The sequence below is a fragment of the Mannheimia kashgarensis genome (assembly GCF_041807705.1).
Taxonomy (GTDB): domain Bacteria; phylum Pseudomonadota; class Gammaproteobacteria; order Enterobacterales; family Pasteurellaceae; genus Mannheimia.
The window spans coordinates 1-56,612 of sequence record NZ_JBGTYY010000008.1; the positions used below are offsets into that span (position 1 = coordinate 1).

The 56,612-nt window shown below is 38.4% G+C and carries 62 protein-coding genes, 2 tRNA genes and 1 riboswitch; of the genes, 46 read left to right on the forward strand and 18 right to left on the reverse strand.

The genetic code is table 11. From position 1 onward, the window contains the following. Nucleotides 1-372: IS1595 family transposase (locus ACERCF_RS05110; RefSeq protein WP_373624862.1), on the reverse strand; the 372-nt coding region annotated here is incomplete at its 3' end. Nucleotides 373-828: 456 nt separating this feature from the next. On the opposite strand from ACERCF_RS05110, the gene ACERCF_RS05115 reads away from it, so the two are divergent. From ACERCF_RS05115 to ACERCF_RS05130, 4 genes are all read left to right on the forward strand, one after another. After that, nucleotides 829-1,056 (forward strand): hypothetical protein, encoded by a 228-nt coding sequence (locus tag ACERCF_RS05115; protein ID WP_040080947.1) that lies wholly within the window; start codon nt 829-831, stop codon nt 1,054-1,056. Nucleotides 1,057-1,294: 238 nt separating this feature from the next. Then, a complete protein-coding gene (locus ACERCF_RS05120; RefSeq protein WP_052437196.1) occupies nt 1,295-1,582 on the forward strand; it encodes a hypothetical protein in 288 nt (95 codons plus the stop codon). A 303-nt stretch (nt 1,583-1,885) separates the two neighbouring features. Then, nucleotides 1,886-3,145 (forward strand): HlyD family secretion protein, encoded by a 1,260-nt coding sequence (locus tag ACERCF_RS05125; protein ID WP_373624863.1) that lies wholly within the window; start codon nt 1,886-1,888, stop codon nt 3,143-3,145. After that, nucleotides 3,145-5,232 carry a peptidase domain-containing ABC transporter gene (locus ACERCF_RS05130; RefSeq protein ID WP_373624864.1) on the forward strand — a complete coding sequence of 696 codons (2,088 nt, stop codon included), beginning with the start codon at nt 3,145-3,147 and terminating at the stop codon, nt 5,230-5,232. Before ACERCF_RS05125 ends, ACERCF_RS05130 begins: the two co-directional genes overlap by 1 nt. 1 nt (nt 5,233) lies before the next feature. Here ACERCF_RS05130 and ACERCF_RS05135 read toward each other — a convergent pair whose 3' ends face one another. The 9 genes from ACERCF_RS05135 to ACERCF_RS05175 all read right to left on the reverse strand — a co-directional run bounded on the left by ACERCF_RS05135 (nt 5,234) and on the right by ACERCF_RS05175 (nt 11,771). Next, nucleotides 5,234-5,902 (reverse strand): thermonuclease family protein, encoded by a 669-nt coding sequence (locus tag ACERCF_RS05135; RefSeq protein WP_373624865.1) that lies wholly within the window; start codon nt 5,900-5,902, stop codon nt 5,234-5,236. Between the two features lie 43 nt (nt 5,903-5,945). Continuing rightward, on the reverse strand, nt 5,946-7,313 hold the full coding sequence (locus ACERCF_RS05140; RefSeq protein WP_373624866.1) for an alanine/glycine:cation symporter family protein: 1,368 nt from the start codon (nt 7,311-7,313) through the stop codon (nt 5,946-5,948). Nucleotides 7,314-7,449: 136 nt separating this feature from the next. Continuing rightward, nucleotides 7,450-7,543: riboswitch (glycine riboswitch) on the reverse strand. Between the two features lie 168 nt (nt 7,544-7,711). Then, nucleotides 7,712-8,764, reverse strand: coding sequence for an AI-2E family transporter (locus ACERCF_RS05145; RefSeq protein ID WP_373624867.1), 1,053 nt, complete (start codon nt 8,762-8,764; stop codon nt 7,712-7,714). 43 nt (nt 8,765-8,807) lie between these two features. After that, on the reverse strand, nt 8,808-9,221 hold the full coding sequence (ruvX, locus tag ACERCF_RS05150) for a Holliday junction resolvase RuvX (RefSeq protein ID WP_373624868.1): 414 nt from the start codon (nt 9,219-9,221) through the stop codon (nt 8,808-8,810). Further along, nucleotides 9,221-9,781, reverse strand: a complete 561-nt coding sequence (locus ACERCF_RS05155; protein ID WP_373624869.1) for a YqgE/AlgH family protein — start codon at nt 9,779-9,781, stop codon at nt 9,221-9,223. The genes ruvX and ACERCF_RS05155 overlap by 1 nt, the downstream gene beginning before the upstream one ends. After that, complete coding sequence (gene rsmE, locus ACERCF_RS05160) at nt 9,781-10,512, reverse strand: 16S rRNA (uracil(1498)-N(3))-methyltransferase (RefSeq protein WP_373624870.1); 732 nt, start codon at nt 10,510-10,512, stop codon at nt 9,781-9,783. The genes ACERCF_RS05155 and rsmE overlap by 1 nt, the downstream gene beginning before the upstream one ends. Nucleotides 10,513-10,561: 49 nt before the next feature. After that, nucleotides 10,562-10,777, reverse strand: coding sequence for a type II toxin-antitoxin system RelE/ParE family toxin (locus ACERCF_RS05165; RefSeq protein ID WP_373624871.1), 216 nt, complete (start codon nt 10,775-10,777; stop codon nt 10,562-10,564). A gap of 56 nt (nt 10,778-10,833) precedes the next feature. Beyond that, on the reverse strand, nt 10,834-11,007 hold the full coding sequence (locus ACERCF_RS05170) for a hypothetical protein (protein ID WP_373624872.1): 174 nt from the start codon (nt 11,005-11,007) through the stop codon (nt 10,834-10,836). A gap of 176 nt (nt 11,008-11,183) precedes the next feature. Next, nucleotides 11,184-11,771: a YajG family lipoprotein gene (locus ACERCF_RS05175; RefSeq protein WP_373624873.1), complete on the reverse strand. Its 588-nt coding sequence runs from the start codon at nt 11,769-11,771 to the stop codon at nt 11,184-11,186. Nucleotides 11,772-11,858: 87 nt separating this feature from the next. On the opposite strand from ACERCF_RS05175, the gene ACERCF_RS05180 reads away from it, so the two are divergent. Beyond that, nucleotides 11,859-12,170: a BolA/IbaG family iron-sulfur metabolism protein gene (locus tag ACERCF_RS05180; protein ID WP_373612144.1), complete on the forward strand. Its 312-nt coding sequence runs from the start codon at nt 11,859-11,861 to the stop codon at nt 12,168-12,170. 92 nt (nt 12,171-12,262) lie between these two features. Next, a tRNA-Ser gene (locus ACERCF_RS05185) sits at nt 12,263-12,352 on the forward strand. A gap of 165 nt (nt 12,353-12,517) precedes the next feature. On the opposite strand, the gene ACERCF_RS05190 is transcribed toward ACERCF_RS05185, so the two are convergent. Both ACERCF_RS05190 and ACERCF_RS05195 read right to left on the reverse strand, forming a co-directional pair. Continuing rightward, nucleotides 12,518-12,889, reverse strand: a complete 372-nt coding sequence (locus tag ACERCF_RS05190) for a copper resistance protein NlpE N-terminal domain-containing protein (protein ID WP_373612145.1) — start codon at nt 12,887-12,889, stop codon at nt 12,518-12,520. Nucleotides 12,890-12,909: 20 nt separating this feature from the next. Beyond that, nucleotides 12,910-13,212: a DciA family protein gene (locus tag ACERCF_RS05195; protein ID WP_373624874.1), complete on the reverse strand. Its 303-nt coding sequence runs from the start codon at nt 13,210-13,212 to the stop codon at nt 12,910-12,912. 120 nt (nt 13,213-13,332) lie between these two features. On the opposite strand from ACERCF_RS05195, the gene secM reads away from it, so the two are divergent. From secM to groL, 7 genes are all read left to right on the forward strand, one after another. Continuing rightward, a complete protein-coding gene (gene secM, locus ACERCF_RS05200) occupies nt 13,333-13,653 on the forward strand; it encodes a secA translation cis-regulator SecM (RefSeq protein WP_373624875.1) in 321 nt (106 codons plus the stop codon). A gap of 58 nt (nt 13,654-13,711) precedes the next feature. Next, nucleotides 13,712-16,426 carry a preprotein translocase subunit SecA gene (secA, locus tag ACERCF_RS05205; protein ID WP_373624876.1) on the forward strand — a complete coding sequence of 905 codons (2,715 nt, stop codon included), beginning with the start codon at nt 13,712-13,714 and terminating at the stop codon, nt 16,424-16,426. Between the two features lie 82 nt (nt 16,427-16,508). Next, entirely contained in the window at nt 16,509-16,919 is a 411-nt protein-coding gene (mutT, locus tag ACERCF_RS05210) for an 8-oxo-dGTP diphosphatase MutT (protein ID WP_373612149.1), read from the forward strand. 138 nt (nt 16,920-17,057) lie between these two features. After that, nucleotides 17,058-17,207, forward strand: a complete 150-nt coding sequence (locus ACERCF_RS05215) for a hypothetical protein (protein WP_373612150.1) — start codon at nt 17,058-17,060, stop codon at nt 17,205-17,207. Between the two features lie 22 nt (nt 17,208-17,229). Beyond that, nucleotides 17,230-17,520, forward strand: coding sequence for a YceI family protein (locus ACERCF_RS05220; protein ID WP_373624917.1), 291 nt, complete (start codon nt 17,230-17,232; stop codon nt 17,518-17,520). A gap of 291 nt (nt 17,521-17,811) precedes the next feature. After that, nucleotides 17,812-18,102, forward strand: a complete 291-nt coding sequence (locus ACERCF_RS05225; protein WP_025236286.1) for a co-chaperone GroES — start codon at nt 17,812-17,814, stop codon at nt 18,100-18,102. Between the two features lie 57 nt (nt 18,103-18,159). Next, a complete protein-coding gene (gene groL, locus ACERCF_RS05230) occupies nt 18,160-19,800 on the forward strand; it encodes a chaperonin GroEL (RefSeq protein ID WP_373624877.1) in 1,641 nt (546 codons plus the stop codon). Nucleotides 19,801-19,933: 133 nt separating this feature from the next. On the opposite strand, the gene ACERCF_RS05235 is transcribed toward groL, so the two are convergent. Beyond that, the gene (locus ACERCF_RS05235) at nt 19,934-20,260 is read right to left on the reverse strand and encodes a DUF5339 domain-containing protein (protein ID WP_373612152.1); all 327 of its coding nucleotides are present in this window, start codon (nt 20,258-20,260) and stop codon (nt 19,934-19,936) included. A gap of 416 nt (nt 20,261-20,676) precedes the next feature. On the opposite strand from ACERCF_RS05235, the gene ACERCF_RS05240 reads away from it, so the two are divergent. The 15 genes from ACERCF_RS05240 (at nt 20,677) to ACERCF_RS05310 (ending at nt 33,280) form a co-directional block, all read left to right on the forward strand. Further along, nucleotides 20,677-22,227 (forward strand): cytochrome ubiquinol oxidase subunit I, encoded by a 1,551-nt coding sequence (locus ACERCF_RS05240; protein WP_373624878.1) that lies wholly within the window; start codon nt 20,677-20,679, stop codon nt 22,225-22,227. A 12-nt stretch (nt 22,228-22,239) separates the two neighbouring features. Then, complete coding sequence (gene cydB, locus ACERCF_RS05245) at nt 22,240-23,373, forward strand: cytochrome d ubiquinol oxidase subunit II (RefSeq protein WP_373624879.1); 1,134 nt, start codon at nt 22,240-22,242, stop codon at nt 23,371-23,373. Between the two features lie 15 nt (nt 23,374-23,388). After that, nucleotides 23,389-23,487 carry a CydX/CbdX family cytochrome bd oxidase small subunit gene (locus tag ACERCF_RS05250; protein ID WP_159630562.1) on the forward strand — a complete coding sequence of 33 codons (99 nt, stop codon included), beginning with the start codon at nt 23,389-23,391 and terminating at the stop codon, nt 23,485-23,487. Continuing rightward, on the forward strand, nt 23,487-23,774 hold the full coding sequence (gene ybgE, locus ACERCF_RS05255; RefSeq protein ID WP_373624880.1) for a cyd operon protein YbgE: 288 nt from the start codon (nt 23,487-23,489) through the stop codon (nt 23,772-23,774). The genes ACERCF_RS05250 and ybgE overlap by 1 nt, the downstream gene beginning before the upstream one ends. A 157-nt stretch (nt 23,775-23,931) precedes the next feature. Continuing rightward, nucleotides 23,932-24,333, forward strand: coding sequence for a tol-pal system-associated acyl-CoA thioesterase (ybgC, locus tag ACERCF_RS05260; RefSeq protein WP_373624881.1), 402 nt, complete (start codon nt 23,932-23,934; stop codon nt 24,331-24,333). Nucleotides 24,334-24,354: 21 nt separating this feature from the next. Then, nucleotides 24,355-25,035, forward strand: a complete 681-nt coding sequence (gene tolQ, locus ACERCF_RS05265; protein ID WP_373624882.1) for a protein TolQ — start codon at nt 24,355-24,357, stop codon at nt 25,033-25,035. Nucleotides 25,036-25,174: 139 nt separating this feature from the next. Next, the gene (gene tolR, locus ACERCF_RS05270) at nt 25,175-25,615 is read left to right on the forward strand and encodes a colicin uptake protein TolR (protein WP_373624883.1); all 441 of its coding nucleotides are present in this window, start codon (nt 25,175-25,177) and stop codon (nt 25,613-25,615) included. 16 nt (nt 25,616-25,631) lie between these two features. Then, nucleotides 25,632-26,897, forward strand: a complete 1,266-nt coding sequence (tolA, locus tag ACERCF_RS05275) for a cell envelope integrity protein TolA (protein ID WP_373624885.1) — start codon at nt 25,632-25,634, stop codon at nt 26,895-26,897. A gap of 16 nt (nt 26,898-26,913) precedes the next feature. Beyond that, entirely contained in the window at nt 26,914-28,200 is a 1,287-nt protein-coding gene (tolB, locus tag ACERCF_RS05280) for a Tol-Pal system beta propeller repeat protein TolB (RefSeq protein WP_373624886.1), read from the forward strand. 27 nt (nt 28,201-28,227) lie between these two features. Further along, nucleotides 28,228-28,710: an OmpA family protein gene (locus tag ACERCF_RS05285; protein WP_373612160.1), complete on the forward strand. Its 483-nt coding sequence runs from the start codon at nt 28,228-28,230 to the stop codon at nt 28,708-28,710. A 61-nt stretch (nt 28,711-28,771) separates the two neighbouring features. Continuing rightward, complete coding sequence (locus ACERCF_RS05290; RefSeq protein ID WP_373624918.1) at nt 28,772-29,656, forward strand: DMT family transporter; 885 nt, start codon at nt 28,772-28,774, stop codon at nt 29,654-29,656. Nucleotides 29,657-29,721: 65 nt separating this feature from the next. Then, complete coding sequence (djlA, locus tag ACERCF_RS05295; RefSeq protein WP_373612267.1) at nt 29,722-30,579, forward strand: co-chaperone DjlA; 858 nt, start codon at nt 29,722-29,724, stop codon at nt 30,577-30,579. After that, on the forward strand, nt 30,579-31,205 hold the full coding sequence (locus ACERCF_RS05300; protein ID WP_373612268.1) for a DUF2238 domain-containing protein: 627 nt from the start codon (nt 30,579-30,581) through the stop codon (nt 31,203-31,205). The genes djlA and ACERCF_RS05300 overlap by 1 nt, the downstream gene beginning before the upstream one ends. 77 nt (nt 31,206-31,282) lie before the next feature. Beyond that, nucleotides 31,283-32,233 (forward strand): tRNA dihydrouridine(16) synthase DusC, encoded by a 951-nt coding sequence (gene dusC / locus ACERCF_RS05305; RefSeq protein WP_373624887.1) that lies wholly within the window; start codon nt 31,283-31,285, stop codon nt 32,231-32,233. Next, nucleotides 32,234-33,280 (forward strand): TIGR01620 family protein, encoded by a 1,047-nt coding sequence (locus tag ACERCF_RS05310; protein WP_373624888.1) that lies wholly within the window; start codon nt 32,234-32,236, stop codon nt 33,278-33,280. A gap of 34 nt (nt 33,281-33,314) precedes the next feature. Here ACERCF_RS05310 and ACERCF_RS05315 read toward each other — a convergent pair whose 3' ends face one another. Next, nucleotides 33,315-33,974, reverse strand: a complete 660-nt coding sequence (locus ACERCF_RS05315; RefSeq protein WP_373624889.1) for a histidine phosphatase family protein — start codon at nt 33,972-33,974, stop codon at nt 33,315-33,317. Nucleotides 33,975-34,021: 47 nt separating this feature from the next. On the opposite strand from ACERCF_RS05315, the gene ACERCF_RS05320 reads away from it, so the two are divergent. The 3 genes from ACERCF_RS05320 to ACERCF_RS05330 all read left to right on the forward strand — a co-directional run bounded on the left by ACERCF_RS05320 (nt 34,022) and on the right by ACERCF_RS05330 (nt 36,399). Then, nucleotides 34,022-34,651: a TIGR01621 family pseudouridine synthase gene (locus ACERCF_RS05320; protein WP_373624890.1), complete on the forward strand. Its 630-nt coding sequence runs from the start codon at nt 34,022-34,024 to the stop codon at nt 34,649-34,651. Between the two features lie 107 nt (nt 34,652-34,758). Beyond that, on the forward strand, nt 34,759-35,706 hold the full coding sequence (locus tag ACERCF_RS05325) for an IS110 family transposase (RefSeq protein ID WP_373624891.1): 948 nt from the start codon (nt 34,759-34,761) through the stop codon (nt 35,704-35,706). Between the two features lie 72 nt (nt 35,707-35,778). Then, nucleotides 35,779-36,399, forward strand: a complete 621-nt coding sequence (locus ACERCF_RS05330) for a glutathione S-transferase (protein WP_373624892.1) — start codon at nt 35,779-35,781, stop codon at nt 36,397-36,399. A 47-nt stretch (nt 36,400-36,446) separates the two neighbouring features. On the opposite strand, the gene ACERCF_RS05335 is transcribed toward ACERCF_RS05330, so the two are convergent. After that, nucleotides 36,447-36,704, reverse strand: a complete 258-nt coding sequence (locus ACERCF_RS05335) for a helix-turn-helix domain-containing protein (protein WP_373624893.1) — start codon at nt 36,702-36,704, stop codon at nt 36,447-36,449. Between the two features lie 82 nt (nt 36,705-36,786). On the opposite strand from ACERCF_RS05335, the gene ACERCF_RS05340 reads away from it, so the two are divergent. Beyond that, nucleotides 36,787-37,230, forward strand: coding sequence for a hypothetical protein (locus ACERCF_RS05340; RefSeq protein WP_373624895.1), 444 nt, complete (start codon nt 36,787-36,789; stop codon nt 37,228-37,230). 52 nt (nt 37,231-37,282) lie between these two features. On the opposite strand, the gene ACERCF_RS05345 is transcribed toward ACERCF_RS05340, so the two are convergent. Then, nucleotides 37,283-39,220 carry an ABC transporter ATP-binding protein gene (locus ACERCF_RS05345; protein WP_373624896.1) on the reverse strand — a complete coding sequence of 646 codons (1,938 nt, stop codon included), beginning with the start codon at nt 39,218-39,220 and terminating at the stop codon, nt 37,283-37,285. A gap of 211 nt (nt 39,221-39,431) precedes the next feature. Between ACERCF_RS05345 and ACERCF_RS05350 the strand changes: the two genes are divergently transcribed. From ACERCF_RS05350 to ACERCF_RS05365, 4 genes are all read left to right on the forward strand, one after another. After that, entirely contained in the window at nt 39,432-40,049 is a 618-nt protein-coding gene (locus ACERCF_RS05350) for a MarC family protein (RefSeq protein WP_373611253.1), read from the forward strand. Between the two features lie 16 nt (nt 40,050-40,065). Next, nucleotides 40,066-41,295 (forward strand): molybdopterin molybdotransferase MoeA, encoded by a 1,230-nt coding sequence (moeA, locus tag ACERCF_RS05355; protein WP_373624897.1) that lies wholly within the window; start codon nt 40,066-40,068, stop codon nt 41,293-41,295. 158 nt (nt 41,296-41,453) lie between these two features. Continuing rightward, a complete protein-coding gene (moeB, locus tag ACERCF_RS05360; RefSeq protein WP_373624898.1) occupies nt 41,454-42,203 on the forward strand; it encodes a molybdopterin-synthase adenylyltransferase MoeB in 750 nt (249 codons plus the stop codon). A 104-nt stretch (nt 42,204-42,307) separates the two neighbouring features. Continuing rightward, nucleotides 42,308-42,383, forward strand: a tRNA-Asn gene (locus tag ACERCF_RS05365). 124 nt (nt 42,384-42,507) lie between these two features. Here ACERCF_RS05365 and yfbV read toward each other — a convergent pair. Then, nucleotides 42,508-42,945 carry a terminus macrodomain insulation protein YfbV gene (gene yfbV, locus ACERCF_RS05370; protein WP_373611256.1) on the reverse strand — a complete coding sequence of 146 codons (438 nt, stop codon included), beginning with the start codon at nt 42,943-42,945 and terminating at the stop codon, nt 42,508-42,510. Nucleotides 42,946-43,076: 131 nt separating this feature from the next. Between yfbV and ACERCF_RS05375 the strand changes: the two genes are divergently transcribed. From ACERCF_RS05375 to lptD, 10 genes are all read left to right on the forward strand, one after another. Next, nucleotides 43,077-43,823, forward strand: coding sequence for an ABC transporter permease (locus ACERCF_RS05375; RefSeq protein ID WP_373624899.1), 747 nt, complete (start codon nt 43,077-43,079; stop codon nt 43,821-43,823). Between the two features lie 10 nt (nt 43,824-43,833). Continuing rightward, the gene (locus ACERCF_RS05380; protein ID WP_373611258.1) at nt 43,834-44,391 is read left to right on the forward strand and encodes a septation protein A; all 558 of its coding nucleotides are present in this window, start codon (nt 43,834-43,836) and stop codon (nt 44,389-44,391) included. Continuing rightward, nucleotides 44,381-44,842 (forward strand): acyl-CoA thioester hydrolase YciA, encoded by a 462-nt coding sequence (gene yciA / locus ACERCF_RS05385; RefSeq protein ID WP_373611259.1) that lies wholly within the window; start codon nt 44,381-44,383, stop codon nt 44,840-44,842. The genes ACERCF_RS05380 and yciA overlap by 11 nt, the downstream gene beginning before the upstream one ends. A 1-nt stretch (nt 44,843) precedes the next feature. Continuing rightward, entirely contained in the window at nt 44,844-45,125 is a 282-nt protein-coding gene (locus tag ACERCF_RS05390) for a YciI family protein (RefSeq protein WP_373611260.1), read from the forward strand. A gap of 204 nt (nt 45,126-45,329) precedes the next feature. After that, nucleotides 45,330-48,206 (forward strand): bifunctional [glutamate--ammonia ligase]-adenylyl-L-tyrosine phosphorylase/[glutamate--ammonia-ligase] adenylyltransferase, encoded by a 2,877-nt coding sequence (gene glnE / locus ACERCF_RS05395; RefSeq protein ID WP_373624919.1) that lies wholly within the window; start codon nt 45,330-45,332, stop codon nt 48,204-48,206. 76 nt (nt 48,207-48,282) lie between these two features. Continuing rightward, on the forward strand, nt 48,283-48,660 hold the full coding sequence (locus ACERCF_RS05400; RefSeq protein WP_373624900.1) for a YacL family protein: 378 nt from the start codon (nt 48,283-48,285) through the stop codon (nt 48,658-48,660). Nucleotides 48,661-48,869: 209 nt separating this feature from the next. After that, entirely contained in the window at nt 48,870-49,457 is a 588-nt protein-coding gene (yihI, locus tag ACERCF_RS05405; protein WP_373624901.1) for a Der GTPase-activating protein YihI, read from the forward strand. A gap of 15 nt (nt 49,458-49,472) precedes the next feature. Beyond that, the gene (locus tag ACERCF_RS05410) at nt 49,473-49,940 is read left to right on the forward strand and encodes a DUF2489 domain-containing protein (RefSeq protein ID WP_373624920.1); all 468 of its coding nucleotides are present in this window, start codon (nt 49,473-49,475) and stop codon (nt 49,938-49,940) included. Then, a complete protein-coding gene (gene hemN, locus ACERCF_RS05415; RefSeq protein ID WP_373624903.1) occupies nt 49,940-51,307 on the forward strand; it encodes an oxygen-independent coproporphyrinogen III oxidase in 1,368 nt (455 codons plus the stop codon). The genes ACERCF_RS05410 and hemN overlap by 1 nt, the downstream gene beginning before the upstream one ends. A 150-nt stretch (nt 51,308-51,457) precedes the next feature. Beyond that, nucleotides 51,458-53,791, forward strand: a complete 2,334-nt coding sequence (gene lptD, locus ACERCF_RS05420) for an LPS assembly protein LptD (RefSeq protein WP_373624904.1) — start codon at nt 51,458-51,460, stop codon at nt 53,789-53,791. A gap of 124 nt (nt 53,792-53,915) precedes the next feature. Here the strand turns inward: lptD and ppc are convergent, their stop codons facing one another. After that, nucleotides 53,916-56,555: a phosphoenolpyruvate carboxylase gene (ppc, locus tag ACERCF_RS05425; protein ID WP_373624905.1), complete on the reverse strand. Its 2,640-nt coding sequence runs from the start codon at nt 56,553-56,555 to the stop codon at nt 53,916-53,918. Nucleotides 56,556-56,612: the final 57 nt, after the last annotated feature.

The following is a 56,612-nucleotide window of genomic DNA, read 5'->3' on the forward strand; positions in this document are numbered from 1 at the left end:
CTTGATTTTCCTTGTAATGACCGGCATTAGCGTTTCTGATTTGGTATTTTCTACCACTACGGTAAACACCTTTCCTTGACGCTTCAACAAACCGAATACAGCGACTTTCCCAGCCGCGCCTCGCCGTCGTTTTCCTTTGCGATGACCACCAAAATAGCTTTCATCTACCTCAATTTTTCCCTCAAAAATTTCATGAGCTTCAAGGGCTAAATGGTGTTCAATGACCAGCCTAATTTTGTGGTAAAACAGGGCTGCCGTATTGGGTTGAATACCTAATAAATCAGCAGCGGTTCTAGCGGTCACTTCAGCAACAAAAAATTCAAGAAGCTTTTTCTGCAAAGATTTCTTTAATTTACAATGGGTTATCTTCATTTTTGTAGTATAGCAGTGATGCTAATCTACTACAGCCCCTTATTTATTATTGTTCGCTCTTTTCTGAAGTATTGGAAGAATGCGAGAAGAAACGGGGAGACTATGAAATGAACATTAAAAGAATAGTGATTATATTTTTCTGGATTATTCTAATTCCAACAACTTTTTTAATATTGAGTTACTATCCTGTATAGGAAGAATAGAAAAGTGGGCTATTGCTTCCGTAATTGCATTGGCTTACGCATTTATTTTTCGTAAAACGTTAAAAATGAAATTCTTTTGAATATGTTTCATAGTGTTTACTTGTTCTAGTGAGCAATAAATAACCATAATAAGTGAATGTGGAATATTTTAGAGGTTTTGTGAACTAGATCACAGATTTTATAAATGATAACTGTTATCATTACTGTGCTGAGCATTTCAGTACTTACTATCAACACTCAAAGGAGTAATAATATGAAAGTTTTAAATAATTCAGAAACACTCATTGTAAATGGTGGTAGATTCAATTTCTCTGGTGGAGGTGCTAGAGGTCGATGGGGAACTTACATGAATGTAAACGCTGGATATACATTTAATCCAACGAAAAATATTTCTGTAACACCATCTGTAGATTTTCAAAAGAATCGATTCATCGGTAATAAGATTACAGGTGGTGGCATTAATGTTACCATTAAATTTTAAATATACTCTACTAATACCAATTTTATTATCTGCTTGTACTCATTCTATAGAGAGAGATAGAAAAGATAGTCAATGTTTCTCTTCTGCTTATGTAAACAGGCACATAAAAGATTCGGTTCATCAGAAAATAGTGTATGACAGATGTTTAAGAGAAAATAAACCCTATCTTAGTACACAATAACTAAAAATATATAGCCCTCTTACGAGGGCTATTAAAATAGTAAAAAGGTAATTTATAATGAATGTGATCAAATTAGAAAATACGAAATGTGTAACTGGCGGATTTGCAAATTTTGCCTTTGGAGGGGCGATTGGATTAGGAATGTATGTATGGAATCATAGACATGATCTTCATTCTATGACATTTAAAGGTGCGGCATTGGCAACTGGTTCAGGGGCTATAACAGGAGGTATCGGAGGAAAATTAATTTCTGCTGCTGGAGGAGGGATTGTTGGAAATGTTGCTTGGAGACCTGGACTAACAGGTTTAAATAGTTCAATTCAACATATTGCTAATCGGAAATAGGTTTATTGCTCTATAATAAAATAGGGCATTTATAAATAGAGATGATATATACTTCATTTGTTATAGTTATCACATTTATTGAGATATCTATTTTCTTAAGAAAAGAGCTGTCTTATAGGAAGGCTGCCTTTATATTTTTCTTAAGTTATATACTAATATTTGGTATCGATAATATTTTTCATTTTAAGCAAAATAAAAGTATTTTGCTCGTCATTGCTGAACCCATAATTATATCTGTTATTTTTTCATTGTTGGCTCTTTGGCTATTCAAATACCACAAAGAAAAAAATTAATATTAATAATATGTTTAGAGAAGAAGCTATTGCATATCAGTCAAAAAAATGGAAAAGCACTGCGGTACTATTTAGCAGAATTCCTGCTTGGTTTATCTTTTCCATTTCTTTCTTTATTTTTGCTGCATTTATTTTATTTATTGTTTTTGGCAGTTATACCCGCCGTGAAACTGTTGTTGGTGAGTTAGTAATGCAAGCTCATCCAATTATCCTTTCTGCTCCTAAATCCGGCTATATATCCGAAAATTATATTCAGCCTCATCAACAGGTGAAAAAGGGCGATCCGCTGTTTAAAATTACGCTGGATAGAATTACGCATAGCGGGAATATTAATGTCAATTCTATTCTTTCTCTGAAATCACAAATTCAAGCAACAGAACAAGCGATCACAGCTTTAAATAAGAATAAGTTAGAAACTATTAATAGCCTTGAAAATCAGATCGAAAACAATCAAAAAATTTATCAAGATAAGCAGGCTTATTTAGTTGAAGTTGAAAAAACAATGAATGACTATGAGGATTTAGTAAAGCGTTATGAGAAATTATTAAAAGTAGGGCATTCTAGCTATGATGAAGTAAATGTTCAGAAAAGCAGATATTTCCAACAAAAATCACTGTTTAATGAGCTAAAGCAAGAATTAATTCAATTAAAATCCACCCAACTTAGCTTGGAAAATGAAATTGAAACCCGTAAAACCGAATTTAATAATCAGATTATTCGCTATGAAATGCAAAAAAGTGATTTATCTATTCGGTTGATGGAGTTTGAATCTGTTTCAGATATTATTGTTAATGCCTCTTTAGACGGAAAAATTGAAAGTACCAGCGTAACAGTTGGGCAAATTATTAAAGAAAATGACCCGCTTGCACAAATTCTGCCACAGAATAAAGGCAATTATCAGCTAGTGATGTGGGTGCCGAATAGTGCTATTTCATTTATTAAACAAGGCGATGAGGTGAATATTCGTTATGAGGCTTTTCCGTTTGAAAAATTCGGGCAGTTTAAGGGCAAAATTACGTCAATTTCAACCTTACCTGCTTCTCTGCAAGAACTGAGTTTTTATAAAAATCTCCCTACAAATTTAGATCAAGGCATTCCGCTTTATAAAATTCTGATTGAGCTTGCCGATCAAAACGTAAAATATAATGATACCACCCTTTATTTTATGAGTGGAATGAAAGCCGAAGCCACGTTATTTTTAGAGAAACGTAAACTGTATGAGTGGATATTTTTCCCTATGTATCAATTACGCAAAAATATGGAGCAATAATGACAGGAATTGAGCAGTTAAAATTTGATTTTCGGAGAAAAATACCTGTTATTTTGCAAACTGAAACAGCTGAATGTGGCTTAGCCTGTTTAGCGATGATGTTGGGCTATTACGATAAAGACACCAATTTATTTGAATTACGAAGTCAATATGGTACTTCCTCTCGTGGAGTAACGCTACATACCTTAATTTCTATTGCAAATGACTGTGGTTTAATAACTCGCCCTCTTTCTCTAGAGTTAGATGAAGTACCACAACTTCGTCTGCCTTGTATTCTTCATTGGGATTTTAATCATTTTGTGGTATTAACTCACGCAAGTGAAAAACAGTTTATTATCCACGATCCTGCTTTCGGTAAACGTAAATTATCCCGTGCTGAATTTTCCAACCATTTTACCGGAGTCGCTTTAGAAGCTTGGTCTGAAGTTAAATTTGAGAAAAGCAACAATGAAAACACCATTAGTTTGTATGAAACCTTAAAGCATATTTCCGGCATAAAAGGTGCATTAGTGAAAATTTTTGCCCTTTCAATGCTCATTGAACTCATTGCTTTACTTATGCCGATTGGAACACAGTTGGTGATGGATCACGTTATGCAAGCGAAAGATCAATCATTACTTTTAATTATCTGTATTGGGCTATTTCTATTTACCCTTTTCCGTACAACGGTCAGTATGTTTAGGGCTTGGGTTTCCTTGAAAATGAATTATTTAATTGATTTTCAATGGACAGCCAGTTTCTTTTCTCATCTCTTAAAATTACCGCTTGATTTCTTTGAAAAACGCCAAGTAGGTGATATTCATTCCCGATTTAGTTCATTAAAAACCATTCAGAAAACTTTAACTTCAAGCATTATTAGCACGATTATTGATACGATTATGATCATCAGTTTAATTATTATGATGGTGTTATATGGCGGTTGGCTTTTTTGGGTGGTATTAGCCTTTTCTTTTATCTATTTTATTCTCCGAATGGTTACTTATTTAGTTTATCGTCAACTGAATGAAGAGCAGATTATTAAAGGAGCAAAAGCCCATTCACATTTTATGGAAACTTTGTATGGCATTACAACGTTAAAATCATTAGGATTGGAAAATAAACGACAAGAACAGTGGATGTCGCTCAATGCGGATGCTTTTAACACATCAATTAAGGTAACTAAATTTGATATGCTGTTTTCCGGTATTCATACCTTTATTTCTACCATCGAACAGATTTTAATTCTTTGGATTGGGGCGACAATGGTGATTGAAAATGTGATGACATTAGGAATGTTTGTCGCTTTTAATGCCTATCGAGGCTCTTTCTCTTCACGAATGGCGAATTTAATTGATATTATTTTTAGCCTAAAAATTCTTTCATTACATAGAGAGCGGATTGCAGACATTGCTTTAAATGAAGTTGAAGATGAAAGTAAATATCAAGAACTCAGATTTGAACATAACCAAACAGATATAGAAGTTAAAAACCTTTGTTTCAAATACGATCCTTTTTCTAAAAATGTGCTTGAAAATGTCAATTTAGTGATCAGAAGTGGGGAAAGTGTTGCTATTACCGCACCATCAGGTTATGGCAAAACAACGTTATTAAAATTAATTGCAGGTTTATTAAAACCAACCTCAGGTTCTGTGTATTTTAACGGCATTGATATTTATCAATTAGGGTTAAGTCAATATCGAGCCCAGATTGCTTGTGTATTACAGGAAGATAAATTCTTTTCAGGTTCCATTTTAGAGAATATTGTTAGTTTTGAAAGTAATTATGATCGAGAATGGGCTATCGAATGTAGCAAACTTGCGAATATTCACAATGATATTATGGCAATGCCGATGAATTATGAAACCTTATTAGGCGAATTAGGAAATAATTTGTCTGGAGGACAAAGACAACGATTATTTATTGCTAGAGCTTTATATAAAAAGCCTAAAATTCTTTTGATGGATGAGGCAACTAGCCATTTAGATGAAGAAAATGAGAAGCTTGTTAATCAAGCTATTTCACAAATGAAGATAACAAGGATTATTATTGCTCATAGAGAATCGACTATTCAGTCGGCGGATAGAATTATTGCCCTGAATGACAGGTAAATTAATTCCTATTTTTCTGTTCTTGCCGATAAAGTTTATTACACGGAATGCCGTCATTATTACCATCTAACGCTTTCCAACCGCATTGTTGAAAGTAGTGTTTTGCTTGTTCGTAATTGCCGATTTGGTTGCAGCTTAATTTAATTTTGCAGTTAATTGCTTGTGGTGGATTTGCAATATTTCCCGGTTTTTTGACCGCTTGTGGTAAGGTTGAGGCGCGTGTTTTTCGCCATTGGCTCGGGTTAATCGGGAATTTGTCCTGCCATAAGCCGATTTTAGCTCGCTGTGCTTGATTTTGTGCCTCAATGTACTCTCGCTTTGTGGTATAAGCCCACGCCATACCGTTTTCTACTAAGGCTAAGTTGATGTTTTTACCGTTTAAATAGAGGGTAGCAAGTAAGCGTTGATAGCGATCGTATCCTGAAATCACGGCAGTAACGTTTTGTTTAAACACTAACTGAGCCAGAGCTTGTTTAGCTCTATTTCCATAAGGCTGGAATTGTTCAGGTGCATCAATATGTATCAATCTCACTTTGAGCGGTGCTTTGTTTACTAAGCAACTTAAGGTATCGCCATCGCTAATTCCCACCACTTTGCAATTGATTTGTCGCTCATTTGCATAACTAATTGAAAACAATAGGCAAAAAATAAAGGTGTATAAAAATTTCATAAATAAAAATATAGGGCTAAATTGCCCTATATTCTATCAGTTTTTATTCTGTTTCGCCTTTTTTAAGGCGAGCAAAGAAATCTTTGGTTTCGCTAATAATTACTTTGCGTAGAGCAATAATTGCAATGAGATTTGGGAATGCCATTAAACCGTTTACAATATCGGCAATTGTCCAGATGGTGTCGAGTTGTAAAAACGGGGCAGCGGCAATTAACGCAATAAATAAAATGCGATAGAGCTTGATATATTGGGTTCGTCCACGTGTTAAATAGACAAAACAGCGTTCTCCATAGTAGCACCAGCCTAAAATAGTGGTGAATGCGAAGAAAACTAAGCCAACTGTTACAATAATTGCACCAAATGAGCTGTCTAAGCCTTGAGTAAAGGCAGTTGTAGTGAGAGCTGCACCTTTAATATCACCTGTCCAAGCACCTGAAATAATAATAACCAAGCCTGTCATTGTACAAACAATGATAGTATCTAAAAATGTGCCTGTCATTGAAATTAAGCCCTGTCTCACAGGTTCTTTGGTTTGAGCAGCAGCGGCGGCAATCGGGGCTGAGCCTAAGCCTGATTCATTCGAGAAAATACCGCGTGCTACACCCAGCTGAATGGCTTGCATTACCGTAAAACCAAATGCACCACCTAATGCAGCTTGCGGATTAAAGGCTGCGTGAACAATAGTAACGATAGCTTGTGGTACTTTTTCGGCGTTGAGAATAATCACACACAGCGAGGCAACAACATAAGCGATAGCCATAAACGGCACAACAATGGTTGCAATTTTAGAAATACGTTTTACACCGCCAAGAATAATTGCAGTTACAATTAGCGTTAAAATAATAGCACTAAGGAGAATTGGCACATCGAAGGTACTTTCTAAGGCGTGCGTAATGCCATTTACTTGTGGGAAAGTGCCAATACCGAGTAACGCCACTAATACCCCGAAAAAAGCAAAGGCTTTAGCGAGCCAACGCCATTTTTTACCCATACCTAATTCGATATAGTACATTGGTCCGCCGGCAACAAAGCCTGCTTTATCTTTAGTACGATATTTAATTGCAAGCAAGCCTTCGGCATATTTAGTTGCCATACCGAATAGGGCGATGAGCCACATCCAGAACAATGCACCCGGGCCACCGGCTTGAATAGCGGTGGCGACACCCACGATATTCCCAGTGCCGATAGTCGCCGCCAGTGCAGTAGCTAATGCTCCAAAAGCGGAAATATCCCCACTTTGGTTTTCGCCTTTCTCTTTTTTAAAGATATAGCTAAATGCTCTTGGTAGGTGAACAAATTGCAGTAATTTGAGGCGTAAGGTGAAATAGATACCGACACCGGAGATTAAAATCAGTAACGGTGGACCCCAAACGAAATTATTGATAGAGTTTAAAAGTTGGTCGATTGACATAGTGTGTTCCTCGTAAAAACTACTTACAAGGAAAGAAAAGAAATGATGGAATGACCGAAACAAACGGTCAAAAAACGGTGATATTTTGCAAAGGCAAAAATCACAGCGTGGTTTGATTTTATTACATTACATCTTGCTTTTCTCCCCTGTCCTTTTGCCTGAGCGTTTCACGCATTGTTGCATTTTCGCCTTCGGCGGCTGATATTTCAGCTCTCTCCAAGGGTTCGTCCAGTAACAGTCCTCGCAACTTAGTTGCACCTGAAAGAGTTTACCTCGTCGGTGGAATGTTAATTCATTTCTCTCCAGCTACCTTCATCCGAACAATCTGATTTATTTTATATTGTAAAATAAAAAAGAGTTGCCAAATTCTAGCAACTCTTTTCCGCTCGTCAAGCAGTTTAGTGATATTTTTTTCCTCGAGGTATTTCGTCTAAATCACTAAACAAAACAGCATATTTTCTTGTATCCTTATTGGATTCCAAAGCTACCTTACACGCCATTGTTAAAGGAACTGAGAGTAGCATTCCTACAGCTCCAAGCAACCAGCCCCAAAATAGAAGTGAAAGGAATACCACAAGAGTTGAAAGCCCTAATTTTTTCCCCATTAATCGAGGCTCTAAAGCATTACCAACAATCATATTAATAGCAACCATACCAATTAATGTTCCTAGTGCAACTGAAAAGTTATTTAGTACAAGAGCTTGAATGACAATTGGAATACTAGCTAAAATTGAACCGATATTGGGAACATAGTTAAGTAAAAAGCTAAACATAGCCCATAAAATAGCGTATTGAACATCTAACGATATTAATAATATCCATACCAAAATCCCGGTAAGGAGGCTGACAAAGGTTTTTACGCCTAAATAACCGATTACCCCTTCTAATACTTGGTTAATATACTCTTTTTCATTACGTAAATCATCGTCGTCACTTAATGCCAAGGCCAGCTTGTATTTCGCTACAGGCATTTCCATTAGCATAAAAATGACAATTAAAAAGACTACAAAAATATTCGATAATGTACCGGAAAGCCCAACTAATAATGTATGAACGAAATTCATAATGGAACTTGGGTCAAATTTACTCATTATTTCTTCTTGTGAAATAGTGATGGGAAAATTCCATTTTTGTGTAAATTCAATAAGCGTACGTACTTTGGCTGAGAGCTGTGTTTTATATTGCGGTATTGAACCGGTAAACTCTTGTAGTGAGTTATTAATGATACCTGCAAAAAAGGTAAAACCTAACAGAATTACAACCAGTAAGAGCGTAATTGCTAACCATAACGGAATTTTCCGTCTTGTCATAAAGTTAATTATTGGTGAGCAAATAATTGCAATAAAAAGAGCGAGTAGGAAAGGTACTACAATTTCACTAGATAATTTTATGCCGGCTAGAATAATGATAATAGCGGCGATAGCAACTAGAGTTTTAGTTGAATGTCTCATAAATATCCTTAATTATAAGTGATTTAAAATCAGTATTTTCAAATTATCGGTTTTCAAACCAACTTTCTAAAATTAAACAAGCGGAAATGGAATCCACTTTATCTTTTTTTAATGCTTTATAGCCACCACGAGAAAAAATTTCTGCTTTGGCTTCAACGGTGGTTAAACGTTCATCTTGCAACTCAACTGGCAAATTAAAACGCCCATTTAAACGGTTGGCGAATTTCCTTGCTCTTTGGGTTAAAGGTTGTTCTGTTCCGTCCATATTTAACGGCAAGCCGACCACTAAAATATCGGGCTTCCATTCTGTTAAGAGTTTACCAATCTGTTTCCAATTCGGAATACCATCTTGCGCCTTAAATGCCGGTAAGCCTTGAGCAGTACCTGTAATACTTTGCCCAATAGCACAGCCGATGCTATTTGTGCCGAAATCGAATGCGATGACAGTTTGTCCCATTACGCTCTCCCTGCTCTTGCCGGTATGCTGGAAAGCCCCATCATTTCATAGGCTTCTGCCCAGCGGTCTAAATAACCTGTTTCAAACAAGGTTTTTTCATTTGCTTCCGATACAATCCAATAATTTTGAGCAATTTCTTGCTCTAACTGATTGGTTCGCCACGTTGAACAACCTAAGCAAACAATAAATTTTTTGGGTGATTCAGCTTTGCCGAAAGAGTCTAACACATCGCCCGAGGTTGTGAGTGTGATTTTATCGGTGATCGGATAAGTATGGATAAAATCATTCTCTGTTTTGGTGTGAATAATAAAGCCTCTGTCTTGATTTACTGGTCCGCCGCTTAATACCATTTGGTCTCGATTGTAATCACGTTGGTTTGCCATTTGGAAATCCATACGGGTAATTAATTCCAATACCGATAAATCCGTTGGTGTATTAATTACAACCCCCATCGCCCCTTGCTGATTATGTTCACAAATATAGATAACGGTGCGTTCAAAATAATCATCGTCCATTTCAGGTGTGGCAATTAGGAATTTGCCTTGTAAATTTTCTAGCATTAAATATCTCCAAAACAAACTTGTAGGGCAGTAATAGCGGCAAGGGAAGCCGTTTCTGTGCGTAGCACTCGTTTGCCTAATAATACTTCAGTAAAGCCTTCAGTTTCTGTCATCGCAATTTCTTCTGCCGATAATCCGCCTTCTGAGCCAATTAATAAACGCACGCCAGCGTTCGGTACATTGGGTAGTTCACGAATAGTGTATTTCGCTCTTGGGTGTAAGTTGAGTTTCAGCATTTCATCTTGCTCTTTACACCAATCGGTAAGCTTTATAATCGGGCGAATTTCAGGAATTTCATTTCGTCCACATTGTTCGCAAGCGGCAATCGCAATTTTTTGCCATTGTTGTAGTTTTTTATCTTGGCGTTCGTCATTAAGCTTTACGCCACAACGTTCCGACCAAAGAGGGGTAATGGTTTTAACGCCTAACTCCACTGATTTTTGAATGGTAAATTCCATTCTATCGCCTCTGGAAATGACTTGTCCTAAGTGAATCGGCAAATTAGATTCTCTATCATCTAATTCACTTGAATTAATTTTTGCAATAATTTGGCGTTTTTCAACCGCTTGTAACGTTGCGTGAAAAATGTGGTTTGAACCATCAAACAAAATAATTTGCTCGCCTTCTTTCATTCGCAACACTCGCCCAACGTGATTAAACGCATCTTCACTTAAAATGCAACTTTGCTGATTTGCTAATGGCTCTGGGTGGTAAAATCTTGGGATTCTCATTTTATCTCTCTTTAAAATACATCAAAGGCAGACTTATGTCTGCCTTATGCTAAGGGTAAAGTTTAGAGCAGTGAATAACGGTTTTAATGATCACTATATTGCTTTTGATTTCATACACAATGCGGTATCTATTATGATAAAGCTCTCTCGTATTGGCGACTTTACCTCGAACGCCCATTTCAGGGAACATAGCAAGATGATTAATGCTATTTTCAAGTATCTTCCAAGATACGAATACCACTACTGGCATATCCAGTAAATTCACTTACTGAACGAGCAATTAACTGAAGGTTTTTAATCGCTTTTTCAGTAAATTGAATTTCAAGCAACTCTTTTGGCATTTTTTGCCCCTTCAAAGGCTGCAGCAATTACTTTAGCACGCATTTCTTCTATAGAATAAACTCGCCCGTGCTTAATATCTTCATCTGCTTCACGAATTTGCTCGTGCAAATAATCAAGATACTCTTGGCTGACATTATAATAAGGATTGTTCATATTTTCCTCCTCTGGCAATTTCTACATTGTGTACTTTAGCTGTCGTTTTATCAAGTAAATTTCTTGGATTTTTCGAGCGATATCACAAAATAGAAAATAACAAGCGGTTAAATTCTTTTCATTTTTTGCAAAAAATCGAAGAAATTTAACCGCTTGTAAGGTTCAATTAATCGTTATTATTTGAACTGATGGATAGCTGCAGCAACTTCATTATCGTTATAAATCGCTTTAACAACATCAGAGTAAGCTTGGTCTAATACTTTCTTAATTTCATCATTACTTGCACCAAATGCACCTTCATAACCGCGAGTTGCGTTGAAGTTTTTGCTAAAGTTACCTCTTGTTCCTTGAACAGTTACTTCAACACCTACTTGGGCATTTGCTTTATAGCGTAAGTTGCCTTGCTCAACGGTTGCGAAGAAGTTGCGAATATTGACCACTACGTTTGCATTCGCGGCACCTTGCACAATTTGGAAACCTTTTGCATTAAGGTCTTGCTGTACGGCTTGTTGGAACATTGCAGCCACTTCAGGTACAGCAGTTAAGCGAATTACTTCACCATTTTTTGTATAGCTTGCGACTTCGCGTGAGGCACGTAAATCTTGTGTCATTACATTAACTGCAGCAGTTTGATTATTGGTATTAAATACCGCCGTTGGTGTTGGCGTTGAGAAAGTTAAGGTATTTGATTGACTTTGGCAACCAGCTAACAATGCAGTTGCTAAAGTGGTTGCTAACACTAAGGTTTTTTTAGATAGTTTCATAGTAAATCCTTCTTTTAAAGAAATTTTGAGATAATTTGACTCTAGTATAGTATTATTTATCTTGGTTTCCAATCAAAGAGAGTAGAAATGTTAATAGAACAGACAATTATTCAGAAAATTAGTGCTGAGTTTTCCCCAATTTTTTTAAACGTGGAGAACGAAAGCTATATGCACAGCTCAGGTAGAGGGGCGGAATCTCACTTCAAGCTGATCTTAGTATCGGATAAATTTGATGGAAAAAGAGCGGTTGCCCGTCATCAAGCGGTTTATGCCTGTTTGGCGGAAGAACTGGAAAATGGTGTTCACGCACTAGCTCTGCATTTATACACGCAAAGTGAATGGGCAGAAATTGGCGGAACTGTGCCGAAATCGCCAAATTGTTTAGGTGTGGGGCAGTAACTGCTCAAAATTTGATTTAATTTATTTTGTGAAGAAAATGCTTGAAAGAAAAGTGTAAAATTGCTATATTTATGCTTGTCTTTTATTGATTCGGTGAGATGTCCGAGTGGTTGAAGGAGCACGCCTGGAAAGCGTGTATATGGGAAACTGTATCGGGGGTTCGAATCCCCCTCTCACCGCCATTCAATTTGAAAGATTCCTTACTGTTTTCATAGATATTTCCTTGGTTAAGTAAAAGTAGAAATACTTTTTCATTTTTAGGTTGTCCCTAAGCAATTTTGCTTGGGGATTTTTTTATCTCTCAAATGTAGAAATAAAAAAGAGATTCTTTCGAATCTCTTTCACAATTAATGTACTTTATTTAATTTATAATTATTGGGGCTTTCTACGGTATTACCATTTGGATCACAAAGCTCTACATATTGGTCTTGCACTTTAAATGCGAGATTGCCTGAGGCTTTTTCTAAACGAATCACATTTGGTTTGTTTGGTTCTTGGCGATAAGTTCCATTATCACGATAAGCGTATTCTTTTTTATCTTTAAAATAAATAGTATCGTACTGATATGTTTTATCCGCATTGAGTGTTAATTTTGCTTCGATTTTCTCACAATCTGCACAAGGTAATACGCCTGCATAGCTACCTGTTACCGTTTTTTGTGGTAGTAATGAACAAGCACTTAAGATAGCGGTAAATCCAATTACTGCAATTTTTTTCATATTCTGTTCCTCTTTTTAGATTATTTAACGCTCGGATTTACTTTAAATTCAAGCTGGGTAATTTGGGGTAATTCGGTTTGTATCTGTACTAACAGCGAGGCTTGTTGTAACAATAAACCTTGTCTTACTGTTGCACTTTGTACATTAATAATGAGCTGATTATCAACTAAATTTGCCACACGGTAAAGCCCACGATAAGATTCCGGCAAGATTTTCTGAATTTTTTGGTTTAAATCATTCACAAAATTTGCTTTTTCGACAATTCGACTTAATGTTGAGTTCTGTAAAATGTCGTTAATCTTTTTAGGTGCTGAATTTTTCATCTATTATTTACTTTATCTCAATTTTTATACTTGATTTTACGTTACTTGACCCAATTATTTGATAATTATGATTGAATTTAGCGTATAATCACTTAAATTTTTTTACTTCACCTTAACTTGATGAGCTTATTCTTTAAACACTTTCATAAAACGCCTTTTTGGTCGCAACTTTTTTTTGGAATGGTTGCGATGCTTGCGTTACCTGAAATTCAGGCAATTAATGCAAATGAAAGTGAGCAAGAAGCGGTTATCAATCAATCTTTTCTTCAGTATGCTCAAGCAACCAATGAGCTAGAACAGCAATCTCTTTTTATTGCAGAATTGAACCATAACATTGTGGAAATTAAACCACAAGCGGTTAAATTTTGTGAATTTTTTACCAAATCTTACCGCTTGGATAAACAAAATATTTATCCAATTCGGGCAGGGCCTCACTCCTAACTATAAATTTAACCTTTAAAATCAACTAATTAACAATATTTATATTTAGGAAACTACAATGATTTCAAAATTACTTACCTCTATTTTTGGCTCAAGCAATGACCGTACTTTAAAGCGTTTAAGAAAGCGTGTTGCACAAATTAATAAACTTGAGCCGACATTTGAGCAATTATCTGACGAAGAATTAAAGGCAAAAACTGCTGAATTTAAACAACGTTTAGCCGACGGAGCAACTTTAGAAAGCTTAGTGCCAGAAGCCTTTGCTACAGTTAGAGAAGCAAGCAGACGTGTATTAGGTATGCGTCCATTTGATGTGCAATTAATTGGTGGTATGGTACTAACCGAGCGTAATATTGCTGAAATGCGTACGGGTGAGGGTAAAACCTTAACTGCAACCTTGCCTTGCTATTTAAATGCTTTAACAGGTAAAGGCGTTCACGTTGTAACCGTAAATGATTACTTGGCTCGCCGTGATGCGGAAACTAACCGCCCATTATTTGAATTTTTAGGCTTAACGGTTGGAGTGAATATTCCGGGGTTAGCCCCTGAGGTGAAACGTGCGGCATACCAAGCGGATATTACCTATTCAACCAATAGCGAATTAGGTTTTGACTACTTGCGTGATAACTTAGCCCACGACAGAAATGAGCGTTTCCAACGTGAATTACACTACGCCTTAGTGGATGAAGTGGACTCTATCTTAATTGATGAAGCTCGTACGCCATTAATTATTTCAGGCCCGGCGGAAGATGCGACCCAAATTTATCAAGCGGTAGATCAAATCATTCCTCATTTGATCGCACAAGACAAAGAAGACACGGAAGAGTACATAGGCGAAGGTGATTTTACTGTCGATCTAAAAAACAAACAGGCTCATTTAACAGAGCGTGGTATGGTGAAAGTAGAAGATTTTTTAACTCAAATGGGGTTAATGGAAGAGGGTGAGAGCTTATATCACCCAGCTCGTATTTCACTGTTACACCACGTGAGTGCAGCCTTAAGAGCTCACAAATTATTTGAACGTAATGTGGATTACATTGTAAAAGATGGCGAGATTGTGATCATTGATGAACACACAGGTCGTACAATGGCTGGTCGCCGTTGGTCTGACGGTTTACACCAAGCGATTGAAGCGAAAGAGCGTGTCAATATTCAAGGCGAAAACCAAACTGTTGCTTCCATTACTTACCAAAACTATTTCCGTTTATACGAAAAATTAGCAGGTATGACAGGTACAGCTGATACAGAAGCTTTTGAATTCCAACAAATTTATGGCTTAAATACAGTTGTAATTCCTACAAACAGACCTGTTATTCGTGATGACCGCACAGATTTAATGTTCAAAAGCGAAGCAGAGAAATTTGCAGCGATTATCACTGAAATTAAAGATTGTATCGAACGTAAACAGCCAGTGTTAGTAGGTACAGCATCAGTTGAAAAATCGGAACTATTATCGGCAGAATTAACTAAAGCAGGGATTCCACACAACGTATTAAATGCAAAATTCCACGCAAAAGAAGCAGAAATTGTGGCAGAAGCGGGGGCACCGGGTGCAGTTACTATTGCAACGAATATGGCAGGTCGTGGTACGGATATTGTGCTTGGCGGTAACTGGAAAATGGAAATCGCTAAGTTTGAAAACCCAACGCAAGAGCAAATTGATGCGATTAAAGCCGCGTGGCAAGAGCGTTATGATATTGTAATGAAAGCAGGCGGCTTGCATATTATTGGTACAGAGCGTCACGAATCTCGCCGTATTGACAACCAATTGCGTGGTCGTTCTGGTCGTCAAGGCGATCCGGGTTCATCACGTTTCTACTTATCATTAGACGATGCGTTAATGCGAATTTACCTCAACGAAGGTAAATTAAATATGATGCGCAAAGCTTTCACTGAAGAAGGTGAGGCGATGGAATCCAAACTTTTAACCAAGGTGATCGCATCGGCACAAGCAAAAGTAGAAGCACATAACTTTGATGGACGTAAGAGCCTTCTACAATATGATGATGTAGCGAATGAGCAGCGCAAAGTGATTTACGAACAGCGTAATCATTTATTGGATACCGACGATATTTCACCAATGATTGAAGCGATTCGCCAAGATGTGTTTGATACCACGATTAGCGAATACATTCCTCCACAATCTATTGAAGAAATGTGGAACGTGCCGGGCTTGGAAGAGCGTTTACGCCGTGAGTTTGGATTAGATTTACCAATTTCGCACTGGTTAGAAACAGAAAACGATCTGCACGAAGAAACCTTGCGTGAGCGCATTCTCAACATCGCGATTGAAGAATACAAAGCGAAAGAAGAGAAAGTAAGTGCCGAAGTGATGCGTAACTTTGAAAAAGGCGTGATGTTACAAAACCTTGATGAGTTATGGAAAGAGCATTTATCTTCAATGGATTACTTACGCAAAGGTATTCACTTGCGTGGCTATGCGCAAAAAGATCCGAAGCAAGAGTACAAAAAAGAGTCTTTTGCAATGTTTACCAATATGCTCAGCACCTTGAAATTGAACGTGATCAGCATTTTAAGCCGCATTCAAGTGCGTAGCCAAGAAGAGGTGGAAGAAGCCCAACGCTTACAAGCGGAAATGGAAGCAAAAGCGGCGGAGCAATTACCAGCCGATGAGCCAACACAGCAAGTTGATCTTGAAAGTTTAAGCGAAGAAGAGTTAGCAAACTTAAACATTGGTCGTAATGAGCCTTGCCCTTGTGGTTCAGGTAAGAAATATAAGCATTGCCACGGCAACAAAGCGAAATACGCATAATTAAACAAGCGGTCATTTTTAGATAGAAATTTGCAAATTCTCTGCTAAATATGACCGCTTGAGTTTATACAGAAGGAAACTTATGTCAAAACCGATTATTCAAGTATCAGCGGGTATTATCCGTAATGAATTTGGTCAAATCTATTTAACACAGAGACTTGAAGGACAAGACTTTGCTCAATCATTAGAATTTCCCGGCGGTAAGGTTGATGCCAACGAAACCCCAGAAGAAGCATTAAAACGTGAGCTGGAAGAAGAGATTGGCATCCAAGTACTTAGTGCTTTCCCTTACGAAAATTTTAGTTTTGAATATCCGAATAAAATTATTGAATTCTTTTTTTACTTGGTAGAAGAGTGGGTGAATGAGCCTTTCGGACGAGAAGGGCAAGAGGGCTTTTGGATCGCTCAATCGGATTTAGATGAAGGGGCATTTCCGCCGGCTAATTCTGAATTGATTCAACGTTTAAAGTCAGAAGTAGAAAATATCGCTTAGTAAATAAAAATGATTACTTCTTATAAGGAAATAATCTCTTTTCTGAATGATGATTTATTTGCTATAAGTTTTCAGATAGAATTAATTTCTCTACTTTTTCATTACAACAAATAGGAATTTCTATGAAAAAAAATCGTGATGTTAGTCGCAGCTATCGCAGCGGTATCAGCAAATGCTGCAACCTATAAAATTGACCCATACCACGCAAATGCAAGATTTAGCATTGACCACTTCGGCACAAGTAGCAACGTAGGTTTTTTACAATTTAACAGGCGAACTGCAACTTGATGTAGAAAAAGCTACAGGCTCTATTGATGTAACCATTCCTGTAAGTAGCTTACAAGCAAGTAGCCAAGATTTTACTAACCACTTAAAATCAGCTGATTTATTCCACGCAGAAAAATTCCCTGAAATGCGTTTTGTTTCAACAAAATTCCATTTTGCGGATAAAAAAGTAACAGAAGTGGAAGGTAACTTAACTCTATTAGGTAAAACTGATCCAGTTACTTTAAAAGCAACCAAATTCAACTGCTATCAAAGCCCAATGTTAAAAGCTGAAGTATGTGGCGGCGATTTCGTAACCACTATTGACAGAAGCTAATGGGGTATGAACTACCTTGTTGATGTTGGTATGACAAAAGATGTTGAAATTGCGATTTAAATTGAAGCAGCTAAGCAGTAATAATTAACTAATCCGCACTGATGTGCGGATTTTTTTATGGTTTTTTAAAGCCTTTACTTGTTGAAAATTTCATCATCAAGCGGTTAAATTTATAAAAAATTTTACAAATTTAACCGCTTGCCCTTGAAAGTCTGAAATCCGCCTTTATATTGTTAGGCGTTACGCTTTTTGCGTGGATTATCAATCATCAATTTATAAGAGGAATAGAATATGGCACTTCGTCCATTACACGATAAAGTTATTTTAAAACGTGAAGAAGTTGAAACAAAATCAGCAGGCGGTATTGTTTTAACAGGTTCGGCAGCAACAAAATCAACTCGTGGCAAAGTTATTGCGGTAGGAACAGGTCGCATTTTAGAGAACGGCTCGGTTCAACCTTTAGCGGTTAAAGTAGGCGATGTGGTTATCTTCAATGAAGGTTACGGCGTAAAAACCGAGAAAATTGATGGCGAAGAAGTGTTAATTTTAGCAGAACACGATATTTTAGCGATTGTAGAATAAATTAATGGTAATGTAGGAGCGTATTGCATACGCCCATAAACATATAAGGAAAAGAAAATGGCAGCAAAAGACGTTAAATTTGGTAACGATGCACGCGTAAAAATGTTAAAAGGCGTGAATATTTTAGCAGACGCAGTAAAAGTAACTTTAGGCCCGAAAGGTCGTAATGTGGTGTTAGATCGTGCTTATGGTGCACCAACTATTACGAAAGATGGTGTATCCGTTGCTCGTGAAATCGAATTAGAAGATAAATTTGAAAATATGGGTGCACAAATGGTGAAAGAGGTTGCCTCTAAAGCCAATGATGCAGCAGGTGATGGTACAACAACCGCAACTGTACTTGCCCAAGCGATTGTAAACGAAGGTTTAAAAGCGGTTGCAGCAGGTATGAACCCAATGGATTTAAAACGTGGTATCGATAAAGCAGTTGCAGCGGTAGTTGAAGAGTTAAAAGCGATTTCAAAACCGTGTGAAACCTCAAAAGAGATCGAACAAGTTGGTACAATTTCAGCAAACTCAGATTCAACAGTAGGTCAGTTAATTGCTCAAGCAATGGAAAAAGTGGGCAAAGAAGGTGTGATCACCGTTGAAGATGGCACAGGTTTAGAAGATGCATTAGATGTAGTGGAAGGTATGCAGTTTGATCGTGGCTACTTATCGCCATATTTCATCAACAAACCTGAAGCTGGCACGGTTGAATTAGAAAATCCGTATATTCTTTTAGTTGATAAAAAAGTATCGAACATTCGTGAATTATTACCTGTATTAGAAGGTGTGGCAAAAGCGGGTAAGCCGTTATTAATTGTGGCAGAAGACATTGAAGGCGAAGCATTAGCAACATTAGTGGTAAACACAATGCGTGGTATCGTGAAAGTGGCTGCGGTAAAAGCACCGGGTTTTGGTGATCGCCGTAAAGCAATGTTACAAGATATTGCGATTTTAACTGCAGGTACAGTGATTTCTGAAGAGATCGGTATGGAGCTTGAAAAAGCAACGCTTGAAGAGCTTGGTCAAGCAAAACGTGTGGTTATTACAAAAGATAACACAACCATTATTGACGGTATTGGCGATGAAACGCAAATTAAAGGCCGTGTAGCACAAATTCGCCAACAAATTGAAGATTCAACCTCTGATTACGATAAAGAAAAACTGCAAGAGCGTGTAGCGAAATTAGCAGGTGGTGTGGCAGTAATCAAAGTGGGTGCGGCAACTGAAGTAGCGATGAAAGAGAAGAAAGACCGTGTTGATGATGCCTTACACGCAACCCGTGCAGCAGTTGAAGAAGGTATTGTACCGGGAGGTGGTGTGGCTTTAGTGCGTGCAGCAAGTAAAGTAGCAGCAACCTTAAAAGGCGATAACGAAGAACAAAATGTAGGTATTAAACTTGCTCTTCGTGCGATGGAAGCACCTTTACGTCAAATCGTAGATAATGCAGGCGAAGAATCATCAGTGGTAGCTCGCAACGTAAAAGAGGGATCTGGCAACTATGGCTATAATGCAGGTACAGAGCAATATGGCGATATGCTTGAAATGGGTATTTTAGATCCAACTAAAGTAACACGTTCGGCGTTACAATTCGCAGCTTCTATTGCTGGTTTAATGATCACAACAGAATGTATGATCACAGACTTACCAAAAGATGACAAAGTAGATCCTGCTGCAATGGGCGGTATGGGTGGAATGGGCGGAATGATGTAATCGCTCTTTCATAATGAATAAAAGCTACTGAAGCAATTCAGTAGCTTTTGTTTTATCTATCAGTAACAAGCGGTACTTTTTTACGAAAATTTTGCAAGAAAAAACCAAGCTATTTAGCTTGGTTTCAAAATAATTATTGATGCTTTTGTCTAAGGTTATTTAATGCGGTTAAACCTTTCTCACAACTTTTTTGTTGTAGGGCAGTATCCATTTTTAGAATTTGCTGCTTTGTTGAGGAAAGCTTATTTTTCATTTTAGCCAATTGAGTATGAGTACCCGGCTGTTTTTCTGCATCAGAAACTAATTTATTTGCCGTGTTAAACATTTTCTCACATTCAGTTGGTAGTGTTTTACTTAAAGTAGGTTTTGCAACTGTCAGTGATGAAGTTTTAACACCAGCAACTGCGGTAGTTGAAAATAACACAGCACAAAGTGTAACTCCTAAAATTCTTTTAAGCATGCGTTCTCCACACATTAAGTGTTAAATCTTAAATTTGATAGCTATCTTTATACAGGAAATAAAGCGAACTGATACTAGCAAAAGTTTAAATGAATGTCATCTATAAATTGATCCTTTTAAGTAAAAAGATCTCTTAAATATTAAAAAGGTAAATTGTTTGTTATAGATTTGTTATTTATAACCAACTTTTTTAGTAGGTTATACAGGATTTATTACATAAATAAACCAATTTTGTGAAGAATATAGCAAAATTACTATTTTTTAATTAGCTATTTACAGGTAGAATATTCGCCAGCACTTTATTATAAATGTAACCAATTTGGGTTGTTATTAAAATTAAGTGAAAATTTGTGGGGGATTACTTTTGGGTAATCTATTTGTCAAATTATTATATTAATAAAAATAAGAGGTTTGAGATGTTAGACGTAGTTGAACTCTCACGTTTGCAGTTTGCTTTAACTGCACTCTATCACTTCTTATTCGTACCGCTTACTTTAGGTCTTTCTTTCGTACTTGTTGTGATGGAAACGCTTTATGTAACTACGGGTAAAGAAGTATATAAAGATATGACTAAATTTTGGGGTAAGTTATTTGGTATTAACTTTGCTCTAGGTGTAACAACTGGTATTACAATGGAATTCCAGTTTGGTATGAACTGGTCATATTATTCTCATTATGTAGGTGATATTTTTGGTGCTCCATTAGCAATTGAAGGTTTAATGGCGTTCTTTTTAGAATCTACATTTGTGGGATTGTTCTTTTTTGGTTGGGAACGTTTATCAAAAGCTAAACACTTATTAACGACTTACTGTGTTGCATTTGGTTCTAACTTATCTGCATTATGGATTTTAGTTGCAAATGGCTGGATGCAAAACCCAGTTGCTTCAGAGTTTAATTTTGAAACTATGCGTATGGAGCTTTCAAGCTTCTCTGAATTGTTATTAAACCCAGTTACACAATCTAAATTTTTACACACTGTAACAGCAGGTTATGTTTGTGGTTCTATTTTCGTATTAGGTATTAGTGCATACTATATCTTAAAAGGTCGTGATTTAGGATTTGCTAAACGTTCATTCTCTGTAGCTGCAAGCTTTGGTTTATTTGCTATTATTGCAGTTATTATTGCTGGTGATGAGTCTGGTTATGAAATAGGTAAAGCTCAGCCAACTAAATTAGCAGCAATGGAAGGTGAATTTGAAACTCATCCAGCACCAGCAGCTTGGAATGCTGTTGTGATTCCAAATACAGCTGAAATGAAAAATGAAATGGCAATTGCTATTCCATACGCTGCAGGTATTATTGCTACCCGTTCCTTAGATACTGAAATTACAGGCTTAAAAGATATTCGTGTTATCAACGAGCAACGTGTTCGTAACGGTATCGTAGCTTATGGTTTACTGGAAAAATTACGTTCCGGTAACTACACAGAAGCAGATAAAGAAGCTTTCAAAGCAGTACAAAAAGATTTAGGTTTTGGCTTATTGTTAAAACAATATACGGACAACGTAGTTGATGCAACAGAAGAGCAAATCCAAAAAGCAGCGGATAACACTATTCCAAATGTAGGTCCTACATTCTGGGCATTCCGTATGATGATGCTTTCCGGTGTGATTATGTTGGTATTAATCATTGCTGCGTTTACTCAAAATATGCGTGGTCGAGTAGGACAAAGCCGTTTCCTATTAAGAGCATTATTATGCGGTATTCCATTACCGTGGATCGCAATTGAATCCGGTTGGTTCTTAGCGGAATATGGTCGTCAGCCGTGGGCAATCTATGAGATGTTACCGGTTGGTGTGGCAAACTCAGCATTAACAACAGGCGACTTATGGTTTACGATCGGCTTGTTATGTGGTTTATATACACTGTTCTTAATCATAGAAATGTACTTAATGTTCAAATACGGACGACTTGGACCAAGTTCATTAAAAACAGGTCGTTACTACTTCGAACAATCAGCTAAATAATAGGAGTTAAAAATGCTCGATTATGAATTTCTCCGCTTTATTTGGTGGATTTTAATCATAGTATTATTAATTGGTTTTGCCGTTACTGATGGCTTTACTATGGGCGTATTAAATCTTTTACCTGTGATTGGTAAAAGTAACGTTGAGCGCCGTATTATGATCAACACAGTTGCCCCTCACTGGGACGGTAACCAAGTTTGGTTATTAACCGCAGGTGGTGCATTATTTGCGGCGTGGCCAACAGTATATGCAACCTCGTTCTCAGGTTTCTATATTGCAATGGTGCTTGTATTAGCGGCGTTATTCTTCCGCCCTGTTGGTTTTGAATACCGTGCGAAAATTGATAATCCGAAATGGCGTGATGCTTGGGATTGGGGATTATTAATCGGTGGTTTTGTACCATCATTAGTATTTGGTGTTGCATTTGGTAACTTATTACAAGGTGTACCATTTGAATTTAATAACCTTAACCAGTCACAATATACAGGCACATTCTTTGGTCTATTGAATCCATTTGCATTATTATGTGGCGTAATTAGTTTAATGATGCTAACAACGCAGGGTGCAACTTGGTTACAAATGAAAACCACAGATGAACTTCATAATAATGCAAGAAAAGTAGCACAGGTTACAGCAGCAGTTGTATTAGTTGCCTTTGTGCTTGCAGGTGTATCCCTATATTTCAAAGATGGTTTTGTAATAACAAGCCAAATCGACCACAATGCACAATCTGTATTTACGAATAAAACAGTAGCAGTTGAAACAGGTGCGTGGTTTAGAAACTATGCTGAAATGCCGGTGCTTTGGAGCATTCCAGCATTAGCAGTAATTGGTGCATTGCTAACTATCGTTGCATCAAGAGCAAATCGTTCTGGTTTTGCATTCTTCTCATCATCAATTATGCTTGTTGGGGTAATTACAACGGCGGCAGTTTCAATGTTCCCATTTGTAATGCCATCAATTACTCACCCTAATATGAGCTTAACAATGTGGGATGCAACTGCAAGCCACACTACATTAACTGTAATGTTAGTAGTAGCAGGTATCTTCGTTCCAACAGTATTAGGCTATACGATTTGGTCATATATCAAAATGTATGGTCGCTTAGATGCAAGTTACTTAGAACACAATAAATCAGCTTACTAATTAGAGGAGAACATTATGTTTTATGTAACTTGGGTATTAGGTGTTTTTCTTGCAATTTTCTTTGCAACAGTAATCACCATCAGTATTGAAAAAACAGGTAAGTTTGACGAGTAATGATTAATACTCTTTATAACTTAACAGCAAAGGGCTTGTTAAAAGCCCTTTCTTTTATTTTAGCCATGACCTTATGTGCAATGATTTTGCTAAATTCGACCGCTTTCGCTCTGATATTTGGTGGAAAAACGGCTTGTTTAGTCATTCTCATTTTTTATGGTATGGCGATTTTATGGATACATGGAGTAGGATTTGAAATTCGTTCAACCATTTGGAAAGCGATTTTTTTACCGATAGTGGGTTATCTTATTGTTGTTCCATCAGTATGTATTTTATTGATGAAATAGAGGCATTTGTTGCCTCTTTCTTATTTTTGATAGGTAAAAATATTTTTACGATTAAACTCAAAATATACTTGCACAACGATTTTTCTATCTCTACAATAGCAACCAATTTTTCGCCTAAATTTTGGGCGTTTTTTTCATTTTGAAGAAAGGGAAAAGTATGAATTTTCTGGTTCGAGTTTATTATGAAGATACCGATGCTGGGGGAGTGGTTTACCATTCCAACTATCTTAAATTTTTTGAGCGAGCAAGAACGGAATTTTTACGAGTGTATAATTTTTCTCAGCAGGAACTTTTTGCTCAATCTCTTGCCTTTGTAGTAAAGAGAATTGAAATAGAGTATAAATCTCCTGCTCGTTTGGATGATTTATTAAATGTAGAGACAATACTATCAGAATTTAAAAAAGCGACTATTGTATTTCAACAAAAGTTATACAAAAGCGATATTTGCTTAAGTTCTGCAACAGTAACCGTTGCCTGTGTTGATCTTATTAAAATGAAACCAATTGCAATTCCTGATGATATTCGTCAAGCATTACAAAAAGTTAATTGTTCTATTTAAAAACTATTCGGAGTTTTATTAATGCAAACTGAATTTAGCCTTCTATCTTTATTTTTAGAAGCAAGTATTGTTGTAAAGTTCGTAATGTTGATCCTTGTTGTGTTTTCAATTTTATCTTGGGCAGTAATTATCCAACGTAGCAAGGTATTAACAAAAGCAAAAAAAGATTCATTAGCATTTGAAGACCGTTTTTGGTCTGGAGAGGATTTAAACCGTTTACATCAAGGTTTAGAAAATCGTCGTGATGCTTTAACAGGTTCAGAACAAATTTTCTATGTCGGATTTAAAGAATTCAATCGTTTACAACAATCAAACCCTGAAGCACCTGAATCTATCATTCAAGGTTCGGCTCGTGCAATGAATTTAGCCTTAAACCGTGAAATGGAAAGCCTTGAAAACTATATTCCTTTCTTAGGTACAGTAGGTTCTATCAGTCCATATATCGGCTTATTCGGTACAGTATGGGGAATTATGCACTCATTTATGGGTCTAAGTGCAGTAAAACAAGCTACATTACAATCTGTTGCACCGGGTATTGCAGAAGCCCTAATTGCAACCGCAATTGGTTTATTTGCGGCAATTCCAGCTGTTATGGCATATAACCGCTTAAATTTACGCTTAGGTAAAGTGGAACAAGGTTATGTGAATTTTATTGACGAGTTTACAACCTTATTACATCGTCAAGCATTTTCAAAAAGATAAATAACAAGCGGTCATTTTTTTATAAAAATTTGCAAAATTCACAAAAATCTAATCGCTTGTAAGTGAATAATATGTAGCTAAATCCTACGTTATATAAAAGATGAATGTAGATGCAACGTGCATCTTAAAAGAGGAAAGTATGTCGATTCGCCGTTCACCACGCAGAGACATTAAATCAGAAATTAATGTGATTCCATTCTTAGATGTATTATTGGTATTATTGCTTATTTTTATGGCAACAGCACCAATTATCAGCCAAAGCGTGGAAGTGAATTTACCTGAAGATACCCATACCCAATCTGTATCAAATGAAGACAAAACACCTGTGATTTTAGAAGTTGCAGGTGTTGGAGAATATAAATTAAAGATTGATGGTAACTATGTACAAAGTAATGGGGTGGATAATATTTCAGAAGCAGAGGTAGTTGCTTACGCTGGGGAGCAGTTTCAAAAAGATAATAATACGTTATTTTTAGTTGCTGGCGATAAAGTTGTGCCTTACGAAGAAATTATGAAAGGTATTACCTTACTTAAAGATGCAGGGATTAAATCAGTCGGTTTAATGACTGAAGGCAAATAATCAGCAAGGATAAAGTGTGAAATCTCAACAAGATAGACTAGAGCTTGCAGTTATTATCTCAATCTTATTACACATAGTATTAATTGGGTTATTATTGCTTGGGTCTCTTTTCACCAAAACAGAATTAGCAGCGGCTGGCGGTAGTGGTGGTGATAGCGACAGCTTTGAAGCAGTAATGGTTGATACCGGGCAAGTAGCAGCTGAGTATGGTCAGTTAATGGCGGAGAAAAAAGGCTCTAAACCTGCAAAACCAACAGTAGAACCAAAGGAAGAACCGAAAGAAGAGCTTGAAGAAACTGTTGAAGAACTGGAAGAAAAGCCAACTCCAGAAGAAATTGAGCAACAAAAGCAAGCTGAATTAGCCGCAATTCAAGAACAGCAACGCCAGCAAGAGGCTGAACGTCAGCAAAAACTGCAAGAGCAACAGCGAATTCAAGAACAGCAAAGACGAGAGCAAGCTAAGCAAGAAGAAATTAAAAAGCAGCAAGCAGAAGAAGCAACTCGTAAAAAAGCAGCTGAAGCGGCTAAGTTAAAAGCAGATGCAGAAGCTAAGCGTTTAGAAGCAGCTGCTAAGCAAGCTGAAGAAGAGCGAAAGGCAAAAGAAGCTCAAGAAAAGAAACTTGAGCAACAGAAAAAAGCTGAAGCTGAAAAGAAATTACAAGAGCAGAAAGAGCTAAAAGAGAAACAAGCGAAAGAAAAAGCAGAGAAAGAAGCTAAAGCGAAAGCTGAAAAGGCAGCTAAAGAAAAAGCGGAAAAAGAAGCTAAAGCAAAAGCTGAAAAAGAGGCTAAAGCCAAAGCTGAAAAGGCAGCTAAAGAAAAAGCTGAAAAAGAGGCTAAAGCCAAAGCTGCTGCTGAAGCAAAAGCAGCCCAAGCTAAGAATAATAAAGCCCTAGATGATTTCCTAAGTGGAGGAGATATTGGTGGTGGCTCAAGCAAAGGCGGTAATAAGAACTCATCGGGCTCTCAAGGCTCAGGCGGTACAAGCGGTCTTGGGCAAGGAGCAAACGTCGATGGTAACGCATACGGTCAGCGAATTAAGAAATTAATTCAATCTAAATATCGTGTTGATCCAAGTTTTGCAGGAAAACAATGTGATGTTAAGATTTTCTTAAGTCGTGATGGTGATATCACTAACTATCAAGTAATCGGTGGGGATAAAGCAGTATGTGATGCAGCAGTAAGTGCAATTGTGTCAACCAGAAAAGTGCCAAAAGCACCATCAGATGCAGTCTATAATATGTTTAAATCTCCAACGCTTGATTTTAGTTTAAAAGTTAAATAACTTTAGAGGGTTAAAAATGAAATTATTCTCTCGTATATCGAGTGTAATAGCGATAGTTTCTACATTGGTTACAAGCCAAGTAATGGCAGATTCTGATGTTCGAATTTCTATTGACGAAGGTGTTAGTATGGCTCAACCGATTGCGGTTGTACCATTCAAATCAAGTGGCGTTCCGGCTGATGTTGCACAAATCATTTCTGATGATTTGCGAAATAGTGGCAAATTTACACCGCTTGAACGTTCTCAAATGCCAGCCCAACCTGGCTCTGCAGGCGAAGTTTCAGCAGAACAATGGAGTGCGATTGGTATTGATAATATCGTAGTAGGTCAAGTAAGTGCTTCAGGTGGTGGTTATAATATCGCTTACCAATTAATTGATACACTAGGCACTTCAGGTGCGGCTGGTAATGTGATTGCTCAAGGTTCATTTATTGTGCCTGCTGCTCAAATTCGTCAGGGTGCACATACAGTAAGTGACCAAGTATTTGAAAAATTAACTCAAATTCGTGGTGCGTTCAGAACTAAAATTGCTTACGTTGTACAACGTGGCGTATCATCTTATGAATTGCGTGTATCAGATTATGATGGCTTCAACGCTTTCACTATTACAACAAGTAAAGAGCCGTTAATGTCTCCAGAATGGTCTCCAGATGGCAGCAAATTAGCTTATGTTACCTTTGAAAATAAAAAAGCACAGATAGTTGTGCACGATATTCGTTCTGGAGCTCGCCGTGTAGTGGCTGCTTTACAAGGGCATAATGGTGCTCCAGCATTCTCACCAGATGGTTCTCGCATTGCATTTGCATCTAACCAAGACGGCGAGTTAAATATTTACGTTGTAGGCAGCAGTGGCGGTACACCAACAAAATTAACAGCAAATGCTGGTAATAATACAGAGCCGAGCTGGTCTCCAGATGGAAGTACAATCTACTTCACATCTGACCGAGCTGGAGCTCCACAAGTTTACAGAATGAGTTCATCAGGTGTCGGTGCAAGCCCAATGGGTGGTCGAGGCAGCTATAATGCTAAAGTATCATCTGATGGTAAGAATCTAATCATGATTGCTGGAGATAGAGTTGTGAAACGCGATCTCGCTTCAGGTAGCACGGAAGTATTGAGTTCAACGTTCTTAGACGAAAGTCCAAGTATTTCTCCAAATGGCATTATGGTTATTTATAGCTCTACCAAAGGTACGAGTAAAGTGCTACAATTGGTATCCGCAGATGGGCGTTTCAAAGCTAATTTGCCGGGAGCAGGTGGACAGTATAAATTCCCTGCGTGGTCACCATACTTAACTAAATAATAATATTTCTCTAATTAGGAGCAACAAATGAAAAAATTTGCTAAAGTTTTAATGGTAACAGTACCAGCTTTCGCATTAGCAGCATGTAGCAGCTCATCAGATGACAAAGCAGCTAACGCATCAGCAAACGCAGCTAACGCAGCAGCAAATGCAGCAGGCGAATTCGGTGGTTTAACAGCTGACCAATTAAAAGCACAATACAACACAGTATACTTCGGCTTTGACAGCTATACAGTTGAAGGTGAGCACCGTCAATTATTAGACGCTCACGCTCAATTATTAGGTCAAACTCAAGGTAACGTAACTATATCTGGTCACGCTGATGAGCGTGGTACTCCAGAGTACAACATCGCATTAGGTCAACGTCGTGCAGATGCAGTTAAGAGTTACTTATCAGCTAAAGGTGCTAACAACACTTCAACTGTTTCTTACGGTGAAGAGAAACCAGCTGTGTTAGGTCACACTGAAGCTGACTACGCGAAAAACCGTCGTGCAGTATTAGAATACTAATTCTTAGTTAATTCTAAAATAAAGCCCTGAAAAATCAGGGCTTTATTTTTATAAAGTTTTCATTATGAATTTTTGGAATGCCCTATCTCCTCTATTTAAAGCCATATTTTGTGTGCTTTTATCGGCATTAAGTTTTGCTGCTATGGCAGTCTTCCTTCGCTTATCTGGCGATTTTCCTGTGGCTGAAAAAGCTATTTTTCGTAATGGTATTACGGCACTAATAAGTGGTTATATTGTTTGGAAAAACAATCAATTATTCTTCGGACATAAGGAAAATCGGCTTTTGCTGCTTGGCCGCTCAGTTACAGGACTAATTGGGATTTTAGTAGGTGTTTATATCATCGATCATCTCGTATTAAGTGATGTGGATATGATTGGCAAGCTCACCTCTTTTATTTTAATTATTCTCTCTGCGATCTTTTTAAAAGAACAAGCCTCTATAGCACAATGGATTTTATGTATTGTGGCGTTTATTGGTGCACTTTTTATTATTAAACCAGCTCTTGATATTCGATTTATTCCTTATTTAATTGGTATTATTGGTTCTGTTTTTGCAGCAATTGCCTATTTATGTTTGAGATTACTGTCAAAAACAGAAAAAGTGGAATCACCAAATACCATCGTTTTCTTTTTTTCTACATTCTCGACCTTGATATTATTACCTTTCGTCGCCATTGATTATGTACCACTAACTTCTATGCAATTAGTGTACTTAATTCTAGCGGGTATCACATCAGCAGTAGGGCAGTTTTGCGTAACCACTGCGTATAAATACGCTGCGGCTAAAGATATTTCAATCTATAGCTACGCATCAGTAATCTTTAGTGCAGTTTTAGGAGCAATGCTTTTTGAACAATGCCCTGATGCGTGGAGCTGGCTAGGTTATGTTATTATTTTTATAGCAAGTTGGTTTATGTTTGTTTTAACGAAAAGGCAAGCAAAGTGAAATCATTAATCTTTACCATAAATTTTGTTAGAATAGCACCACTTAGTTTACGAAAAGGATAAAAAATGCAATTTATTGGAAAAATAATTGGCTTTATTTTAGGCTACCAAATCTTTCACGGTCTATTTGGTGGACTATTAGGGGCATTTATTGGGCATTTGGCAGATAAAAAACTTTATGCCTTAGGCACGGTACGCTCGAGTACTTTTGGTAAAAATCTTACTCGCCAATCGCTTTTCACTCAAACAACTTTTGCCGTTTTAGGGCATATTGCAAAAGCGAAAGGGCGTGTAACAGAAGCCGATATTGAATTAGCTCGTGTATTAATGGCTCGCCTAAAATTAGATGGTGCAGCTCAACAATTAGCTCAAGAGGCTTTCACATTAGGAAAAGAACCTAATTTCCCTCTACGCCAAGTTATTCAAGAGTTTCGTGAAGCCTGTGGGGCAAGAACCGATTTACTGCGTTTCTTTGTTGAAGTACAAATGCAAGCCGCATTGCAAGATGGCGAATTAGACGCAAAAGAACAACAAATTCTGTTTACCATTGCTGAAACAATGGGAATGTCTCGCTTCCAGTTTGAGCAAATGATTGCAATGATTATGGCGGCTCAACAATTCCGTAACGGTGGTTATTATCAGCAAAGTGGTAGTTATCATCAGCAATCTCAAGGTGGGTATCAGGGAAGTTATCAGCAGCCGGCGCAACCAAGTATTGAGGCTGCTTATACCGTATTAGGCGTAACGGCACAAGACGATCAAAATACCGTTAAACGGGCTTATCGTAAGTTAATGAACGAGCATCACCCAGATAAATTAGCAGCAAAAGGCTTGCCTGATGAGATGATGGAGTTGGCAAAAGAGAAAGCCCAACAAATTCAAGCAGCATACGATTTAATTTGTAAAGTAAAAGGGTGGAAATAATGGATTCACGCTCGCATATCATTCCGCTATTTTTAGCTATCGTCATTACTGTGATTGCCGTTTGGTCTGGCTTCAATCCGGCAGATAGAGCGGTGTGGTATGCGGAAGTTGCCCCCATTTTTGTGGTATTCGGTTTGCTGATTATCACTTACCCGAAATTTCAGTTTAGTGACTTAGCCTATTTTCTGATGTCGCTATGGTTGATTATGCACTTAATCGGAGCAAAATATACGTTTGCTAATGTGCCGTTTGATTGGGCAAACCAATTCCTCACGCCATTTTTAGGAGAAGATCGTAACCATTTTGACCGAGTAGCACATTACATTATCGGTTTTTATAGCTACCCGATGGCAGAATGGCTATTGCGTAAACGTAAATGTACCTTCGGGGTTGCCCTCTTTTTCTCGCTGTTTTTTATTATGTCTGTGGCGGCTGCTTACGAAATTATTGAGTGGCAATATGCGGTGATTGAAGGCGGAAATGCAGGCATTGAATTCTTAGGCTCGCAAGGTGATATTTGGGATGCTCAGAAAGATATGTTAGCCGATACTTTAGGGGCAGTAACCGCATTAATTATTTATGTAATCGCCCGCCCTGATTTGCGTATTCACGATAGATATTTTTAACCTTCAAGCGGTTGTTTTTTGCTGATTTTTTGCAAAATGTTGAGGAAAAATAACCGCTTGTCATTTTATTTTAACTGATGAACTCAATTCCAAAAGTCATTCTCGCCCCGATGCAAGGGGTGTTAGATCCTTTTGTTCGTAATCTTTTAACCGCTGTTAATGAATACGATCTCTGCATTTCCGAATTTGTGCGGGTGGTAGATCAAAAATTGCCCAAAAAAGCCTTTTACCGTTTAGCTCCGGAGTTATATCAAGGTGGATTGACGGATTCCGGTACGCCTGTTCGAATCCAAATTTTAGGGCAATACCCAGAATGGTTGGCTGAAAATGCGGCACTTGCGATTGAGCTTGGCTCTCACGGTGTAGATCTCAACTGCGGTTGCCCTTCTAAAACCGTAAACGGTAGTAATGGGGGAGCATCGTTGCTTAAAGATCCTGATTTAATTTACCGCGCCACAAAAGCAATGCGAGAAGCCGTGCCGAATGAGCATATTGTGTCTGTAAAAGTGCGTTTAGGTTGGGACTCTACCGAACAATGCTTTGAAATTGCCGATGCGGTTCAGCGAGGTGGAGCAAATGAAATTACCGTACACGGACGAACAAAATCAGACGGTTATCGAGCAGAACGCATCAACTGGCAAGCGATTGGCGAAATTCAACAGCGTTTGACTATCCCTGTAACTGCTAATGGCGAAATTTGGGATTTTGAATCTGCAAAAAATTGTCAAAAAATAACCGCTTGCAATACCTTAATGATTGGGCGAGGGGCATTAAATACGCCTAATTTAAGCAAGGTAGTGAAATATAATCAGCCGAAAATGGCGTGGAATGAGGTTTTACAACTTCTATTTAAGTATGTTCAAATGGAAAATCAGTTCGATACAGGTTTCTACCACGTTGCTCGCATTAAGCAATGGCTACGTTATTTGGATAAAGAATATCCTCAAGCGGTAGAATTATTTGATATTTTGAAAACCGAACACGGCTATGATGGTCTAAAAGCACATATTGAAAAGGCGGTGGGCTAAATGAGTAAACAAATTTTTAATGAAGAAGAGTTAAAAATAACCGAGCATTTTGAACCTAAACAAGAGTTTGATCTCGAAAATGCGATTATTGAAGAAGAGGAAAAAGCAGTTGAGGCGGAGCTGATTATTGAAGAAAGCCTCAAGCCTTCCCGCTTTTGGATTCGAGTACTACTTGCAACACTTGCCTTGTTTGGCGTGGCGGTAATTGCTCAAAGTATTCAATGGTTGATTGATACGTTCCAGCAAAGAGAGTGGATCTATTTTGCGTTCTCGATCGTGTTTTTTATTGTCAGCTTGCTTGGCATTGGGGCGATTATTTCCGAATGGCGAAAATTGGTCTATTTGCGTAATCATCAGAAAAATCAGCAAGTCAGCCAGCAGCTTTTATTGGAACAACTTCCCTCGAATGATGGCGAACAAGCGGTCAAATTTTGTGAAAATATTGCAAATCAGCTTAACCATTTGCCGACCGTTTCTCAGGCCGAGCAACGCTGGAAAAGCCAGCTTAACGAGGCTTACAATGCCAAAGAGGTACTATATCTGTTTAGCGAAAATGTGCTAAAGCCGATAGATAAACAGGTTAAGCAGATGATTTCCCGCAATGCGGCAGAAAATGCGGTGATTGTGGCGGTTAGCCCGCTGGCAATAGTTGATGTGTTGTTAATGGCGGCAAGAAATATCGCTTTAGTGAATAAAATTACCAAAGCCTATGGAATGGAACTAGGCTACATCAGCCGCTTAAAACTGTTCAAAATGGTGTTAAAAAATATGGTATTTGCTGGAGCAACGGAAATTGCCACCGATGTGGGTATGGATTTCTTCTCGCAAAACCTTACAGCGAAATTGTCGCTCCGTGCTGCACAAGGTATTGGTGTAGGATTGCTAACGGCAAGGCTAGGCATTAAAGCAATGGAATTTTGCCGCCCTGTTGCTTTTCAAGCCAATGAGAAACCAAGAATTTCAGCTATTCGCCAAGAATTATTAACGTCGGTTAAAAATACGGTGTTTGCCAAAACAGAAACAAAAGAAAAAGTGTTTTCTGATTAGGAATGGTAGGGCGGACAATGTTCCGCCCTTAATATTAGTGTTTGTGCTGGCTCGTAGGCACATTATCCAAATGGTCGGTATTATTAAATTCCAGCACCGTTACTTTGCCATTATCCACTTCCACTTTAGTAATGGCAGTATTAATGATAAAACGATGCTTTTCTTCATCACGAAAATCTTGCCACGCAATTTCTTTTAACACAGCGGTAAGTAGCGTTAAAGTCATTCCGTGTGAAACAATCAATATCTTGCCACTATTTTGATGAAGCTGAGCAATTTGATTAAAAACCCGAGTAACACGTTGATAAAGCTGCTCAAATCGCTCGCCGCCATTTGCTTTTGCTAGATATTCCGCAGGGGTGCGTTTCATTATCAAATATTCTTCATTCTCTTGTAAATCAAGGGATTTCATTCCCTCCCAACTACCGAAATCAAATTCATTCAGCCCTTTATGGTGGAAGTGGGGAATATCGCTTAAGTTATTTTCCGCTAAAATATAATTTGCGGTATCTTGAGCCCGTTTTTGCATACTGGAATAGGCTGCTGTAAAAGGCACATCTTTTAACGCAATACCTGTTTTCTTTGCCCCGATAATCCCTTCTTCTACAAGAGGGGAATCGCCTGAGCCTTGTAATCTGCCTTCAATATTCCAAACGGTTCTACCGTGTCGAACTAAATAAATGGTAACAGCCATCGTAATTCCTTGCTAAAATAGTCAAAAATAAACGAGATTATAGCAAAATGACCTTAACATTGCCTATTTGTTATCAGCACCCCGATTTTATTATTATCAACAAACCTGATGGTTTAAGTGTGCATAAAGACGAGACGGAAATCGGCTTAACGGAAATGATGGCTCGCCAGCTTAATGTTGAACAGGTTTGGCTGGTTCATCGCCTTGATAAAATTACCTCTGGATTGTTGATTCTAGCCTTAAATAAAGAAGCGGCTGCGAAGTTTTATCATTTATTTGAACAACATAAAATTTGGAAAACCTATTGGGCATTAAGCGATAAAAAACCGAAGAAAAAGCAAGGCAGAATTGTAGGCGATATGGAAAAAAGCCGTAATGGAGCGTGGAAATTGTGCCACAGCAAAGATAACCCTGCAGTAACACAATTTACCTCTAATACGCTTGAGCCATCACTTCGTCATTTTATTTTGCAGCCGAAAACAGGCAAAACCCACCAACTAAGGGTGGCAATGAAAAGTTTAGGCAGCCCGATTCTAGGCGATAAACTTTATTCAGGAACTGCGGTTGACCGGGTGTATTTACACGCTTATCAACTTGAATTTGAATACGAAAATGAACGGATTTGCGTTCAAGCAGAGCCTACAAGCGGTCATTTTTGGCAAAAAATTTGCATATAATAATATGCTACAGCCTCGTAGGGGCGGGTCCAGTGCCCGCCCGAATAACTTTCATCACAAAAACCGAACAGTTGCACGAACACAACCCGAATACAAGGCAGGTTACGATGAATGAACTTAATTTCTGTGGCATTGATGTTGCTAAACGTAGTTTTGTTGTCGGTATCAGTAGTCGAAAACAGACCAAAACTTTTACCAACAACCCCAAAGGTATCCAACAAGCGGTGGAATACCTGAAAAATTGTGCAAATCTAAGCCTAGTTGTCTTAGAAAGCACAGGCGGCTTGGAAATCCCACTCGCCAAAGCACTTCATCGTGCGGATTTTCGGGTGGTGATTGCTAATCCACGTCAAACGCATCAGTTTGCAATGGCTAAATCGTTGGCGAAAACCGATGCAAAAGATGCAAAAATGCTGGCATCTTACGCCAAAATGCTGGTTTTGGACGATGAGGTTGAAAAACAACTTTATCTTCCGCCAACACCTGAAATGGAGCAATTAGAAGCATTGGTTTTACGCCGTACCCAACTGGTTGAAATGCGGGTGGCGGAGAAAAACCGCCTTCACCAAGTCCACGACAGCCAGCGGGAAAGTGTCCAACAGTTGATTGCCCATTTTGACCGTTTAATTGATGAGCTGGAAACACAAATCAATCAAGCGACGGCTGTATTTGACGACACTTTAAAAAAGTTCAATGACATCAAAGGGATAGGTGCAATCACGAGTGCAACTTTGATGTCAATGCTCCCTGAGCTCGGCAAGCTCAACCACAAGCAAATCGCTTCACTGGTTGGTGTTGCCCCACACCCGAAAGAGAGCGGTAGCCAGAAATGGCATAGTCGCTGTTCGGGTGGGCGACAAGCGGTACGAAACGTACTTTATAATGCGGCGAATGTCGCCCGCCAACACGAACCGAAGTTCAAGGCATTTTATGAACGGCTGATTGCTCGTGGCAAACCGTTCAAAGTGGCGGTAAACGCCTGTATGCGTAAGCTTTTAACCGTGATTAATGCCATCGTCCGTGATGGCTCACAGTGGAATGCTCACGCGGTTTAATTAACGAATTTGTATCTTGCCAAATATTTTGGGGGATACAGTTGCTATACACCAACGAAAATGGAGAACAATATGAAACTTTGGTATTCAACAACAAGCCCTTTTGCTCGTAAAGCTCTTGTAGTCATTAAACACCATCAACTAGATGACAAAGTAGAAATGTTGCGTGTAACTGCTGCAATGGACAGAAACTCGCCACACAACCAAGACAACCCATTAGGGCGTATTCCAGCCTTACAACGCAACTGCGGACACTGGCTATTCGGCAGTTTACTCATTAGCGAATATTTAGACCAAAAAGGCAATAATTCCCCTTTACTGCCAAAAGAGGGTAAACCACGCTGGGCTGTATTGGCATTGCATAACTTGGCTGATGGCATTATGGAAAACACAATGCACACCATTATCCAAGAAAAAATGGCGCGCCCTGAAAATGAATGGTGGCTAAGCCGACACGAGCAATTAATGGAAAGAAATATCCGCACTTTCCAACAGTTGGAAGAGGCTTTGCAAGAATTTGGCACAGAGCTGAATTTAGGCACATTAACTGCGGTGACATTAATTGATTGGTGGGCATTCCGCTTAGATAAAATCGGCTACGATCTTGAAAAAAATCACCCAAATTTAACCGCTTGGGCGGAAGAAATGAATAATAAATACAGTATTTTGGCTGAAACCAAGCCGAGAGTATAGATATTTTGCATTGAAAATAAAGGCATTGAGTTTGTGGCTCAATGCCTTTATTTATTAGGGAATTGTTTCTCAATTTCTTGTAATACAGATAAAGGATCTAAATCTAATCCTTCGCAATAAGCAATAAATTCAAAGATGTCTAATCTTCTTACTCCAGTTTCCACTTTTCCAACGAACGACGAAACAACGCCCATTTTTTCACATAATGCACGTTGAGAAAGATTGAGTTCTTGGCGGCGTTTTATGAATTTTTCTCTCAGCCAAGTATGCTCATTGGAATAGATAGATAATCTTAGGTTACTCATTTGCACCTATTTTAGGTGCAAATTATCTTGAACCGATGTTCGGTCTATATTAGAATATGTTTGAACCTAAATTAGGTTTGCAATGTTATTTTTTGATGATTTATCAAAGTTAGAAATAGTATTAAAATTAAATGGGAATTTAAGTATGAAAAAAGTTATTGTAATTCTGATGACTATAATTTTAATTAGTTGTGTGCCTAAGCCTACATACAATCAATTAGCAATGAAATTGCATATGGGAATGTCTAAACAAGAGACAATTAGCTTGTTGGGTGAGCCTAAAAAAGTTTCAGCTAAAAATACAGATAAAGGAATGGTTGAAGTATTGAGCTATTGGGGGTTATCTGCTGTGGGATTTACTATAGTTGATAATCAAATGCTATCTCAAGATAGACTATTTGTAACCTTATTAAACAATAAAGTTACTGAATGGGGAGATAAATTAGATCCTTCAGAAATGATGGAGAAAACTCAAGAAACAATGAGAGAAACTATAAAAAACTCTCAAGCAATATATACTAAGTAATTCAATATATAAGGCTAAGAAATCAAATTTAGTCTTAGCCTTATTTGGAGATTTATTCCGAAAGCATCTTTTCCAACTCTTCCTGTGCTTCTAACCACTGCATTTCAATATCTTCAACCTGCCTTTTCGCCTCTAGCTGTTTGGCGAGTGTATCCGTTAATTTCGTCTTATTTTCCGCTTCGTAAATCTCACTCTCAGCGAGAATAGACTCAAGTTGATTTAATTTTTCCGTAGCTTTTTCCAACTCTTTTTCCAGCTGCGTGATTTTTTTACGCAGCGGGGCGGTTTGCTGGCGGAGTTCGGCTTCTAAACGCTTTTGCTCTTTACGGTTTGCTGCACTGTTTTCATTTGCTGTAGGTTCACAAGCGGTCGAATTTGGCGAATCTTTTGCAAGGGCTGATTTTGGCTCTTGAGCTAGTGCATTTTGTTCATTCAGCCATTTTTGATAATCGTCTAAATCGCCTTTAAATTCTTCCACTTTACGGTCGTGTACCAAATAAAATTCGTTCACGGTGCTACGAAGTAAATGGCGATCGTGTGAAACCACAACGAGCGAGCCTTCATAATAAGTGAGGGCATCAACAAGGGCTTGTCGCATCTCTAAATCTAAATGGTTGGTTGGTTCGTCTAATAACAGCAGATTAGGGCGTTGCCAAACAATCAAAGCAAGTACTAAACGAGCTTTTTCACCACCTGAAAAAGATTTTACCTCTTGCACCACTTTATCGCCTTTGAAATCAAAGCCGCCCAAGTAGTTACGCAATTCCTGCTCGGTTTTTTCAGGGGCGATTTTTTGCAAATGCCAAAGAGGGCTTTCATCAAAACGCAAAGTATCTACTTGATGTTGAGCAAAATAGCCAAGCTGAACGCCTTTTGCCAGTTGCATTGAGCCTTTTTGTGGCGGGAGTTCGCCTGCTAACAATTTGATTAAGGTTGATTTACCCGCACCATTTCGCCCAAGTAAGCCAATGCGAGAACCGGGCACTAAATTTAGTTTAACCGATTCCAATACGGTTTTATCGGCATAACCGGCACTGACTTTTTCCATCATCAATAATGGGCTAGGTAAGGCAAGCGGTGGGCGGAACTCAAATTCAAATGGTGAATCAGCATACGCAGGGGCGATAAGCTCCATTTTCTCCAACGCTTTAATACGGCTTTGAGCCTGTTTTGCTTTGGTGGCTTTCGCTTTGAAGCGGTCAATAAAGCTCTGCAAATGTGCTACTTTGCGTTGCTGTTGCTGATAAGCGGCGTTTTGCTGGGCGATTTTAGTTGCTCGCTGAATTTCAAACGAGGTGTAATTGCCTGTATATTCGTTGAGTTTTTGATGTTCAATATGAATGATATGGTCAATAATTGGATCTAAAAAATCACGGTCGTGAGAAATCAGTAGTAATGTGCCACGATAGTTGGTGAGCCAACGCTCTAGCCAAATCACCGCATCTAAATCTAAGTGGTTGGTTGGTTCGTCAAGTAGTAATAGATCAGAGCGACAAATTAGGGCTTGGGCTAAATTCAGTCGCATACGCCAACCACCCGAAAATGATTTTACTGGCAGTTGGAGTTCTTCGGTGCTAAAACCTAAGCCATTGAGCAGGGTAGAGGCTCGGGCTTGAATTGTCCACGCATCAATGGTGTCTAAATGGGCGTGAATGGTGGCAATGCGGTTGCCATCATTTGCCGCATTGGCTTCATCAAGCTCAGCTATTAATTTGGTGTATTCACGGTCGCCTTGAATGACGTAATTAAGAGCGGAAATATCCAACGCAGGCGTTTCTTGGTTTACCCACGAAATTGCCCAGTTTTTCGGCAGCGAAACATCGCCCCCTTCAGGTTGTAACTCATTTTTAAGGAGTGCAAAAAGCGAGGATTTCCCACACCCATTTTTCCCTACCAAACCAACTTTCTGCCCTGTATGAATGGTGGCAGAGCTATTATCAATCAGGACAGAATGCCCACGTTTTAAAATTAAATCTGTGAAAAATATCATTACAAGCGGTCTATTTTGTTAAAAATTTTACGTATTTTAGCATAGGAAATTTCAACACAATTAAAATTGTTTGGAGTGAAAATTAAGTTCTATTCAATATACTATGTTGAATAGAACTTAATTTTGATAAATTATGGTGGAATATGTCCTGCAAGCGGTCAATTTATGCTAAAATTTTGCGAATTAGAAATTTGATATAGCAGGAGAGAATATGTTTGATTCATTAGCGGTACAATTTGTGGTTTTATGGGCGGTTATTGACCCGATTGGTTCTGTTCCTGTTTATTTGGCGAAAACCATTGGCTTACCGATTGAAGCACGTCGCAAAATTGCGTTAAATGCGGTACTCATTGCAGGAGGTATTTTAATTTTCTTCCTGATTGGTGGGCAGATTTTATTAGAGTCAATGCAAATTCCATTACCTGCTTTCCAAGCTGCGGGTGGTTTAGTGCTTTTATTATTCGCTTTGACAATGATTTTTGGCGAAAGCAAGCCGGATCAAGAAATTAAAATGAATAGTAGTTTAAGTGAATTAGCCGTTTACCCGTTAGCTGTTCCCTCTATTGCCTCACCCGGGGCGATGATGGCGATTGTGTTATTAACCGATAATCATCGCTTTAGTGTAGGTGATCAGTTCATTACAGCCGGTATTATGATGCTTGTATTATTTATTACTTATCTATTGCTAATGGCAGCAAATAAAATTCAGCATTTAATCGGTAATGCAGGAGCGGCAATTATTAGCCGTGTAATGGGCTTAATCTTGGCAGCGATTGCGGTGAATAACTTGCTTATTGGTGTGCGTGATTTCTTCGTGCAAGTGAGCTAATTGAATAGGAGATATTATGGCGCTTTTACCTCTTTCTGATGCTTTAGAGAATATGCTTGCCCGCTTGCCTGCTCCAACAACGGTTGAGCAGTTACCATTAAATGAATGTGCAAATCGAGTGCTGGCAGAAGATATTTTCTCACCAATTAACGTACCGAATTTTGATAATTCCGCGATGGACGGTTATGCGGTACGCATTGCCGATTTAGAGCAAAATTTAACCTTAAAAGTTGCAGGCAAAGCCTTTGCGGGTAATCCGTTTAATGGTGAACTCCAAGTAGGCGAATGTGTACGTATTATGACAGGTGCGTTAGTGCCAAATGGTGTTGATGCCGTTGTAATGCAAGAGGAAACTACCTTAAATGATGATGGCTCTGTAACCTTTAACCATATTCCGAAATTAGGCAGTAACATTCGCCGCATTGGGGAAGATGTTAAACAAGGTGCATTGGTACTGAAAAAAGGCTCGTTATTGAATGTCGCGAGTTTGCCTTTGCTGGCTTCACTTGGCATTGCCTCTGTGCCTGTTTTTGCAAAATTAAAAGTGGCAATCCTTTCGACGGGCGATGAATTAACCTCAGTTGGAGAACCTTTGGCAGATGGAAAAATTTACGACACTAACCGTTTTGCCGTACGTTTAATGTTGGAAAAACTCAACTGTGAGATTTTAGATTTTGGCATTTTGCCTGATGATGAAGCCTTATTTGAACAAACCTTTATTGAGGCGCAAGAGAAAGCTGATGTTGTGATTACTAGCGGTGGTGTATCGGTTGGCGAGGCAGATTTTACTAAAACGGTATTAGAAAAATTAGGCGAAATTGGCTTTTGGAAAATTGCAATGAAACCGGGCAAACCATTTGCATTCGGTAAATTGGAAAAGGCGTGGTTCTTTGGTTTACCGGGAAATCCAGTCTCTGCATTGGTTACATTTTACCAGTTAGTACACCCTGCGTTAGCGAAATTATCAGGATTATCAGCAGATAAAATTGCAAATCTTACGCAAAATTTCACCGCTTGTAGTGCAGAAAAATTGAAAAAAGCGGTTGGTCGCCAAGATTTTCAGCGTGGTTATTACTATGCAAATGAAAAAGGCGAATTAGAAGTTAAACCGATTGGCACACAAGGTTCGCATATTTTCAGTGCTTTCAATGAAAGTAATTGTTTCATTGTGCTGGAAGCTGAACGAGGCAACGTGGAAACTGGGGAAAAAGTAACGGTTCAGTCGTTTAATTTTCTTTTAAAATAACATTTTCCAGAAATAAATGTAGGGGCGAAAAATTTTTCGCCCTTTCATTTAGATAATATTTGGGGCGAAAAATTTTTCGCCCCAAATATTATCTAAATGAAAGGGCGAAAAATTTTTCGCCCCTACTTTGTTTTCAATCTATGGATTTAGGATAAATAATGGAACTCACCGATCACGAAACCCTTCGTTATAACCGCCAAATCATTCTCAAAAGTGTCGATTTTGACGGGCAGGAAAAATTAAAATCAAGCCGTGTGTTGATTGTCGGTTTAGGTGGTTTAGGTTGTGCTGCTTCGCAATATCTCGCTTCAGCAGGGGTTGGGCATCTTACTTTAGTTGATTTCGATACAGTTTCGCTTTCTAATTTACAACGCCAAATTTTGCATACTGATGAAACCATTGGGCAGCCTAAAGTGGAATCGGCAAAAGCTCGTTTGCAAGCCATTAATCCGAATATTCAGATTGAAGCGATTAACCGAAAATGCAGTGATGAGCAGTGGGCAGAGCTTATTGCTCAAAGCGATTTAGTGCTAGATTGTACTGATAACGTAATTGTTCGTAATCAACTCAATTTGCAATGTTTTAAGCAAAAACGACCGCTTGTATCAGGTTCAGCAATCCGTTTTGAAGGGCAAATTAGTGTATTTAGCTATCAAGAAAATGAACCTTGCTACCAATGTTTGAGTAGTTTATTTGGCGATGGCACATTAAGCTGTGTCGAAGCAGGGGTTATTGCTCCCATTGTTGGGGTAATTGGTAGCTTTCAAGCATTAGAAGCGATAAAAGTTTTACTGAATATCGGCAAAATATTATCAGGAAAATTGCTGATAATTGATGGTTTACATTTTTCAGTACGAGAAATGGCATTGCCTAAGCAAAAAAACTGCTCTGTGTGTAACACTAATTAAGTATTCTCAATGCGAAAAGCGTAAATAAATGTAAATAATGAACGAAGGTTCATTATTTTATTTGACGGCTAAAACGTTTTAGCTTATTATTCTGCTCTGTAAATTCCTCCTTAGTTCAGTCGGTAGAACGGTGGACTGTTAATCCATATGTCGCAGGTTCGAGTCCCGCAGGAGGAGCCAAAGAATTTTCTTTTGTTCTTGTTTTATTTGTCTCCTTTTATAAAACAGTAATTCAAACCTCCAGAATTAGAACAAAAGTTTTGCTCCACTTAATTATTGAGTGGAGCTTTTTTCTTTTAGGCTTTTAAAGCTCATCGAAATATTCATTTCCCCACGTTTCTTCCGCTAATTTCAGTAAATTTGCAAAATCTTGGAAAGAAGGCACCGCTTGTGTTTCTTCTAATTTTACCTGTGCGGAAATTAATTTTTGCCTGAGCGATTCATACCATTCCAACAAGGATAAAGAAAGTGGCGATCTTGCCCGTTTACCCAGCCAATAAAGCCCTTGAAAAGGGATAGAAATGGCAAAAATAGCCGTAATAACAGAATTTGCTAAAACAGATTGAGTAGGGTCGGTAAAAAAGTATTGCCAGACTATAGCAAAGCACGCAAAAGCAGGCATTACTTTAGAAGAAAATTTAACAAGGCGAATAATGTGGTAATCAGGCATAAAGTTCGCCAACTTTTTCTGATTAGGCAAGGTGTTTAGATAGCGTTGCCCTGCTTCAAATAGGCTAAACATAGTATTTTCTCTTTTAATCTTTTCTTTTATTGTAGCTAAGTTGCTAAAATCTACAATAGGTTAATGCAGTTTAGGCTAACACTTGCTATACTTTACAACAAAATGTTTACAACGTATTTGAAGGATATTTTATGCCAATTAAATTTGTGGATTTATTACAACAAAGTTGGAATTTTATGCGTAATCAGCAATCTTTCACACTGTTTGCGATAATCACTATTGTGGTGGTGCAACTGGTGTTTATTTTATTATTGCCAGCTTCGCCAGAAATAGCAGCAGACCAGCAGCCGCAACAAATTCAAATTGATAGCTCAAAATTATTGTCTATTTTAATGCCGACAGTATTATTAGGGATCGCTAATCTCTTTCTAACGGTATTGATGATTTTAAACATTCAATCTATCAACAATGGCAATTATCAGCACTTTTTCCAAAATGCAGGTGGTGCATTAAAACACTTTTTACCTGTGCTAATTTTACAATTTATTATGGTTCTGCCCCTTTCATTGGGAGCATCTTTTGCGATAGCATCGCCTGAAACGGTAATTATTGCATTGCCTGTGCTAGTGGCTGGTTTTTATTTTTTCGTTAAATTATCGCTTGTGATTTACGCTTATTTATTAGAAAAACCACAGAAAACCTTATCAGAAAGCATTAAATTTACTTTTCAATTATCAAGAAGAAAAATGCTACCGTTAATTTTATTCTGTGTGATTTCTTATTTATTACCGGGTATGTTATCTCGATTACTTGCGGTTTTTGGTAATGATATTGTTGGTGCAGTCATTACTGTTATTTTCAGTGCGGTAATTAATGTCTTTATGGCAATTTTTAGCTTCCGCTTTTACCAAGTTTATCGTCAAACGCCGGCAAATTAATGGAGATGAAATGAAACAAATACTTGAATTTATTCCGCTAATTCTGTTTTTTGTTGTTTATAAAATGGACGGCATTCAAATGGCGTCTATTGTATTAGTGATTGCAACGATTGCACAGATGATCGCCTTAAAAGTGCTTTATGGTAAAATTGAAAAGCAACAGCTTATTATGAGCGGAGCAGTAGTCTTTTTTGGGTTACTCAGTGCTTATTTTAATGAAGTGAAATATTTACAATGGAAAGTAACTATTGTTTACTCGCTTTTTGCTCTAGTGTTATTAGTGAGTCAGTTTGTGTTTAAAGTTCCTCTAATTAAAAAATTACTCGGCAAGGAAATTAATTTGCCGGATCAAGTGTGGAATAAAATCAACTTCGGTTGGGCAATTTTCTTTATTATTTGTATGTTGCTTAATATTTATATTAGTCAATATTTATCAGAAGATGTTTGGGTTGATTTTAAATCTTTCGGCATTATTGGTTTAACATTGGTGGCAACAGTAATAACAGGTTTTGTACTTTACCCTTACCTAAAAGAGACTGAAAAGCAGGAAAAACAAGATGAAAAATAATCCCTATGATAAAGGCCCTGAAGGGAAACTGATTTTAAGAACACTCGCTATGCCATCAGACACCAATGCTAATGGCGATATTTTTGGTGGTTGGATTATGTCGCAAATGGACTTAGGTGGTGCGATTTTAGCGAAAGAACTTGCTAAAGGCAGAGTGGTTACCGTAACTGTTGATAAAATGATCTTCCATCGTCCTATTTCTGTTGGTGATGTAGTATGCTGCTACGGTAAATTGATGCACGTTGGGCGCTCCTCAATGCAAGTGAAAGTAGAAGTATTTATCAAACAAGTTTATAACGGCGCTCGTGAACGCTTTCTGGTTACAGAAGCATTATTTACCTATGTTGCCGTAGATAAAGAGGGCAAACCTCGTGCTGTGCCGAGAGAAAATAACCTAGAATTAGATGAAGCCTTATCATTAATTACCTCACCTACCGAAAAAGGAGAATAGTATGTATTATGTGATTTTTGCACAAGATAATCCTAATACGTTGGAAAAGCGTTTAGAAGTACGCCCTGCACATTTAGCTCGTTTAGAAAAATTACAGGCAGAAGGTCGTTTATTAATTGCAGGTCCAAACCCAACAGAAGATGGCACTGGCGTAACAGGTTCAACTGTGATTGCTGAATTTAACTCTCTTGAAGAAGCTCAACAATGGGCAAGCAAAGATCCTTATGTTGATGCTGGCGTATATGGCGATGTGATTATTAAGCCGTTTAAGAGAGTGTTTTAACAAGCGGTTGAATTTTACAAATTTTTTGTAAATTTGTAGGGGCAGGTCCTGTGCCCGCCCGAATATCATCTATGATTTGCGGCCAGGCACAGGACCTGCCCCTACGATGTTTATTCTATGCTTACCACCCTAATCTCCCAATCCGAACTTAATGTACCAACCGATTTGCAAAATTCTGAGCAAATTCAACCGCTTGTTGTAGCAATGGCAATGTCTAATTTAGTTAAACAAACCTTGCNGCAAAATTCTGAGCAAATTCAACCGCTTGTTGTAGCAATGGCAATGTCTAATTTAGTTAAACAAACCTTGCAAAAACAGCCTGATTTGCTGGAACAATGGATTAATTCTCCTCCAACAGTAGAGGCGTGTGGTAATTATCCAGCTTGTTTAAATGAGCTATTAGCCACAATTGAAAATGAAGAACAATTAAACAGAGTATTGCGACTATTCCGCCATCAGGAATTATCTCGTTTGAGCTTTATACAATCAAATAAATTGGCTACGGTTGAATTTGTGTTTCAACGCTTGTCAGACTTAGCGGAAAGTTTGATTTTAGCCGCACGGGATTGGCTGTTTAAAAAGTGTTGCGAAGAGTACGGTACGCCAATGAATAGCTTAGGCGAACAGCAAGAACTACTGATTTTGGGAATGGGGAAACTTGGCGGAGGAGAACTGAATTTTTCTTCTGATATCGATCTTATTTTTACTTACCCCGATGCAGGCGAAACAGAAGGGGGACGTAAGCCGATTGAAAACAGCAAATTCTTTACCCGACTTGGGCAGAGGTTGATTAAAGCCCTTGATGATATTACTGTAGACGGCTTTGTGTATCGTACCGATATGCGACTTCGCCCTTTTGGCGACAGCGGAGCATTGGTGCTTAGTTTTACCGCAATGGAAGATTATTACCAAGAGCAGGGGCGAGACTGGGAGCGTTATGCGATGATCAAAGCGAAAATTTTGGGTGAAGATAGCCAAAACATCAATCATCGCTACTTAAAGCAGATGTTACGCCCTTTTGTTTACCGCCGTTATTTGGATTTTTCGGCGATCCAATCCTTGCGTGAAATGAAGCAGAAAATCAGCCGTGAAGTGGTTCGCCGTAACTTGATGGATAATATCAAACTCGGTGCGGGCGGCATTCGAGAAGTCGAATTTATCGTACAAACCTTCCAGATGATTCGTGGCGGACGAGATAAAATTTTACAAGAGCGTAGCCTGTTAAAAGTTCTCCCACGCTTGAGCGAGCTGAATTTACTCACTCAAGCACAGGTCGTAAAACTGCATAATGCCTACATTTTTTACCGCCAAGTGGAGAATGTGTTACAAGCGATTGACGATAAACAAACACAAACGTTGCCAACGTATTTTGATGATCAAGCTCGCCTTATTTTTGCTTGCCAGAGCTATTGGAAAAAAGACTTAAATAGCGAAACGGCTATTTTTATAGAACATCAATTTGATAATTGGGGAGGCTTTTTAGCCGTTTTAAATGGCTATCAAAACGAGGTTCGCCAGATTTTTAATGAGCTAATCGGTGAGGAAGAGAGTGAAGATGAAACCTCCCCACTAAATGAAAAATTAGCTGAGTGGAAAGATATTCTGAATTACACCATTACATTAGAAGATCTATCTGCGGTATTAAAAAATTACCCTCAAGTTGCAGAAAGTGATTATGAGACGATTTTACACCATTTCTCCACTACTTTCCAAGATTGGATAAAACGTCCGATTGGGGTAAGAGGACGGGAAGTTCTTCGCAATTTAATGCCAAAAGTGGCCGATAGCATTTTTGAGCGTGAAGATTATTTATTGCTGTTACCTCGCTTGCTCAATATTGTGGATAAAATCACAACCCGTACAACTTACCTCGAATTGATGGTAGAGCGGGAACAGATTTTGCCACAGCTTTTAACGCTTTGTAGCAAATCGGTAATGATTGCCGAGCAAATCGCTCGTTACCCAATGTTGCTTGATGAGTTAATAAGATACAACGGTTTAACCGAAGTGCTAGAGCTTGAACAGTATCAATCAGCCTTGCAGGATTATTTAATTCGTATTCCAGAAGAAGATGAAGAAGCTTTGATTGATGGCTTACGCCAGTTTAAACAAACGCAAATTTTACGCATTGCGGCGGCTGATATTTTAGGTGTGTTGCCTGTAATGAAGATCAGCGATCACCTGACTTATCTAGCAGAAGCTATTATTAGTGCAGTAGTAAATATGGCGTGGAAGCAAGTCAGCCAACGTTTCGGCACACCTGAGCATTTAGAGGCTGATGAAACAGGCTTTGCAGTGATAGGTTATGGAAAATTAGGTGGGATTGAACTGGGGTACAATTCCGATCTCGACTTGGTTTTCTTACATAACGCCCCAGAAGATAGCCAAACCGTTGGTGGTAAAAAGGAGATTTCAAGCCATCAATTTTACTTAAAATTGGCTCAAAAAATTAACTCTATTTTTAACCTAAACACTAGTGCTGGCGTGTTATATGAGGTGGATATGCGTCTTCGTCCATCAGGCGAAGCAGGGCTTTTAGTCAGCACGTTCAATGCCTATGAGCATTACCAAAAAAATGAAGCCTGGACGTGGGAAAGCCAAGCCCTTGTGCGAGCAAGATGTGTATTTGGGGCTGAGCATTTAAGGCAGAAATTTGAACAGATTCGCCAATCCACCTTGGCATTACCTCGTACAAGCGGTCAATTACGCCAAGAAATTTGCGAAATGCGAGAAAAAATGTATCAGCACCTGAGTTCTCATTCACAAGATAAATTTAATATCAAAACCGATCAAGGCGGTATTACCGATATTGAATTTATCGCTCAATATTTAGTGCTGGCTCACAGCCACCAACATCCGAAAATGGCAGTATGGCCGGATAATGTCCGCATTTTCGACAGTGCTGTGGAATGTGGGATTTTAAGTTTACAACAGAGTGAACAGCTCAAACATTGCTACACCTCACTTCGCAATAAAATCCATCATTTAAACTTAGTTCACAAGGAAAGTGTGGTTGAAGCAACGGAATTTGTGGAGGAGAGAGAGTTTGTGAGAGAGATGTGGCAATTATTATTAAGCTAAATGGTAAAATTTTTCCAAAAATCCACCGCTTGTTAGGCTATAATAGCCAAACAGACCAATTCAAAGGAGAATAGGTATGGAATATCAATTTACGCATAGTATTCACGGTGTTGTGGCGAAATGTTCGATGGATCACGAAGCGTTTGCTCGTTGGTTGAATACGGAAATTACAGGCAATCCAAAAGAGTTGGAAGCTATTTTCGCTGAAATTAAAAATTGCAGGGCGGTTTTTCCAAATCATTATGAATGTGTATTTGAAGGGCGTGAATACAGCCTTTACTTTGATTATGATGAAGTGATGGCAAAAGCAAACAACCTAGATGCAGCCTTTGATGAAGAAGAAATGGAAGATGGTTTTCATTTTTATAATGAAGAGAGCATTGCTTTTTGTGGCTTAGATGATTTTGAGAAATTCCTGAAAGCCTACCAACATTTCTTAAACACGTATCATTGATTGGAATGATGAATTAAAACCAAAGCTATTAAGGGGATTTAATTCCCTGTAGAATAACTATTCCGATATTGTGTATTTTTAAATTATTGTAGGGACAGGCCCTGTGCCTGTCCGTATTGATTAACGGGTGGGCATAGAATCTGCCCCTACATTTGACTTTGTTACATAATCTATCGGCTTTTATTAAATTTTTAACTATATAAAGAATTATGAGTCGTACAAAAAAAACACGCCGCATTACCGACATTATGCCGGAAAGAAAAACAGATAAACCAAAACAACCTACACCGAAATTAGGTGGTGGCAAAAATCGTAAATTAACACGCTATGAGTTAGATGCTCAAGCCCGTGAGGAAAAGCGTAAGCGTAAGCATAAAGGCTTGCCGACAGGTTCTCGTAATGCTGATTCTGCAGAGCAGAAAAAGGCGGTAGTGAAAGAGGTGAAAGATCCGCGTATTGGTAGCCGTAAAAAAGTGCCATTAATGGTGGAATTTTTAAATCAACCAGAGAAAGGTCGAACGATTAAACCTGTGCCGGTTGAGCCTGTAAAACCAATTCTTTCGCCAGAGCAAGAGTTAGAGCAATTAGAAAATAACGAATGCTTAAATCAATTATTAGATGATTTAGAAGCAGGAAAAACATTATCACCTGAAGATCAGAAATTTATGAATGAATGCTTAGACCGTATTGATGAATTAATGACGGAACTTGGCATTGAGTATGAAGATGAAGAAGGCGATAATGGCGATGCGTTATTACGCCAATTTGAAACTATGGATATTAATAAATTTCGTTAATAGATAAATCAGATGATGTTAAAGATATTCTTGATTGTACTTGCTGCTCTGATTCTAATTTCAATGGCAGGCTATGCGATTCACTTAATGCTGAAGTTAAAATTGCAGAAAAAGCGTGAGCAAGAACTGATTGAGCAGGCAAAAGAAGCGCAAAAAGCCCGTTATCTTCGCATTTTAGAAAGCCTTGAGGTGATCGCTAAAGCGATGCTCACTGAGCAATGCGATTTTTCGGAAGGTGTTTTGCGTTTAAAGCCCTTACTTGATGTATTAGGCAAAAAATTAAGCCACTATAGTGCGATGTGGGCGTTATACGAAGTGGTTGAAAATATGCCGATTTTAGATGAGCGTAAAAATCTAAAGCGCAATGAACGAATGAAGCTTGATTTAGAGAGAGAATTGAAAGAAGTTGAGCTTGAGGCTGAAATTAAAGCCGAGTGTGAGCAATTATTAAAAGATATTGAAGAAATGAGAAAGGCAATCTAATGTCAGAAATTATTTGGGACTTATCCCTGATTCAAAAATATAACCATTCCGGTCCTCGTTATACTTCTTACCCAACAGCGTTAGAGTTTAACGAAAATTATACCAATGATGATTTTATCCGTGCTGCCGCTCGCTACCCTGAGCGTCCGCTTTCGCTTTATGTGCATATTCCGTTTTGTCATAAACTGTGCTATTTCTGCGGCTGTAACAAAGTGATTACTCGCCATCGTCATAAAGTTGAAATCTATTTAGACTATTTAGAGCGTGAAATTAAAACTCGTGCCCCTTTATTTACGAACCGCTTGGTAACGCAAATTCACTGGGGGGGTGGTACACCAACCTATTTAGATGAAGATCAATCTGCTCGTTTAATGCAAATGCTACGCACTAATTTTGAAATTAGTGAAGAGGCTGAAATCAGTATCGAGATGGATCCGCGTGAAATTGAACTCGATATGTTAGATCACCTAAAATCTATCGGTTTTAACCGCATTAGTATGGGGATTCAAGACTTCGACAAAGAAGTGCAACGTTTAGTAAACCGTGAGCAAGATGAAGAATTTATTTTTGCATTAATGAAACGTGCAAAAGAGCTTGGTTTTGTTTCAACCAACGTGGATTTAATCTACGGCTTGCCAAAACAAAATGTCGAGAGCTTTATGTACACACTGCAACGTGTAGTAGAGTTAAACCCAGATCGTATGAGTGTATTTAACTATGCACACTTGCCCAGTCGCTTTGCAGCACAAGTTAAAATTAAAGAAGAGCTACTGCCAGCACCCGAAACAAAGCTCACTATTTTACAAAAATCGATCGAATTCTTAGGCGAGAATGGCTATAAATTTATCGGTATGGATCACTTTGCTAAACCTGATGATGAACTGGCTATTGCCCAAGAAAAAGGGATTTTACACCGTAACTTTCAAGGCTATACAACGCAAGAAGAGTGCGACTTATTAGGTATGGGCGTTTCGGCAATTAGCTTACTGGGCGATACTTATGCTCAAAACCGCAAAGAGTTACAACAATATTACGCAGATGTAGAAGCAAACGGCATTGCGTTACATAAAGGGATTGCCCTCACTCAAGATGATTGTATTCGCCGTGATGTGATTAAAGCCTTGATTTGTAACTTTAAACTTGATTTTGCAACCATTGAAAAGCAGTACGGCATTGATTTTAAAGCCTATTTTGCTGAAGATCTGGCTTTATTAGAGCCATTAGCAGAAGATGAATTATTAACGATTAACGATGATGGCATCGTGGTGCTACCGCGTGGACGTTTGTTAATCCGTAATATTTGCTTATGTTTTGATGTCTATTCAAGACAATTAGCGAGAAGACAGCAGTTTTCCCGTATTATTTAATGATCAAGCGGTCGTTTTTTAAGAATTTTTTGCAAAACATTGAAGTGAAAATGTTGAGTGTAGGGGTAAATTGCAATTTGCCTCTGCAAAAATAAATGCAAAAAATTGCTTAAACTTAACCGCTTGTTCCCAATTCAGAAAGGAAAAATAATGAAACAGCGTTATAGCTTACTTTCTCTTGCTGTGATGGCAGCTTGTTATAGCAATTATGCAGCCGCTGATCTCAAGCAGCAATGCTTACTTGGTGTACCTCATTTTCAAGGTGAAGTGGTTGAAGGTGATCAACTGAGAATGCCGATTACGATTGAGGCGGATAGTGCAGTAATTAATCAGCCTCGTGATGCAACCTATACGGGTGATGTAACAGTTAAACAGGGCAATCGCTCGATCTGGGCGGATCAGGTGCGAGTTGAGCAAGATGGCGAAAATACCAGAATGGCATATTTGCAAGGCAACTTTAACTATCAAGATAATTTAATTCAAGCCACAGGTGCGGATGCCACGATTAATCTTCTTTCCAAAGATGCAAGCTTAACGAATGCGAATTATCAATTAGTCGGCAGACAAGGACGGGGTACTGCAGAGTCTGGGGAGTTTGGTAATAGCAAACGTACGCTTAAAAATGCAAGTTTCACTTCTTGTTTACCTGATGATAATTCGTGGCAAATCGAAGCGAATGAGATGATCCAACATGTTGATGAAGAGTATGCTGAAATGTGGCACGCTCGTTTTAAAGTGTTGGGCGTACCTGTGTTCTATTCGCCTTACCTACAATTCCCGATTGGTGATCGTCGCCGTACAGGTCTGCTTATTCCAAGTTTTGAGCGTTCAAGCAAAAATGGTTGGACATATTCTCAGCCATTTTACTGGAATATCGCCCCGAATATGGACGTTACGATTACGCCAACCTATTACTCACGTCGTGGCTGGCAACTTAGCCCGGAGTTTCGTTATTTAACCAAAATTGGGCAAGGCTTAGTGGCAACCGAATATATGGCAAAAGATCGCTTGACTGAATATCAGCCAGAAAATGATGATCGTAAACGCTATTTGTTCCATTGGCGTCATGCAATGAGTTTTTTAACTGATTGGCGTTTCTCGATAGATTATACAAAAGTAAGCGATAGGCGTTATTTCTCTGATTTTGATTCTGACTACGGTAATAGTACAGATGGTTATGCAACGCAAAATTTTAGATTAGGCTACTATCAGCCAAATTATAATTTGTCGATTTCAGGTAAAAAATTTCAAACTTTCGATGAGCTGGATGTCGGACCTTACCGAGTACTTCCACAAATTGACTTTAATTATTACAAAAACGACTTAATTAAAGGTGGTGATTTCAAATTTTTTGCCCAAGCGGCTCGTTTTGAAAATGACAGTAAACTAATGCCAAAAGCGTGGCGTTTCCACGCAGAACCTACGCTGAATTTCCCATTAGCAAACCGCTATGGTAGCTTAAATTTAGAAGCCAAGCTATACGCAACGCATTATTTACAAAGCAAAGGCAGTGAGAGTACAGAAGAGATTAAGAAAAGTGTAAGCCGAGTATTTCCTCAAATTAAGTTAGATTTCAAAACCGTTTTAGAATCAGATAAACAGCTATTATCAGGCTTTAATCAGACGATTGAGCCGAGATTGCAATATATTTATCGTCCATACAAAAACCAAAGCGATATTGGGTCTAAACGCCAAAAAAGTGTCAGTTTAGGTTATGATTCGGCACTATTACAAAATGACTATTTCTCGTTATTTAATGATCGCCGCTATAGTGGTTTAGACCGAATTTCTTCAGCAAATTTAATTACAGCCGGTGGAACGACTCGCTTCTTTAATAATGAAACAGGTGAAGAGGTATTCAACTTTAGTTTAGGTCAAACCTATTATTTAAGCCCATCAAAAATTGATGATACTTCGGATAATAGCACGACCAAACGTTCTTCTTCGTGGGCGGCTGAATCTAACTGGAAATTCCATAAAAAATGGAATTGGCACGGTAGTTATCAATATGACACTCGCTTAAATCAAACTTCTTTGGCGAATATGTCATTACAATATAAACCACAATCAGATAAATTGATTCAACTTAACTATCGTTATGCAAGTAAAGATTATATCAATCAAAATTTAAATACGAATAGATATGGTCAATCTATTAAGCAAGTCGGTGGTGTATTAGGCTGGGAAGTAACTGATAAAGTATCAGTAATGACAAGCTATTATCACGATCTTGCCTTGAAAAAACCGGTTGAAGGACAGCTTTCGCTAAATTACAACACTTGTTGTTGGGCCGCGAATGTTTATGTGGCACGTCGCTTAGTTTCAACGCCGGTCGGCTCGCCTGATACGATTAATGATTTCTACTACGATAATAAATTCGGTATTAACTTTGAGCTACGCTTTGGTACAAGCTATAGCAATGGTGTATCGAGAATGTTAAAACGAGGGATTATCCCTTATACCGAGCCTTACGGTATTAACTAAACAAAAAGCGAGAATTTAGTTCTCGCTTTTTTATGTTTAATAGACTACAAGCGGTTAAATTTATTCAGGATTTTGCAAATGTGTCACCAAATTTAACCGCTTGTATAACCTAACCTAACCTAACCTAACCTGTATTACGCATACCTGCCGCAATACCTGTGATGGTTATCATCAAGGCTTGTTCAAGTTCAGGATCGACATTTTCACCTTGATTACGAATACGGTGCAGTAGCTCCACTTGTAACAAATTCAATGGATCTGTGTACACATTACGCAGTGCGATGGATTCTGCAATCCAAGGTAAATCTGCCATTAATTGACCATCGTGGGCAAGGGCAAGAACAGTTTTGAGATCAGCTTGTAATTGAGTGCGTAATGCTTTGCCTAAACGATGTAATGTTGGCTCAACTAAACGTTGGTCATAATATTCCGCTAACCACACGTCTGCTTTACTGAATACCATCTCAAGCATTCCAATACGAGTTGAGAAGAACGGCCATTCATTACACATCTCTTTTAACAGTTTTTCATCGCCATCATCAATGAGCTGCTGCAATGCTTGCCCTGCACCTAACCACGCAGGCAGCATTAAGCGGTTTTGCATCCAAGCAAAAATCCATGGAATAGCACGCAAACTTTCAACGCCACCTTTCGGATTGCGTTTTGCTGGGCGTGAACCAAGCGGTAAGCGAGACAGTTCTTGCTCGGGCGTTGCTGCTCGGAAATATGGTACAAAATCCGCTTCACCACGCACCATATCACGGTAAATTTGGCAGGAAATTTCCGAACCTTTAGCTAATACATCTCGCCATTCTTGTTTTGGCTCTGGTGGTGGGAAGATATTTGCTTCTAAAATCGCACTGGCGTAAAGTTCTAAACTTTCCACCGCAACGGCAGGTAAGCCTAATTTGAATCGGATCATTTCGCCTTGCTCGGTAACTCGTAAACCATTTTTTAGTGAGCGAGGAGGCTGAGAGAGCAGAGCTGCATGAGCCGGAGCACCACCACGTCCGATAGTGCCTCCACGCCCGTGAAATAGGGTAAGCTCAATATTATATTTTTCACATAAATTAACTAATGCTTCTTGCGCTCGATATTGTGCCCAACCAGCGGCTAACATTCCTGCGTCTTTGGCGGAATCGGAATAGCCGATCATAATCATCTGATAATTATTGATAATACCACGATACCAGCCGATATTAAACAAATCAGTCATCACTTTTTCACTGTGATCTAAATCGCCCAGTGTTTCAAAGAGTGGGGCAACAGGAATAGTAAATTTGCATCCTGCTTCTTTTAATAAAAGATGAACGGCTAACACGTCAGAGGCTTCACGAGCCATTGAAATTACATAGGCAGAAATTACTCCTTGAGGCTGTTCAGCCACGATTTTACAAGTGTCTAATACCTCTTTGGTTTCTGCACTTGGTGTCCAGTTATTTGGAATTAGTGGGCGACGAGAGGTAAGCTCACGCACTAAGAAGGCTTGTTTATCATCTTCTGTCCAATGCGAGTAGTCGCCTAAGCCGATATAGCGAGTGATTTCTGCAATCGCTGTTTCGTGGCGGGTACTTTCTTGGCGAATATCTAAACGAGATAAGCCTAACCCAAAACAACTTACACGGCGTAAACAATCTAGCAACGCACCGTTTGCAATGATTCGCATACCACAGGCTTGTAAGGATTCATAGCAGTCGAATAAAGGCTGCCAAAGCTGCTTATCTGAGATTAAGATCTCTTTTTCATCAATAGTAGAAATGCGATCTTCTAACAGTTCAGCATAGTAAATTTCAGTATTCGTTAATTTTTGGCGTAGTCCTTTTAACACCACTCGATAAGGCTCTAAATGATCGCCATATTTTGCACGAAAGGCAGGCGTACATTGTGTAACAGATAACTCTTCGGTTAATTGTTTAATATCTTCTAAGAATAACCCTGCTGCTTTCCAGCGGTTCATTCTTAATACTCGGCGAGTAGTTTCTGCGGTTACAAATGGATTACCATCACGGTCGCCTCCCATCCAAGAAGAGAAGCGAACAGGTGCAAGACTAACAGAATATTGCACCCCAAAATGTTTCTCTAAATAGAAATTCAGTTGGCGGCAGAACTCAGGCACAGCAGTCCATAAACTATTTTCAATCACTGCCATACCGCCCTTAGCTTCATCAACAGGGGTTGGGCGTTGTGTTCTAATTTCATTGGTATGCCAAGCTAACGCAATCAACTGCATTAAACGGCGTTTGATTTTATAACTTTCTGTTTCGGTTAAGTCATCGTGTTCTAATAGGTCTAAACATTTATTGATTTCAACGTGTTTATGCCCAAGTGAACGGCGAGTTACTTCTGTTGGGTGAGCTGTTAGTACCAAATCAATCATTAAGGCTTCCACAGTTTTAATCACTTTTTCAACAGGAATATTTTGTGATTTCAAACGAAGAAAAAGTGAATCTAATGAACGGTTACTTAATAATGTATTGGTATGATGGCGTGAAACCGTTTGATGTTGTTCGGCAATATTTGTTAAGTTTAAAAAATGGCTAAAAGCACGAGCAACAGGCAGAACATCATCATTAGAAATATTGGCTAATTTGTCTAATAATTGCTCACGGGCAGTTTCATCGCCAGAGCGAGAGTCTCTGGATAACACACGAATACTCTCAATTAAATCAAGAATATAATCGCCTTGAGCATCACGGATAGTTTGACCTAAGAAGTCGCCTAGCATTTGAATATTAGTATGTATGCTGGAATATTGTTGGTTCATAAAAAATTCCTATGATAAAGATAAATTTAATTAGGGGTAATATGCCTAAAATAATAG

Bases quoted from the DNA above. Each gene is read 5' to 3' on its own strand.
- ACERCF_RS05390 (WP_373611260.1), top strand. From the start codon at position 44,844: ATGTATTATGTGATTTTTGCACAAGATAATCCTAATACGTTGGAAAAG.
- tolQ (WP_373624882.1), top strand. From the start codon at position 24,355: ATGCAAACTGAATTTAGCCTTCTATCTTTATTTTTAGAAGCAAGTATT.
- dusC (WP_373624887.1), top strand. From the start codon at position 31,283: ATGAACTCAATTCCAAAAGTCATTCTCGCCCCGATGCAAGGGGTGTTA.
- ACERCF_RS05250 (WP_159630562.1), top strand. From the start codon at position 23,389: ATGTTTTATGTAACTTGGGTATTAGGTGTTTTTCTTGCAATTTTCTTT.
- secA (WP_373624876.1), top strand. From the start codon at position 13,712: ATGATTTCAAAATTACTTACCTCTATTTTTGGCTCAAGCAATGACCGT.
- moeA (WP_373624897.1), top strand. From the start codon at position 40,066: ATGGCGCTTTTACCTCTTTCTGATGCTTTAGAGAATATGCTTGCCCGC.
- ACERCF_RS05400 (WP_373624900.1), top strand. From the start codon at position 48,283: ATGGAATATCAATTTACGCATAGTATTCACGGTGTTGTGGCGAAATGT.
- ACERCF_RS05335 (WP_373624893.1), bottom strand. From the start codon at position 36,704: ATGAGTAACCTAAGATTATCTATCTATTCCAATGAGCATACTTGGCTG.
- groL (WP_373624877.1), top strand. From the start codon at position 18,160: ATGGCAGCAAAAGACGTTAAATTTGGTAACGATGCACGCGTAAAAATG.
- ACERCF_RS05300 (WP_373612268.1), top strand. From the start codon at position 30,579: ATGGATTCACGCTCGCATATCATTCCGCTATTTTTAGCTATCGTCATT.
- rsmE (WP_373624870.1), bottom strand. From the start codon at position 10,512: ATGAGAATCCCAAGATTTTACCACCCAGAGCCATTAGCAAATCAGCAA.
- ACERCF_RS05320 (WP_373624890.1), top strand. From the start codon at position 34,022: ATGACCTTAACATTGCCTATTTGTTATCAGCACCCCGATTTTATTATT.
- ACERCF_RS05190 (WP_373612145.1), bottom strand. From the start codon at position 12,889: ATGAAAAAAATTGCAGTAATTGGATTTACCGCTATCTTAAGTGCTTGT.
- ACERCF_RS05315 (WP_373624889.1), bottom strand. From the start codon at position 33,974: ATGGCTGTTACCATTTATTTAGTTCGACACGGTAGAACCGTTTGGAAT.
- ACERCF_RS05225 (WP_025236286.1), top strand. From the start codon at position 17,812: ATGGCACTTCGTCCATTACACGATAAAGTTATTTTAAAACGTGAAGAA.
- ACERCF_RS05135 (WP_373624865.1), bottom strand. From the start codon at position 5,902: ATGAAATTTTTATACACCTTTATTTTTTGCCTATTGTTTTCAATTAGT.
- moeB (WP_373624898.1), top strand. From the start codon at position 41,454: ATGGAACTCACCGATCACGAAACCCTTCGTTATAACCGCCAAATCATT.
- cydB (WP_373624879.1), top strand. From the start codon at position 22,240: ATGCTCGATTATGAATTTCTCCGCTTTATTTGGTGGATTTTAATCATA.
- ACERCF_RS05285 (WP_373612160.1), top strand. From the start codon at position 28,228: ATGAAAAAATTTGCTAAAGTTTTAATGGTAACAGTACCAGCTTTCGCA.
- ACERCF_RS05310 (WP_373624888.1), top strand. From the start codon at position 32,234: ATGAGTAAACAAATTTTTAATGAAGAAGAGTTAAAAATAACCGAGCAT.
- ruvX (WP_373624868.1), bottom strand. From the start codon at position 9,221: ATGGGACAAACTGTCATCGCATTCGATTTCGGCACAAATAGCATCGGC.
- yfbV (WP_373611256.1), bottom strand. From the start codon at position 42,945: ATGTTTAGCCTATTTGAAGCAGGGCAACGCTATCTAAACACCTTGCCT.
- ACERCF_RS05180 (WP_373612144.1), top strand. From the start codon at position 11,859: ATGTTAATAGAACAGACAATTATTCAGAAAATTAGTGCTGAGTTTTCC.
- ACERCF_RS05410 (WP_373624920.1), top strand. From the start codon at position 49,473: ATGTTAAAGATATTCTTGATTGTACTTGCTGCTCTGATTCTAATTTCA.
- ybgE (WP_373624880.1), top strand. From the start codon at position 23,487: ATGATTAATACTCTTTATAACTTAACAGCAAAGGGCTTGTTAAAAGCC.
- ACERCF_RS05155 (WP_373624869.1), bottom strand. From the start codon at position 9,781: ATGCTAGAAAATTTACAAGGCAAATTCCTAATTGCCACACCTGAAATG.
- ACERCF_RS05350 (WP_373611253.1), top strand. From the start codon at position 39,432: ATGTTTGATTCATTAGCGGTACAATTTGTGGTTTTATGGGCGGTTATT.
- ppc (WP_373624905.1), bottom strand. From the start codon at position 56,555: ATGAACCAACAATATTCCAGCATACATACTAATATTCAAATGCTAGGC.
- hemN (WP_373624903.1), top strand. From the start codon at position 49,940: ATGTCAGAAATTATTTGGGACTTATCCCTGATTCAAAAATATAACCAT.
- yciA (WP_373611259.1), top strand. From the start codon at position 44,381: ATGAAAAATAATCCCTATGATAAAGGCCCTGAAGGGAAACTGATTTTA.
- ACERCF_RS05240 (WP_373624878.1), top strand. From the start codon at position 20,677: ATGTTAGACGTAGTTGAACTCTCACGTTTGCAGTTTGCTTTAACTGCA.
- lptD (WP_373624904.1), top strand. From the start codon at position 51,458: ATGAAACAGCGTTATAGCTTACTTTCTCTTGCTGTGATGGCAGCTTGT.
- yihI (WP_373624901.1), top strand. From the start codon at position 48,870: ATGAGTCGTACAAAAAAAACACGCCGCATTACCGACATTATGCCGGAA.
- ACERCF_RS05125 (WP_373624863.1), top strand. From the start codon at position 1,886: ATGTTTAGAGAAGAAGCTATTGCATATCAGTCAAAAAAATGGAAAAGC.
- djlA (WP_373612267.1), top strand. From the start codon at position 29,722: ATGCAATTTATTGGAAAAATAATTGGCTTTATTTTAGGCTACCAAATC.
- ACERCF_RS05170 (WP_373624872.1), bottom strand. From the start codon at position 11,007: ATGAACAATCCTTATTATAATGTCAGCCAAGAGTATCTTGATTATTTG.
- ACERCF_RS05130 (WP_373624864.1), top strand. From the start codon at position 3,145: ATGACAGGAATTGAGCAGTTAAAATTTGATTTTCGGAGAAAAATACCT.
- ACERCF_RS05145 (WP_373624867.1), bottom strand. From the start codon at position 8,764: ATGAGACATTCAACTAAAACTCTAGTTGCTATCGCCGCTATTATCATT.
- ACERCF_RS05195 (WP_373624874.1), bottom strand. From the start codon at position 13,212: ATGAAAAATTCAGCACCTAAAAAGATTAACGACATTTTACAGAACTCA.
- secM (WP_373624875.1), top strand. From the start codon at position 13,333: ATGAGCTTATTCTTTAAACACTTTCATAAAACGCCTTTTTGGTCGCAA.
- ACERCF_RS05120 (WP_052437196.1), top strand. From the start codon at position 1,295: ATGAATGTGATCAAATTAGAAAATACGAAATGTGTAACTGGCGGATTT.
- tolR (WP_373624883.1), top strand. From the start codon at position 25,175: ATGTCGATTCGCCGTTCACCACGCAGAGACATTAAATCAGAAATTAAT.
- ACERCF_RS05175 (WP_373624873.1), bottom strand. From the start codon at position 11,771: ATGAAACTATCTAAAAAAACCTTAGTGTTAGCAACCACTTTAGCAACT.
- ACERCF_RS05115 (WP_040080947.1), top strand. From the start codon at position 829: ATGAAAGTTTTAAATAATTCAGAAACACTCATTGTAAATGGTGGTAGA.
- ybgC (WP_373624881.1), top strand. From the start codon at position 23,932: ATGAATTTTCTGGTTCGAGTTTATTATGAAGATACCGATGCTGGGGGA.
- ACERCF_RS05380 (WP_373611258.1), top strand. From the start codon at position 43,834: ATGAAACAAATACTTGAATTTATTCCGCTAATTCTGTTTTTTGTTGTT.
- tolB (WP_373624886.1), top strand. From the start codon at position 26,914: ATGAAATTATTCTCTCGTATATCGAGTGTAATAGCGATAGTTTCTACA.
- ACERCF_RS05235 (WP_373612152.1), bottom strand. From the start codon at position 20,260: ATGCTTAAAAGAATTTTAGGAGTTACACTTTGTGCTGTGTTATTTTCA.
- ACERCF_RS05375 (WP_373624899.1), top strand. From the start codon at position 43,077: ATGCCAATTAAATTTGTGGATTTATTACAACAAAGTTGGAATTTTATG.
- ACERCF_RS05215 (WP_373612150.1), top strand. From the start codon at position 17,058: ATGTTAGTCGCAGCTATCGCAGCGGTATCAGCAAATGCTGCAACCTAT.
- ACERCF_RS05325 (WP_373624891.1), top strand. From the start codon at position 34,759: ATGAATGAACTTAATTTCTGTGGCATTGATGTTGCTAAACGTAGTTTT.
- ACERCF_RS05140 (WP_373624866.1), bottom strand. From the start codon at position 7,313: ATGTCAATCGACCAACTTTTAAACTCTATCAATAATTTCGTTTGGGGT.
- ACERCF_RS05340 (WP_373624895.1), top strand. From the start codon at position 36,787: ATGTTATTTTTTGATGATTTATCAAAGTTAGAAATAGTATTAAAATTA.
- ACERCF_RS05345 (WP_373624896.1), bottom strand. From the start codon at position 39,220: ATGATATTTTTCACAGATTTAATTTTAAAACGTGGGCATTCTGTCCTG.
- ACERCF_RS05330 (WP_373624892.1), top strand. From the start codon at position 35,779: ATGAAACTTTGGTATTCAACAACAAGCCCTTTTGCTCGTAAAGCTCTT.
- mutT (WP_373612149.1), top strand. From the start codon at position 16,509: ATGTCAAAACCGATTATTCAAGTATCAGCGGGTATTATCCGTAATGAA.